The organism is Arthrobacter sp. LAR12-1-1.1 (genome assembly GCF_040676555.1).
In the GTDB taxonomy this organism is placed as follows: Bacteria; Actinomycetota; Actinomycetes; order Actinomycetales; family Micrococcaceae; genus Arthrobacter.
The window spans coordinates 1-43,183 of the sequence record NZ_JBEGIG010000014.1; the positions used below are offsets into that span (position 1 = coordinate 1).

Genomic DNA, 43,183 nt, shown 5'->3' on the forward strand with positions numbered 1-43,183 from the left:
GGGCACCTTAATTTTCGTGAGAGTCTGACAGCGCCGTCGATCACGACGCGCCAGCCCACCGGATGAGGCCACGAACGGATACGAAAGAGCGGTCCAAGACACGAGAGCCTTGGACCGCTCACCCTTGCCCTCTTGACAAGGAACACCTACATATCAGCTGTACTGCGCCTGGGAGCTGCCGGCACAGGTGGCAGTGCCGCGGACCAGGGCTGCCGCTCCTCCCGATTCCCCTCCGGGCCCAATGGACATGTCCCCGCATCCCTCCCCCTGGCCCAGCCCCAGCCCCAAGCCCGGCGGACGTGCCCAGCGCCCGCGCCCAGGACTGGACACAATGCCCTGATGCCCACTCCTGCCTGCCAAGAATGAGCATGTCCCGCGGAACGGGAGAGCATGTCCACCACCCACCCGCGCTTCCCCAACCGGACCAGTGGACATGTCCAGCGCCCCGCCCCAAGCCCAGCGGACATGTCCAGCGCCCAGCCCCAAGCCCGGCGGACATGCCCAGTGCCCGCGCCCAGGAATGGACACAATGCCCTGATGCCCACTCCTGCCTGCCAAGAATGAGCATGTCCCGCGGAACGGGAGAGCATGTCCACTACCCACCGCGCTCCCCAACCGGACCAGCGGACATGTCCAGCACTCCGCCCCAAGCCCGGCGGACATGTCCAGCACTCCGCCCCAAGCCCGGCGGACATGTCCAGCGCCCAGCCCCAAGCCCGGCGGACATGTCCAGTGTCCGCGCCCAGGAATGGACACAATGCCCTCCTGCCCACTCCTGCCTGCCAAGAATGAGCATGTCCCGCGGAACGGGAGAGCATGTCCACTCCTGGCTGCCATCACGGGGCATGTCCGGTGGAGAGAGGCCCGGAGTGTCTGCCATTCGGTCACAATTCAACGGCGCGGGCGGCACGGCGATAAACTGGAGTGAGAAGTTACGCCGTCGCGCCGTTTGGTTGCCTGGCCCAGAACCCCGATGATCCAGTGAGGGTGCGCGAATGAGTTTGCCCACTACCGAAGTCCAGCCCGGATCGCAGCCGCAGACGCTGCCCGTCTCGGCCGCCGCCACCAAGCACCTTGTCGTGAAGAAATTTGGCGGGTCCTCGGTGGCGGACGCGGAGGGCATCAAGCGCGTCGCCCGGAGGGTCGTGGACGCCCAAAACGCCGGCGACGAGGTGGTGGTGGTGGTTTCCGCCATGGGCGACACCACCGATGAGCTCCTTGACCTCGCCAGCCAGGTGACCGATTCCGCCCCCGCCCGTGAGATGGACATGCTCCTTTCTGCAGGCGAACGCATCTCCATGGCGCTGCTGGCCATGGCCATCAACAAGTTCGGCGCCTCGGCCCAGTCGTTCACCGGGTCCCAGGCCGGCATGATCACCGACGGCATCCACGGCAAGGCCCGGATCATCGACGTCGACCCGCACCGCATCCGCACCGCCCTGGACAAGGGGCACATCGCGATTGTGGCCGGATTCCAGGGCATGAGCCACGCCACGAACGAGATCACGACGCTTGGGCGCGGCGGCTCGGACACGACGGCCGTGGCCCTCGCCGCGGCGCTCGACGCCGATGTGTGCGAGATCTTCACCGACGTCGACGGCGTCTACACGGCCGATCCGCGCGTCGTGGCGTCGGCCCGGAAGATCGACCGCATCTCCAGCGAGGAAATGCTGGAGCTGGCCGCTTCCGGCGCTAAGATTCTTCACCTGCGCTGCGTCGAATATGCCCGCCGCTTTGGGGTGCCCCTGCACGTCCGTTCCTCATTCAGCCAGAACGAAGGCACCTGGGTCCTGCCCGGCGCCGACGACAAGATCACGACTCAAGAGGGAGTTGCCTTGGAGCAGCCAATCATCTCCGGTGTTGCACACGACCGTTCCGAAGCCAAAGTCACGGTTGTCGGCGTACCGGACATCCCCGGCAAGGCTGCGGCGATCTTCCAGGTCATCGCGGACGCCCACTCGAACATCGACATGATCGTCCAGAACGTCTCCACACACGGCACCGGCCGGACCGATATCTCCTTCACCCTCCCGATCGTCGAGGGCGCCGAGGCTCTGGCCGCCCTGCACGCCGCGCAGGACCGGATCGGCTTCGAGAGCATCGAATACAACGAGAAGATCGGCAAGCTCTCGCTGATCGGCGCCGGCATGCGCTCGCACCCGGGCGTTTCCGCGCGATTCTTCGCGGCCCTCTCCGAGGCCGGCATCAACATCAACATGATCTCCACCTCGGAGATCCGGATCTCCGTGGTCACCCACGCCGATCTGCTCGACGACGCCGTCCGGGCCATCCACAGGGCGTTTGACCTCGACAGCGAGGACGAGGCCACGGTCTACGGCGGCACCGGCCGCTAGCCGAGCCGAAGCTTGTCGGGCGGGATCCCGGAGCGCACAGAGATATGGGGAAGGGAGCGGCGCTTGCCGCTCCCTTCCCCACATCTGCCCGAATCCGGCCGCATCCCCCCGTTTCGGGCCGCAATCCAACGGCCGCACGCGGCCGCCCCGCAGCACCGGGATCCCCCCGGCACCTATGGGATGGGCGCAGCGGGCCTGCTCAGACCTCTTCTTTCCCGAGATCCGTTTTCCGGACAGCGTAGTGGTGTCCCTGGTCGTCCGTCTCGACCTCGAAGCCTGCCAGGTCGTCTTCCGAGGCGTGCTCGAAGTCATCGTGCTTGTGAACTACAGGCGCCGCGGTGTCGCCTCGATTTGCGGGCCCGAACAGGAGCCGCAGCTTGTCGGTCTTTTCCATGAAAGCTCTGACAGCACGTGTCACTAGTCCCACCCCCTTTCCTCGTCCCGGATGGTTCAGGATGCTGCACAGCGGTGTGGCAGTGCCCTCATTTTACGCCCGGCGGCGGGAAATGGCCCGGGCGCGGTGCCGCGAAAAGGGACCTAGCGCAGGGATTTGTCGTCAGGATTTCGGGGCACCACATAGGTGCTGCCATCGGGCCGGTGCAAGGTCTCCCACTGTTCAGTTTCGGCCTGCCGCATTGCCAGCAGCCGCCTGTTCTGGTCGGTCATCTCGTGGCCGAGTGAACTGCGGTTGGCCGGGCCGAACACGGCCCGGAACTTCCCGGTGGCCCGCATGAACCTCTCGACGGCGTTTTCCTTGGCCATGGCTATCCTTCCCTGGGAACAAGACAATGCTCCCAGTGTACGCTAATCATTAGTGCACTAATCATTCGAAGGAGTCGGTGTGACCGAAGGAACCCCAGCAATCCAGGGCGGGCACGTCACGCAGGGCGTGCAGGAAGCCCGGGCAGCGGAGGACGACCTCCTGCTGGAACAACAGCTCTGCTTCGCCCTGACGGTAGCCTCCCGAAGCGTCGTGGGCGCCTACAAACCCGTCCTGGACCAGCTCGGCCTGACGCACCCGCAGTACCTCGTCATGCTGTGCCTTTGGGAAGCAAGCCCGCGGTCCGTCCGCGACATCAGCGAGGCCCTGGCCCAGGAGCCGGCAACCATCTCGCCGCTGCTGCGCCGCCTCGAGACCGCCGGTTTCATCACCCGCCAGCGGCTGGAAGGCAACGAGCGCACCCTCGATGTCCGGCTGACGCCGCGCGGAGCCGCCCTTCGGGAGCAAGCCACCGAAGTCCCGGGCATCATGATGGCCCGGCTGGGCCTGACGCGTGAACAGGTCGGCCAGCTGCACGCGACCATGATGGACCTGATCGCCGCCACCCGGCCAGGCCCGGACGACGCGCCCCGGCGGTAGACTGGGCAAAACAGAGGAGGACTGCTGATGCGCACGCAATCGGGCCGCCCGGCACTTGTCCTGGCGGCCGTCCTGATGGCCGTGGCCGGACTGGCCGCCTGCACGCCGAACGGCGGGCCAACACCTTCTCCCTCCACCAGCACGACGTCGGGCGCCCCCTCCACCCCCTCGCCAACAGCCCCGTCCGGCTCCCCGTCGCCAGACACAGAGACGACGTCCCCGGCACCCGCACCCTCCGCGGAGCCGCTGCCGTCCGGCCCCGGGCAGGGGAACGCCGAGCTCGCCATCATGATCAAACCGGCCGAGACCGCTACCGCGACCAACTTCACGCTCGTCTGCCAGAACGGGGCTCCTGCGGCCGAGAGCCAGCATCCCAACCCCGCCGCAGCGTGCATCGCCATCAAGAACAATCCGTCCATTCTCAACCCGGTTCCCGCCGGCAAGAACCAAGTCTGCACCCAGCAGGCGCCCGCCATCCAAGGCGGCCAGCAAATGATCTACGGCGGCCCGCAAACGGCGACGGTCACCGGCGTCGTGGACGGACACCAGGTTCAGGTCAGCTTCAGCCAGAAGGACGGCTGTGAAATCGCCGCCTGGAACGCCGCCAAGGACGTCCTGGGCTCATCCGGCGGGGCGAGCTAAGCCCTTGCACCTCCAGCAGGAAGAGTGGCTGCCACGCCAGGCCGCCCACGTCCAACGCGTCCGCCGCTATGCGGATCCCTACCTCGAGCGGCGCTCCGCCGGCCGGAAGCACCCGGTGGAGGACTTCCTCTTCACCTACTACACCCAGAAGCCCGGACAGCTGCTGCGCTGGCACCCGGGCGCCGGCGTCGTGCTCTCCGGCCCCGAGACTGCGGCGCGGACCGGGTGGAAGTATTACCGCGCGGCCGACGGCGCCGAACTCGCGGCCGCCGGACTGCCGGCAGGGTCGCCCGCGGTGACTGTCGACGTCGGCGCCTTCCTGAGGGACCGACGGGAGGCACTGCAGTTCGCCGGGATCATCCTCGCCGGGACCGCCGCGCGGCCGGCCCAGTTCGGCTGCTTCGGGCTGCACGAGTGGGCCATGGTCTACCGGCAGGACAAATTCGACCTCCGGCACGAGTACCTGCAGTTGCGGCTGGGGTCCGGGCGCACCGACGAGGTGGTGGAGGAGAACCGGATCCGGTGTTCGCACTTCGACGCCTTCCGCTTCTATACGCCGGACGCCGTTCCGCTAAACAGCATGGTCCCCAGCAGGGAGAACCAGCGGGCCATGGAGCAGCCGGGCTGCCTGCACGCCAACATGGACCTCTACAAGTGGGCCTACAAGCTTTCCCCGCTGCTGCCCAGCGAGCTGGTCATGGACTGTTTCGAACTGTCGTGGCGGATCCGGGCCATGGACATGCAGGCCTCGCCCTACGACCTCGCCGACTGGGGGTACCCGGCCATCCGGATCGAGACACCGGAGGGCAAGGCCGAGTACGTTGACTATCAGCGGGCGTTCGCGGCCGAGTCACAGCAGCTCCGGGAGCGGCTCCTGCAGGAGCTGACGCCGCTGCTCAACGCCGCGGCCGGGACCGCGCCCACCACCGGAGGCCCGGAGCCGGACAACAGCCTGAAGGGACCGTCATGACAGACACAGCCAGCCCCGAAAATGCCCGCCACGACCCTAACGGCGTCGATCTGACCATCCGCCTCACCGAGGCTCCCGGTGCGCCGGAATACACGTTCAGGCTGGAAGCCGGCGACGGCGTCCCCTCCGCCGCCTCCACCCTGCCCGATCCGGCCGCAGCCCTTGAGGCCGTCCGGCGCCACGGCGAGGCCATCTTCTTCCCGAAGCCGGGGCCGCCGCGGCTGTGCACGCAGCAGTACGGCGGCCCGCAGACCGCCGTCGTGACCGGCTGGTACCTCGGACGCGAGGTCAATAGCCGCTTCAGCCGGACCGACGGCTGCGAGATCGCCCGCTGGCGCGCCATGGCGCCGCTGCTCGGCGGCACCGTTGGGTCCACGGGCGCCATCTGACGTTTCCGGGCGTGCCGCCCGGCCCCTGCGCCCGATGCCCTACCCCGCCGCGGCCGGGCCCGCTCTGGTCCGCGGCCGGGCCCCTCTGGTCCGCGGCGGCTTAAACGGCAACGGCCGGCGGTGTGAGCCGCCGGCCGTTGCCGTTTCCTAGTGAGGGTTTCTGCCTAGATGGCGTTGTTCGAGGCGTTGGACTGATCGCTGTTCTGGATCTTGCCCTGGTCCTCCGAGGTCGGCGGGACCACGACGGCCCCGGCCGGGCTCACCAGCACCGTTACGAACGTGGGATCGCTGGCACCGGCGAAAGTGACCCGGCCGATGTACGAACCGGCCTCCAGCCCTTCCCAGCTCAGCGTGACCTTGCCGGCCTTGCCGTTGGCGAGCCGAAGCGGGGTCGGGTTCAGCGATGCCTTGCCCACCACCTTGCCCAGCACGGCGGCGTCGACAGAGGCCTTGGTGGGCTTGTTGTTCGGGCTCGCGTACAGGTTGGCGTAGATCGTGTACTTGCCCGGTTTCGGGTTGGGGATGGACACCGATTCGCTCGCCGATGATGTCGCGACCGTCAGCGGGCCGCTCGGGGTCATGACGTACATGTCGAAGTCAGCGTTCGGGTCCGCGGAAATGACCGAGAACTTGGCCAGAGGGGCTCCGGCCTCGACTGTGACGCTCTTGACGAGGTTCGAGGCATCCGTGCGTGCCGTGAACGGGCCCGGGACGAGCTCGACGGCCGTGGAGTCTGCCTTCGAGAGTCCGTCGAGGGTCATGTTGATCGGCGAGCTGGTGCCGGAGACCACCTTGATGGCGCCCGAACCGCTGCCCCCCTCGGAGGTGAAGGCAACATCGGACAAGGCCACGACCGACTGCGGCCGGACCGCGATCGGCGACGCCACGTTCTTGTTGGCGCCCTGCCAGGTCAGCGAACCGGTCGCGAACTTGCCCAGGGGTGCGCCCTGATTCTCAAAGGAGACCTTGAACGTGCGCTTTTCGCCGGCGGCGCTGAAGTTCAGAACGGCCGGGGTCACGGTGACCTTGATGCCGGGAACATTGAAGTTGGCCTTGTAGACCCCCGGCGTCAGGGCGGTCAGCGTGCGGGTGACCTCGATCTTCCCGGCCAGGTTGCCCAGGGCGAAGGACGGGAGGTTCATGTCCCGCGGCTGGGTGGTGCCGACGCCCGGGATGGGGGAATCGAAGCCCGTGCCGTTGATGAACGCCAGGTAGTCATCCGTGGTGGCGTCGTAGACCAGGCCCGGATCCAGCACGCGGGCCGGGTCCACCTGGCCCGCGCCGGTGGCGAACACATCGGTGTTCTTGGATCCGTCGGCGTTCACAACGTCGCTGGTGGTGGTCATCATCGCGGACTTGACCGTCGCAGGGGACCATGCGGGGTTCTTGGCGAGGATCAGCGCGCCGAAGCCGGCCACGTGCGGGGACGCCATGGAGGTGCCGGAGAGGAAACCGAAGTTGTCTCCTCCGGTGCCGATCGGTGAAACGCCGGCCAGCACGGCCACGCCGGGCGCCGCGACGTCAGGCTTGAGGAGGTCCGAGCCGGCAGCGAGCAGCGGGCCGCGGGAGGAGAACCCGGCAATCTGCGGCTGCGCCTCGAGGGGCAGCCCGGTGGTGTCCTTGTTGACCAGGGAAACCGTGATGGCCGGGTTGGCCGTGACCTTGGCCTTGATGGCCTCGGTGGCGGGCGGGTTCACGTGGACGGTGGGGACCGAGTGCTTGTCCGTGTCCAGCGAGGAGTTGGTCAGGTTGACGAGGATCATGCCGACGCCGCCGCCACGCTTGACCTCGGCGCTCTTTGCAACGCGGTCAACGACGCCGCGGTCACAGACCACTACCTTGCCGGCGATCTTCGCCGGGTCCAGCGTGTCGGGGCCGCACAAAGCCGAGCTGGTGCTCCCGGCGGCTGCTGCGTTGGCTGCCAGGACGACGCCGGCGTTGGAGACCTGGCCGTTCATGATGCTGGCGCCGCGGTACTTGCTGCCGTCGGAGAACTCGACCGTGCCCTGCAGTTCCTGCGAGAAGCTGCTGGCGGCGACCGTGGTCAGCCAGGGCGCGCCGTGATTGACGGTGCTGGCGGTCGGGCCGGAGTTGCCGGCGGAGACGGCGACGAAGATCCCGGCCGAGGCGGCGGACAGGAACGCCAGGGAGACCGGGTCCGTGGTGGTGTCCGTGGCGCCGGAGATGGAGTAGTTCAGGACGTCCACGCCGTCCTCGATGGCGCTCTCGATCGCATCGACGGACGCTGACGAGTAGCACCCGCCGGAGTTGGGATCGTTGTCTTCCCAGCAGACCTTGTAAACGGACAGCTTTGCGGCCGGCGCGATGCCGCTGGTCTGGCCGAAGCTCCGGCCGTCAACCATGGCTTCGACGTCGGCGTTTCCGGCAGCCGTGCTGGCGGTGTGGGTTCCATGGCTGGCGGCGTCGACCGGGGACAGCCGTTCGCCCGGGTCCCAGGCTTCCGGCGGGACAGTGGCCTCGAAGGCGTCGCTGAAGTAGCGGGCGCTCAGGACCTTGGAGTTGCAGGCGGTGCCGTCGAAGTCGGTACCGGTCTGGCACTCGCCCGTGAAGAATTCGCCGTCGGCTTTCAGCATCTGGATCTTGCCGTCCGCGGTGCGGTACGGCACGCCGACGACGGGATCTCCGGTGAGCGGCTTGACCTCCTCGCCGGCGAAGTAGGCGCTGGAGGGGGTGTATCCGGTGTCGATGACACCGACCACGACGCCCTTGCCGGCCGCGTCTTTGCCGCCGAACTTGGTGTTCCACGTGCCGTTGGGCCCGCTGAGCTTGAGGAAGTCGGTGCTGGAGTAGTCGGGTGCGTTCTGCGTGTCCGGCGCGACCACCAGGACCGAGGGGTCCTTGGCCAGCTTCAGGGCCTGGTCCGCCGTCAGCTGGGCGCTGAAGCCGTTGAGGGCTGCCGTGAACTGGCGCTGCATCTTGACGCCCTGCTGGCCGGCCACCTGGGCCTGCCGCTGTTCCAGATGCGCCGTGTACTGCTTGACTTCAGCCCTGTTGGCATCGAGCTTCTTGCCGGCTGCAGGCTTGGTGGCCGGCATCCCGGCCGTCCCGCCGTCGTAGGTTGCGGACGGCTTTTCCGCCAGGACCACAATGTAGCGGCCGTCCTTATAGTTGTTCGGATCAACATTCTTCTGTGCGACCCCGGCTACGGCCGGGCCTTGCGCCGGGGCCGCGTTGGCGGGGGCGATCGCGATGCTGGACAGAAGAACCGGCAAGCCCAGGGTCAGTGCCGCGGCCCTCCGGAGTCCCCCGCTTCGAAGGAAGCTCTTTCCTGGTGATGTCACGAGTGTTTGAACCTTTCGTAAAGGAACGGCCCGGCTTCAATACCGGGCCCAACGGACTGGCGGGAACTCACCGGGCGATCGCCCGGCCTGCCCCGACGGATACCAGCCGATTCATACAGTACAGACTGAGAGCGAGATATGACATAGACCACAAGGAGGTATTTAAAATTTGTCATGCAGTACGACACGATGCGATGGCGGAGCTCATGACCTGCGTCAATTGGCGCCTTCGGCCCTCACGGACCCGCACGGGTGCGCACCCCTGCGGCACCTCGGCGAGGGAGGACGCGGCCACTAATGGTCCGGGGCCACCGCTGGCCTACGGGCGGCCTACCGCTGGCCTACTTACGCGGAGTCCGGACGACGTCGCTGATCCATGCTCGGGTCTTCTCATCCAGGGGACCGGCCACCTTGGACGCCCTCGCCGCACGGTCGGCCTTGATCTTCTGCAGGACCATCCGGCCCAGCCCGGCGAACACTGCAACGGCCACAACAGATAACACCACGGATTTCGGTTTCTCAGCCATGGGCACATCCTACTGACCCGCGGCAGCCCGGACCATAGGCCGCAGCCGCCCCGGCGACGCCATTTCTCCAGTTCAGCGACCTGCCGTTGGGGCCGCGTTCACACTCCCAGCTTCGAATACGGCCGGACGCACCGAGGCCGGTAGAATGGGCATGCAAGCTCGCGGAGCGCCCTTTCTCGTTGTATTCACCAAGCAGTCCTCAACACACAGCGGATCGGCGTGAGACGGCACCACTCCGCTGCGCCCTTACCCAACGCTCACGCACAGGAGTTGCCGGATGCCCCGGATCGTTGTCGACGTCATGCCCAAGCCCGAGATTCTGGACCCGCAGGGGAAGGCCATCGTCGGTGCTCTGCCCCGGCTGGGCTTTACCGCTTTCAGCTCTGTCCGCCAGGGCAAGCGCTTTGAACTCACGGTCGACGGCGAGGTGACCGAGGAGATCCTGGCCCAGGCCCGCGACGCCGCGGAGACCCTGCTGTCCAACCCGGTCATCGAGGACGTCGTCAACGTCGAGGTCGTTGAGGCCTGAGATGACTGAACTCCCCCTGATCGGTGAGGCTGTTGCCGTCGCCGCGCACCCCCGGCTCGCCGGTGCGAAGATCGGCGTCGTCACCTTCCCCGGCACCCTGGACGACCGCGACGCCGCCCGTGCGGTCCGGCTGGCCGGCGCCACCCCGGTGGAACTCTGGCACGCCGGGACTACTTTGGGCGACGTTGACGCCGTCGTGATTCCCGGCGGTTTCTCCTACGGCGATTACCTCCGTGCCGGCGCCATCGCCCGCTTCGCGCCGCTGATGTCCAAAATCATCGACGCCGCCAACTCGCGTGCCTTGCTGCCCGTGCTGGGCATCTGCAACGGCTTCCAGATCCTGACCGAGTCGCACCTGCTGCCCGGCTCCATGATCAAGAACGATCACCTGAAGTTCATGTGCCGCGACCAGGTCCTGCGCGTGGAGAACAACACGACGGCCTGGACCGGGGACTACGCCGCCGGCCAGGAAATCACCGTGCCGCTGAAGAACCAGGACGGCCAGTACATCGCCGACGAGAAGACCCTCGATGCGCTCGAGGCGGAAGGCCGCGTCGTGTTCCGCTACGTCGGCTTCAACCCGAACGGCTCCCGCCGCGACATTGCCGGCATCTCCAACGCCGCAGGCAACGTGGTGGGCCTCATGCCGCACCCCGAGCACGCCGTGGAGGCCGGCTTCGGCCCCGAGATCGGCTCCGGCACCGAGGGCCTCGGGTTCTTCACCTCTGTCCTGAACAAAATCGTGGGAGACAACAAATGACGGACACACCCGCAGTGGCGGCGCCCGCGGAGACCGCCCGGAAGTTCAACATCGACACCGTCGAGAACGCGGCCAAGACGCCGGACACCGAACTCCCCTGGGCCGAACTGGGCCTGAAGCAGAACGAGTTCGACGAGGTCGTTAAGGTCCTGGGCCGCCGCCCCACCGGCGCGGAACTCGCCATGTACTCGGTGATGTGGAGCGAACACTGCTCTTACAAGTCCTCGAAGAACCACCTGCGCCAGTTCGGCGACAAGGTGACCGAGGAAATGAAGAAGGACATGCTCGTTGGCATCGGCGAGAACGCCGGTGTCACCAACCTGGGCGACGGCTGGGCTGTGACGTTCAAGATCGAGTCCCATAACTCACCGTCGTTCGTGGAGCCCTACCAGGGCGCCGCAACCGGCATCGGCGGCATTGTCCGCGACATCATCTCCATGGGCGCGCGCCCGGTGGCCGTGATGGATCCGCTGCGCTTCGGTGCGATCGACCACCCGGACACCGCCCGCGTCATGCACGGCGCCGTGGCCGGCATCGGCGGCTACGGGAACTCTCTGGGCCTGCCCAACATCGGCGGCGAGATGGTCTTCGACTCCGTGTACCAGGGCAACCCGCTGGTCAACGCCCTCGCCGTCGGCGTCATGCGACACGAGGACATCCGCCTCGCCAACGCTTCCGGCAAGGGCAACAAGGTGGTGCTGTTCGGCGCCCGCACCGGCGGCGACGGGATCGGCGGCGCCTCCGTGCTGGCTTCGGAGTCGTTCGACGACACCAAGCCTTCCAAGCGCCCGGCCGTCCAGGTGGGCGACCCTTTCGCCGAGAAGGTCCTGATCGAGTGCTGCCTGGAGCTGTTCAAGGGTTCCCTGGTTGAAGGCATCCAGGATCTGGGCGCCGCGGGCATCTCCTGCGCCACGTCCGAGCTCGCCTCCAACGGCGACGGCGGCATGGAGGTCGAGCTGACCTCCGTCCTGCTCCGCGACCCCACGCTGACCCCGGGCGAGATCCTGATGTCCGAGTCGCAGGAACGCATGATGGCCGTGGTCACCCCCGAGAACATCGCCGCGTTTGAAGCGGTCATGGACAAGTGGGCGGTGGAGTACTCCTGGCTGGGCGAAGTGACCGACACCGGCCGCCTCATCATCACGTGGGAAGGCGAAGTCATTGTCGACGTCGACCCGCGCACCGTGGCCCACGACGGCCCGGTCTACGACCGCCCGTACGCCCGCCCCGAATGGCAGGACGCCGTCCAGGCCGACTCCTTCACCGGGTCCGTGCAGGATACCGGCCGTCCCTCCGCCCCCGCGGACCTGGCCGCCGCCATCACCGAGCTCGTCGCCTCGCCGAACATGTGCGACAAGTCCTGGATCACCAAGCAGTACGACCGCTACGTCGGCGGCAACACCGCCATGGCGTTCCCGGACGACGCCGGCGTGGTCCGGGTGGACGAGGAAACCGGCCTCGGCGTGGCCCTGGCCACCGATGCCAACGGCCGCTACACCTACCTCGATCCGTACCACGGCGCGCAACTGGCCCTGGCTGAGGCCTACCGGAACGTCGCCACCTCCGGCGCCGTTCCGATGGCCGTCAGCGACTGCCTGAACTTCGGCTCCCCCGAGGATCCCGACGTCATGTGGCAGCTGGCCGAAGCCATCCGCGGCCTGTCCGACGCCTGCATGGTCCTCGGCATCCCGGTCACCGGCGGCAACGTCTCGCTGTACAACCAGACCGGGACCACCCCCATCCACCCCTCCCCCGTGGTGGCTGTGCTGGGCAAGTTCGACGACGTCGCCCGCCGCACGCCGTCGGGCTGGAAGGAAGATGGCCAGGCCATCTACCTGCTGGGCACGACAGCGGCCGAGCTGGACGGTTCGGAATGGTCCAACATGCGCGGACACCTCGGCGGCCTGCCGCCCAAGGTTGACCTCGACGCCGAGCGCGAACTGGGGCAGATCCTGATCAACGCCTCCCGCGACGGCATGGTGGATTCCGCCCACGACCTCTCCGAAGGCGGCCTCGCTGCAGCCCTCGTGGAGTCGTCCCTGCGCTACGGCGTGGGCGCCCGGATCGCGCTGCAGGATGTCCTGGACCGCGACGGGGTGGACCTGTTCACGGCGCTGTTCTCCGAAACCCAGGGCCGCGCCGTCGTCGCTGTGCCCCGCTCGGAGGAAATCCGCTTCACGGACATGTGCACCGCCCGCGGCTTCGCGCACGTCCGGATCGGCGTCGTGGACGCCGAGGGCGGCACGCTGGAGATCAATGGCGTCGAAACCATGAGCCTCGACGCGCTCCGCGAAGCCCACGAGGCGACCCTGCCGAAGTACTTCGGCTAGTCCCCACCGCAGCCCTCGCCTCGCAAGCTCGGCCAGGGAACCCTAGCGGCGTGGGCCCACCCACCGCAGCCCTCGCCTCGCAAGCTCGGCCAGGGAACCCTAGCGGCGTGGGCCCACCCACCGCAGCCCTCGCCTCGCAAGCTCGGCCAGGGAACCCTGGCGGCGTGGGCCCGTTCCATCGGTTGTTCCGTAACTGCCGTTTTGAACCCTCAAAACGGCAGTTGCGGAGCAATCGTTCGTTAACGCCCGGGCCGCCATCGACGCCGATTCTGTATTTCCGATAGGCCAAGTCGGGTTCGTGGTGCCGCGTTCCCGCATCGTCGATGATCGGCACGTTTAGCTCCGGTTCCGGAAGGCCTGCGGCGAATCCGAGCCCACCCCAATGAACCTCAAAAGGGCGGCTACGGAGCAATCGACGGGGTTAGTCGTCGCTGCGGAGTTCCCGTTGCCGTGCGCTGAGGAGTTCGAGTTCGGGCCGGGCTGCCACGAAGCGTTCGACGGCGGTCAGCACCTCCACGACGTGTCCCCGGTCGGCTGCCACCAGGCCGGCGCCCAACTGCGTGCGCCGGTGCTGTTCGTGGTCCCCGACCTCGGCCACGGAGACATCAAAGCGCCGCTTCAGCTCCGCCAGCAGCGGCCGCACCACGGAGCGCTTCTCCTTGAGGCTGTGAACGTCGCCCAGAAGGATGTCGAATTCGATCCATCCGATCCACATGCCATAAGCCTATCCATTGCTCCCCACCGGCTCCCTCGCCTCGCAAGCTCGGCCAGGGAACCCTGCCAGCGTGGGCCCACCGCCGTTTTGAGGCCTCAAAATGGCGTCTACGGAGCAATCGACGCCGGTTAGATGGTGAGTTCGCCCATCCGGTCCCAGCCTTCGCCGTCGAGCTGGCGGCTGATGATCCGGGGAGTTTCGGCCAGGGCCTGGGGCATGTCCGCCATGGCCTGCTTGAAGTGGGCGCTGTTCACGTGGTCTCCGGCGGCGTCGTCCTTGAAGGCCTCAACGAGGACGAATTCATTGGGATCCTCCACGCTGCGGGACCAGTCGAACCAGAGGTTCCCTGGCTCCTGGCGGGTGGCCCGGGTGAAATCGTCCACGAGTCCCAGCCAGCGCTCGGACCAGTCCGGCTTGACCTTGAATTTGACGACGATGAAGATCACGAGCTGTTGCCTTTCATTCGAAATTCCGGAGGTTCCATTCTTGCAGGCGGTCAGCAGGCCTTGATGGCCTCGCGGGCAAGTTCCTGCTGCCGCGGGGTGCCGATCCGGTCGGCCCACTGCTCGGCGAGCTGGAACTCCACCATTGCCTCGGTGCAGCGGCCGGCGTCGTGCAGCGTCCAGCCGAGGTTGTTGTGCAGCGAGACCACCCACCGCTTGGTCCGCTCGTCGTGGACCGTCGAGGCATACTCCAGGGCGCTCCGGGTCCAGGTCTCGGCGTGCGCGGAGTCGGCAATGGCGAGCATGTGCAGCGCGTCCACGGCCAGGAATTCCTCGCCCAGGTGGTCCGCCAGTTCTGCCGCCTGCTCAAAGAGCGGCACGGCCATCGCCCCGTGGCCGCTGGAATTGAGCACCCGGCCGCGTTCCAGCAGCACCCGGACGGCCACGGTGGGCTCGTCGGCATCGATCGAATCCAGCAGCGCGTCGGCTTCCTCGTAGCGGCCCTGCAGCCCGATGGCCCGGCCCAGCTGGGCGGTGAGTTCGGCGCGTTCGTCGGCGTCATAGCTGTCATCTGCGGCGGCTGCCCGGAAACAGGCTTCCGATCCGGCGGGGTCGTCGAAGTTCCACAATTGGTCAAGGGTTGTCTGTTCCAGCATCCACCTGCTCCTGCTCAGCTTTCACCTGCGGCCAGTTCGTGTGCACTCCCAATGTATCGGGAAGTGACATGCCGTTGTGCACGTCCCGCGAGGGCGCTGCCGGCCGCGTAGAACCAGTTGGACGGCCTGCTGAAGGCCGTGATTTTGAGGAACACCCGCCCCGCGGCGTCGATCTCCACTTCGAAGGCTTCCTCGCCCCGCACGGGATGGCCCGGCAGCGTGCCGTACCCGAACCCGGCACGTTGGGGCCCGTCGCCGGGCACCGGCCGGCGCACCCACACCACCTCGCAGGGCGCGTTGATCCGGAAGGGCCCGACGCCGAATCCGCTCACCACGCGCGCACCGGGCACAACGGCGTCGGAGTCGGTGCGGATCCGCAGCCCGGAGCGTTTCTGCAGCTGCCAGGAAAGAATCCCCTGTGCAACCCTCCGGTACAGTGCCAGGCCATCGCCCAGGTAAGCCTGGGACACCACGCAGGGAAATCCCTCCGGAGCCTGCCCGTGCTCGGTGGAGCCAATGCCCGGATAGTTCAGCCCGGCCCCCGCGATGCGGCCGGCGGGCGAGCCGCCGCCGGCGTCAGGGCCGCCGCTCATGTGCCTTGGCCCCGGGCGAGCCCTGCCCAGCCCAGCTGCTCCCGCTGTTTTCGGCTGAGCGATGCGACCACCAGGTCATAGGAATCTTCCACCATGTCCCGGATCATGTCGTCCGGCAGCGATCCGTCCAGCCGGACCCCGTTCCAGTGCGTCTTGTTCATATGCCAGGCGCCGGTGATTTCCGGATGGATGGCCCGCAGCTGTTCGGCCAGGGCCGGCTCGCATTTGAGGCTCACGGACCAGTCCGCCGGGTCCATGGCGGATAACGCGAACATCTTGGCGTCCTGCCGCGCGCCACCCGCCACGGCAGAGCGCACTTTGAACACGGATGTCTCCGGGCCGAACGGAAAGTCCTCAAAGGCGCCCGGGAAGCTCAGGCAGATCTCGCGGAAGGTGGCAACGTCCATGACACGAGCCTATCCGGCTGCGGTCTACCCGGCAGTGCGGGCATCGCCGATGCTGTGCAGCCCTTCGGGAGTGGTGCCGTTGACTTCGTAATCGCCCACCGTGCGGGCCTTGAACACGGCCGGGTTGTGGGTGGCCACGGTCCGGGCGTTGCGCCAGTGCCGGTCCAGCGACTTGGACTTCGACGTGGCGGATGCCCCGGTCACGTCGAAGAGCTGCTGGGCCGCGGACTGGACGAGCTCGGGCACCAGCAGCTGCGCCTTTTCCACCGCGATCTCGCCGCGGATGTAGCGCTGCTCCGGCGTGAGTTCCAGGTCCTGATCCGCACCGGCGTCGAGCTCCCGGGCCGCGGCCAGCACCACCGACTCCGTTAGAGGCCCACGCGCCACCCTTCGCGGGCGGGGCATTCGTTCACGACGACGTCCAGCCCGGCGGCCTTGGCACGCGCCGCCGCGGCGTCGTCGAAGACGCCCAGTTGCAGCCAGACGGCCTTGGCGCCTACGGCAATGGCCTCGTCTATGACGGCCCCCACCTTGTGGGAGTTGACGAAGCAGTCCACGACGTCGATCGGGTGTTTCGCCGCGGGAATCTCCGTCAGGGAGCGGTACCCCTTCTCGCCATGGACGTCGTCTCCGGGCAAGTTGACCGGAATGATTTCCATACCCATCCGGTCACGGATATACAGGGAGACGTCGTACGCCGAGCGCCATTCGTTGGTGGTCAGGCCGACCACCGCCCACGTGCCTTTGGTTCGCATGAGGCGGTCAATGACTGCCGGATCGTTAACGTGGGCCATGCATTAACCTTACTCCTGCGACCTTTTTGGATAATCGTCGAATAAATGAACGATTTCGCGCCGCCGGGCGCCGCCATGAACGAATATTACAACGCGTGAGACGCGGATTTTGTGGAATCGTGCATCTCGGTTCTAGTAGGTAGTGACCATCCCGAGCGGCCGAGAGACCTGGATCGATGAAGCCGCAGCAACCCCCGGTGACGTGAGACGACCATTCCCACGGAACTGTTCCGCTCACTTTCGATTGAATTCGAGGGAACCAGAGGAACCAAGGGTGCTACTGCCAGGACCGATGGAGTGCTGCCATGACCCCTGAGAATTCTTCCGCCCTGCCCACCTTTGCCCGGACTGCGTCCGAGGCAACCCCACAAACCACTTCGGACGCGACGGCGAACGAAGCAGGGCTGCGTGACGCGCCCGGTTCCTCTCGCGGCTCGTCGGGATGGTCCCTGACCGAGCCCACGGACGGCGCAGTGCACGGCGCCCCCACCGACGGACCGGCGCGTCACCGCAGCACCACCCCCAGGCACCACACCGCCGCGACGGCAGTGGCCGACACGGTTTCCTTCTGGGAAGAACAGGCCCTGCGCCTCGACTGGGCGGCACCGGCCGACGGTGCCCTCAGTAACGACATCGGCGGCAAGCCCTGGCACACCGCGCACCGCCGCATCCCGGCCGACGTCGAGGCCGGCACCGGCCCGCAGATCACCTGGTTCGAGGGCGGCAGGCTCAATGTCGCCTACAACTGCGTCGACCGCCATGTAGCGGCTGGGCGGGGAGACAAGGTGGCCCTGCACTTCGAGGGCGAGCCCGGTGACCGCCGTGCCGTCACCTACGCCGGCCTCCAGCGCGAGGTGTCCAAGGCCGCCAATGCCCTCCTGGACCTCGGCATCACCAAGGGCGACCGCGTGGTCATCTACCTCCCGGTCATCCCCGAAACCGTGATCATCACCCTCGCCGTGGCCCGCATCGGCGCCATCCACTCCCTGGTCTTCGGCGGCTTCTCCGCCGAGGCATTGAAGTTCCGTGTGGAGGACACCGGCGCCAAACTCCTGGTCACCACCGACGGACAGTTCCGCCGCGGCGCCGCGGTGCCGGTCAAGGACAACGCGGATGCCGCCGTCTCCGGCGACAACGCCATCGAGCACGTCCTGGTGGTCAACAGGACCACTCCGGCGGACGAACTCGGGACCGTCCCGATGACCGCGGGCCGCGATGTGTGGTGGCACGACGCCGTCGGGACAGCTTCCGACGTCCACGTAGCCGAACCGTTCGACGCCGAGACGCCGCTGTTCATCATGTACACCTCCGGCACTACCGGGAAGCCCAAGGGCCTGGTCCACACCTCCGGTGGCTACCTCGCGCAGGCGTCGTGGAGCTTCGAGCACCTGTTCAGCAACCCGGACCCCGCGCTGCGGGAGAAGGACGTGCACTGGTGCACGGCCGACCTCGCCTGGGTCACCGCGCACACCTACGAGCTCTACGGCCCGCTCTCCAACGGCGCCACGCAGGTCATTTTCGAGGGAACACCCAACACCCCGCACCCGGGCCGGCACTTTGAGATCATCGAACGCTACGGCGTCACGCAGTACTACACCGCGCCCACCCTGGTCCGCTCCCTGATGGGCTGGTTCCCGGACGGCGTCCCCGACACGTACGATCTCTCCTCCATCCGTCTCCTCGGCACGGTGGGCGAGGCCATCAACCCCGAGGCCTGGCGCTGGTTCCGGGCCAACATCGGCGCCGGCACCGCCCCGGTGGTGGACACCTGGTGGCAGTCCGAAACCGGCGCCACCATCCTCTCCCCCGCACCGACGGACACCGCGTTCAAGCCCGGCTGCGCGGCCCGTCCGCTGCCCGGGGTCAGCACGCGCATCGTGGACGACGCCGGCAATGCGGTTCCGCCGGGCGTCCAGGGTTTCATCGTGGTGGACTCCCCCGGCCCCGCGATCGCGCGGACAGTCTGGGGGAACCCGCGCCGCTACTTCGATTCGTACTGGCGTCAATACGCCGAACAGGGCTGGTTCCTCGCCGGTGATGGCGCCAAGTATGACGACGACGGAGACATCTGGATCCTCGGGCGGGTAGATGACACCCTCAACGTCTCAGGGCACCTGCTCTCCACGATCGAGATCGAGTCGGCGCTCGTCTCCCATCCGGACGTTGTGGAAGCGGGCGTCTGCCCGGTCGCGGACCCAAAGACCGGGCATGCCATCGTGGCGTTTGTCGTGCTGAAGGATTCGGCGGCTACCGAGGACATCGCGTCCGAATTGAAGGCGCACGTCGCTAAGCAGATCGGGCCGATCGCCAAGCCGCGCGACGTCGTCGTCGTTCCCGATGTGCCCAAGACCCGCAGCGGCAAGATCATGCGCCGGCTGCTGACCCAGCTGTTCGAAGGAACCGCGCTCGGGGACACCACGTCGCTCCAGAACGAACCATCCATCGCGGGCATCCAGGATGTGCTGCGCGAACGCAACAACACCCCAGAAGTAAGGAACACCCATGACTGACATCAGCAGCGTCGCCCGTCTTTCCGAACCGCTCAAGTTCGCCTACTGGGTTCCCAACGTTTCCGGCGGCCTGGTGGTTTCCACCATCGAACAGCGCACCGGCTGGGACTTCGAGTACAACAAGAAGCTGGCCAGGATCGCGGAAAACTCCGGCTTCGAATACGCCCTGACCCAAACCCGGTACGCCGCCTCCTACGGCGCGGACAAGCAGCACGAGGCCACCTCGTTCAGCCTGGCGCTGCTGGCCGCCACCGAGCGCCTCAAAGTGATCTCCGCCGTCCATCCGGGCATGTGGCACCCCGGCGTGCTGGCGAAGTACATCATCACCGCGGACCACATCTCCAACGGCCGCGCCGCAGTGAACATCGTCTCCGGCTGGCTCAAGGACGAATTCACCAACTTTGGGCTCGAATGGCTCGAGCACGACGAGCGCTATGTCCGCACCGAGGAATTCATCAAGGTCCTCCGCGGGCTCTGGACCGAGCAGGAATACAGCCAGTCCGGCAAGTACTACAACATCACCGATTTCACCCTGAACCCGGCCCCGGTGGACGTGCCGGGCCGGGCACACCCGGAGATCTTCTTTGGCGGCAACTCCACAGCCGCGCAGGCCACTGCCGGCCGCGTGGCCGACTGGTACTTCTCCAACGGCAAGGACCTCGAAGGGTTCAAGGAGAACATCTCCGGCGTCGTGGCCTCCGCAGGAGAAGTCGGGCGTGCTGCCGGGCGCGGGAGCGGCGCCGGGCTGCCCTCCCGGAGCTCCTCCCACCTCCCCGCCCTCCCCTCTCCTAGGTTTGGCCTCAACGGCTTCGTCATTGCCCGTGATTCCGAAAAGGAAGCCCGCGACACCCTCCGCGAGATCGTCGAGAAGGCGCACAAGCCCGCCGTCGAAGGGTTCCGCGCCGCCGTGCAGGAAGCCGGAGCGTCCACCACGGACGGCAAAGGCATGTGGGCCGACTCCAGCTTCGAGGACCTGGTCCAGTACAACGACGGCTTCAAGACGCAGCTGATTGGCACACCGGAGCAGATCGCCGAGCGGATCGTGGAGTACAAGAAGATCGGCGTGAACCTGTTCCTCACCGGCTACCTGCATTTCCAGGAGGAAGTCGGCGCGTTCGGTCAGGACGTCCTGCCGATCGTCCGCGAACTCGAGGCGGACCTGGCACGCAAGAACGGCATCGAGCTGGACCTGTCCCAGACCCCGGTGGCAAACGTTGAGGTAGCTGCGTAATGGCTGAGCGCAAGTTCGGTTTCCGCACCCGCGCGCTGCACGCCGGCGGCACCCCCGACGCCGAGCACGGCGCCCGTGCCGTGCCGATCTACCAGACCACCTCCTTCGTGTTCAAGGACACCCAGGAGGCCGCGAGCCTCTTCGCGCTGCAGAAATACGGCAACATCTACTCCCGGATCGGCAACCCCACCGTGGCCGCGTTCGAGGAGCGCATCGCCTCCCTGGAGGGCGGCATCGGCGCCGTGGCCACGTCTTCCGGCATGGCGGCGGAGTTCATCACTTTCGCCGCGCTCACCCAGGCCGGGGACCACATCGTCGCCGCCTCCCAGCTCTACGGCGGTACGGTGACCCAGCTGGACGTCACGCTGCGCCGCTTCGGCGTGGACACCACGTTCGTCCCCGGCACCGATCCGGCGGACTACGCCGCCGCAGTCCGGGAAAACACCAAGGCGATCTTCGTCGAGGTGGTGGCCAACCCGTCCTCGGAGGTCCAGGACCTTGCGGCCCTCGCGAAGGTGGCGCACGACGCCGGCGTCCCGCTCGTCGTCGACGCCACCTTGAGCACGCCGTACCTCGTGCGGCCGATCGATCACGGCGCGGACATCGTGATCCACTCCGCCACGAAGTTCCTCGGCGGCCACGGCACCACCCTGGGCGGCGTGATCGTCGAAAGCGGCCGCTTCGATTGGGGCAACGGCAACTTCCCCACGATGACGGAGCCGGTGGCCTCGTACGGAAACGTGTCCTGGTGGGGCAACTTCGGCGAGTACGGCTTCCTGACCAAGCTGCGCTGCGAACAGTTGCGCGACATCGGCCCGGCACTGTCCCCGCAGTCGGCCTTCCAGCTCCTGCAGGGCGTCGAAACGCTCCCCCAGCGCCTCGACGAGCACCTGAAGAACGCGCAGGCCGTGGCCGAATGGCTCGAGGCGGACGAGCGCGTGGCCTACGTAAACTTCTCCGGCCTGCCTTCGCACCCGCACTTCGAGCGGGCCAAGAAGTACCTGCCGCTGGGTCCTGGCTCGGTCTTCTCCTTCGGCGTCAAGGGCGGCCGTGCCGCGGGCCAGAAGTTCATCGAGTCCCTGCAGTTGGCCTCGCATCTGGCCAATGTGGGCGACTCCAGGACCCTGGTCATCCACCCCGGGTCCACCACCCACCAGCAGCTCAACCCCGAACAGCTCGAATCCGCCGGCGTCCCCGAGGACCTGGTCCGCATCTCGATCGGGTTGGAAGACATCGACGACATCCTCTGGGACCTTGATCAGGCCCTGGACGCGGCGTCCCAGGAGGCAGCCTCGGATGCATCCGCCCGCGGCTTGGACACATCAGAGGCTGAAGCCTGCACGATCGGAACGAACTGATGACTGTTGAAGAACGGACCTGGACCGGGCCGTCGGCGCCGGAGCGCCTGAACCTGCTGCGGCAGGCGAAGTCGATCGCGATCGTGGGCGCTTCGGACAAGCCGTCGCGCGCGAGCTATTTCGTGGCCACCTACCTGCAGTCTTCCACCCGGTACAAGGTCTACTTCGTGAACCCGGTGGTGAAGGAAATCCTGGGGCAGCCGACGTACGCGTCGCTGGCGGATCTGCCGGAAAGCCCGGACATTGTGGACGTGTTCCGCAAGCACGGTGACCTGCCGGGCGTCCTGGACGAGGCCATCGCCGCCGGCGCCAAGACCCTCTGGCTGCAACTGGGCTCCTGGCATGAGGACGTGGCCAAAGAGGCCGAAGCCGCCGGGCTCGACGTCGTGATGGACCGCTGCGTGAAGATTGAGCATGCCCGGTTCCACGGCGGCCTGCACCTGGCCGGCTTCGACACCGGCGTCATCTCCTCCAAGCGGCAGGTCCTGGCCTAACAGCAGCAGGCCCAACAGCACCCGTCACCCGCCAACCCACCTGTTGCGCTATCACTTAGGGTCGTTCCCAGCGCTCAGAACAGCCCTAAGTGATAGCGCAACTGGGTTAGAAGGCGGTCTAGGGCTGGCCGGGGGGCGTGGGAAGCAAACCGGGAAAGGTCGGCGCCGGCACCGGATCCGAGGGAAGACCCCGGTCCGCGCCCCGGCCCGGGAGCTCGGGCCTTCCCGGCGCGACCGGACGATTTGGCGGCGTCGGCAGGATACCGTCACGCCCGACGGCGGGCGGCGTGGTGCGCGGCTTGCGTCCGGCCTTCTTGTCCGAGTCCTCGTCGCCGTCCGATCCCGCGCCAGTAGGTGCAGTGCTGGATGGGGCAGCCCCGGGAGTTCCTGCCGGCGACGTCGCGGCAGGTGCAGGGAAGACCGGGACCGAGGACGGCGACGGCTGGACATGCTCGGGGGCCGGAGTGCCGTGCCCCGGGGACTGGAAGATGACGCCGACGCTCTGGCTGACACTGTGCCGGAAGTCCTCGCTGGATGCCGCCACGGCGCCGGCACCAAGGGTCATGGCACCCACGACGGCGCCACCGACGATTGCCAGCCGACGCTTCCGGCCGCGGCGCTCGGCGAGGCTAGTGACCCCGGTCGGCAGCGATTCATCGGCGGCATCCTTGGCGGACGCGACCGCGGGCAGCGCCGTCGTCGCGGCTGAGACAGGGGCGGCTGAACGGGCTACTCCGGCGGCAAGCAGTGCCGCGAGATCGGCGCGGGGCGCCGGAGCCGCATCCGGGATCACGGCGCGGAGCTGTTCGAGCGCGCTCCGGAGCTCGGCCGCGGCTTCGAGGCCGGAGTCGCTCAGCATGGTCTGGATGCTGCCATCCTGCTGGGGGTCGCGGGTGCCGGTCATGATGCTGCGTGGTCCTTTTCGGTTACGAGTTCGCGCAGGGCACTGAGCCCGCGGCGCTGAAGCTGTTTGATGGCACCCGGCGTCTTGTCCATGATGCCGGCCACCTGTTCGATGGAAAGGTCTGCGACGATCCGCAGGACCAGAACTTCCCGTTGCTCCTCATTGAGCCTCGCGAGAGTGTCCGAGATACCGCCCAGGGATCCGAGCACCTCGTCCTCGGCTGATGCCGAGTACCGCGCGTCGGTCAGGGGGTCGTACTCGGCTAGGTGCGGCGTGCGTTCTGCCCGCCGCCTGTAGTCGACCAGCCGGGCGTGGGCGACGGAGAAAATAAAGGTCCGCAGGCCCTTGTGGCCGCCGCTGACGCCGGCCAGTTTCGGCAGGACGTCCACGAACACGTCTTGGGTCAGGGCCTCGGCGTCGTCCACGCCCCGGGCCCGGAAGTAGCCCAGCACGGCAGGGGAAATGACAGCGTACACCGCGCTGAAACCTGATGGGTCACCAGCTAAAGCGGCTGACAATTCGTCGTCGCTTAGCTGCTGTGCCAAGAAGCTGTCCTTCCGTTACTGCTGGGGTGCGGCCCCCCCGTAAGTCTAGCGGCCGCACCCCGGAGCCCTTCAAAATGAGGGCTCCCTCCTTGCTTTCAGACCCGTGACGGGTCCAGGCTAAACAGCCGGATATTACTTGTCGTGCTGGGGCAGCTCGACGGACGGCTGGGCCGGAACGGCTGGGGTGGCCGGGACGCCCTTGGCACCGGAGACGGACTTGGCACCGGGGACGGCCGGAACTGCGGCGTTGACGTTGGCGTTGGCGCGTGCCTCGCCGGCAGCACCCTTGACGCTGGCGTCGCCCTTAACGGTGGCGCCCTTCTTTGAATCAACGGAGCCTTCGACGGCACCCTCGGTGCCGTCCACATCGGCGTCGCCCTTCGCCTTGCCGTCAGTCGACGGCGCGGCCGGAACTGCGGGGACGGCCGGCTTTGCCGGGAGCGTAGGTGTGGCCGGGACAGCTGGAGTGGCGGGCGTAGCGTGGTTCACTTCAGTCTGCTCGGTGCTGGACATCTGGGCCGCATTGGCCAGTCCGATGCCGGAGAAACCTCCGACTGCCAGGATGGCGGCGCCGACAGCAATCTTGGTGGTCTTGCTAACACTCTTCATTACAGACGTATATCCTTTGTTTTTTTGGTGGAAGGCGGGCTGAGGCCTCTTGGGGGCAGTCGACAGCCCACTCTCGCCAGAAAAGGCTGGCCGGCGCCCATGGGGGCAGGCGCCGGCAAGCGCTTACGGTAAAGGGCCGACCGGAGACCAGATGGGGGGAAGGCGCCGGTCGGCACTTACGGTGGAAGGACAGCCGGTGCCTGGTGGGGGGTCCAAGGCTCCGGCGGCGCTTACAAAGAGGTAATCGCTGGGCGGGCCCGAAAGGTTACGCACCAATCAGAAATTTCTTGATTTCTTTTTTTGGGCCGGTGTTGCCGGGGCTTAACGACGGCGGCGGCGGGTCCCCGTCAGGGAACCCGCCGCCGCCGTGCGCCGCGTCAGGACCGGAAGAGTCCGCTGTAGGCATTGAGGGCGATCTGGCCACCCAGGTGTGCGTAAAGAACGTTGCTCCCGGCCGGAATCTCCCGGCTTGTCACGAGGTCGATCAGTCCGGCCAGGGACTTGCCCTCGTAGATTGGGTCAGTGATCATGGCTTCGAGCGAGGCGCCCAGGCGGATGGCTTCCAGGGTGGAGTCGACGGGAATTCCATAGCGGTCCCCGGCCCAGCCCTCCATGACGTTGATTTCGTCGTCACGGAGTTCCCGGCCCAGGCCGATCAGCTCGGCGGTGTTCCGGGCAATGCGTTCAACCTGGTCGCGGGTCTTCGTCAGGGTCGCCGACGCATCGATGCCGATCACGCGGCGTGGTTTGTCCTGACCGGCAAAACCCGCGATCATGCCGGCATGGGTGGAGCCCGTGACGGTGCAGACGATGATCGTGTCGAAGAAGATGCCGAGCTCGCGCTCCTGCTCCTCCACCTCGTAGGCCCAGTTGGCAAAGCCCAGCCCGCCCAGCCTGTGGTCGGACGCGCCGGCCGGGATCGCGTACGGCTTGCCGCCAGCAGCCTTGACCTCCTCGATCGCGTTCTCCCAACTGCTGCGGATACCGATGTCAAAGCCCGCACTCTCCAGCCGGACATCGGCGCCCATGATGCGCGAGAGCAGGATGTTGCCCACGCGGTCGGACAGCGGATCCGGCCAGTCGACCCAGTTTTCCTGAACCAGGCGGGCCTTGAGGCCGAGCTTCGCGGCCACCGCCGCGACCTGGCGGGTGTGGTTGGACTGGTAGCCGCCAATTGAGACCAGGGTGTCCGCGCCCTGCGCCAGGGCATCCGGGACAAAGTACTCCAGCTTGCGGGTCTTGTTGCCGCCGAACGCGAGGCCGCTGTTGACGTCCTCCCGTTTCGCCCAGATCTGCGCCCCGCCGAGGTGCGCGCTGAGCCGCGGCAGCGGGTGGACGGGACTCGGTCCAAACATCAGGGGATAGCGCTCAAAATCGGTGATGGCCATCGTCGGTCCTTCGCTCGCGTGGGAAACGGGTGGGTGAACAACAAATATGCAATACATTGCATTGTCGGATACCTGCTCCGGGAGGCATAGCGCTGCCGGACAAGGCGACTTAACTGCGACGGCGGGCCGCCCTTTCCAGGGTGGCCCGCCGCCGTCGTCGTTCGCCAGTTAGAGCGTCAGCCGGTGCTAGTCGTTGATGAGATCGTTGACCACGATCGTCTGGTCGCGGTCCGGACCGACGCCGATCGCGGAGAACCGCGTGCCGGAGAGCTTTTCCAGGGCAAGGACGTAGTTCCGGGCGTTTTCCGGCAGGTCCTCCAGGGTGCGGGCGCCCGTGATGTCCTCGGTCCAGCCTTCGAAGTATTCGAAGATCGGCTTGGCGTGGTGGAACTCGGTCTGGGTCATGGGCATTTCGTCGTGCCGCACGCCGTCGACGTCGTACGCCACGCAGACCGGGATCTGCTCGATGCCCGTCAGGACGTCCAGCTTGGTGACGAAATAGTCCGTGAAGCCGTTGACGCGGGAGGCGTGGCGCGCCAGCACGGCGTCGTACCAGCCGCAGCGGCGGGGACGGCCGGTGTTGACGCCGAACTCGCCGCCGGTCTTCTGCAGGTACATGCCCATCTCATCGAACAGTTCCGTGGGGAACGGACCTGCGCCCACGCGGGTGGTGTAAGCCTTGATGATGCCGATGGAACGCGAGATCCGCGTGGGGCCGATGCCCGAGCCCACGGAGGCGCCGCCCGCGGTGGGGTTCGACGACGTCACGAAGGGGTACGTGCCGTGGTCAACGTCCAGGAACGTGGCCTGGCCGCCCTCCATAAGGACCACCTTGCCCTCGTCCAGGGCGGTGTTCAGGACGTAGGTGCTGTCGATGACCAGCGGGCGCAGACGCTCGGCGAAGGACAGGAAATACTCCACGATCTCGTCCACCTCGATGTCGCGGCGGTTGTAGACCTTGACCAGGAGTTCGTTCTTCTGGCGCAGCGAGCCCTCCACCTTCTGGCGCAGGATCGAGGCGTCAAAGACGTCCTGGACGCGGATGCCGAGGCGGGCCACCTTGTCCATGTAGGCGGGGCCGATGCCGCGGCCGGTGGTGCCGATGGCGCGGCTGCCGAGGAAACGCTCGGTGACCTTGTCCAGGACCTGGTGATAGGGCGCCACGAGGTGCGCGTTGGCGGAGACACGCAGTTTGGAGGTGTCCGCGCCGCGGGCCTCCAGTCCGTCGATCTCCTGGAACAGGGCTTCCAGGTTCACCACACAGCCGTTGCCGATGATCGGAATCGCGTTCGGGCTCAGGATGCCGGCCGGAAGGAGCTTGAGCTCATACTTCTCACCGCCCACGACGACGGTGTGCCCGGCGTTGTTACCGCCGTTGGGCTTGACGACATAGTCGACGCGGCCGCCAAGCAGGTCAGTGGCCTTACCTTTGCCTTCGTCGCCCCATTGGGCTCCGACGATCACGATTGCTGGCATGGGATCCTCCCCCATTCGTTCGGGCCGAACTCCGTGTGATCCACCAGGTGGTCGCCGCAGCTCAGCGCCGTTCATGAGAATGCCCCGAATCTACCGCTGTGCTCTTACCCAACGCTAGAGTTCCGGGGCTCTTACCACCCAAGTTTAGCCGAAAACGGTCACCGGCATGGCTTTGGGTCCTTGTTTGGACGTGTCAGCAAGCTTGTGGGGAACGCCAGGGCGGCTTCCGCGAGTGAGGGCCACGCGTCCGCGGAGGCCACAGGCACTTCCACCCAGTCCTTGAATGGGCACCCCATCCCGGACGGATCAAAGAGCTGCCCGCCGGGGAGTTCGAGGGCGCGGATAGCTGCATCTTTCACCAGGTGGCCCGACACATAGCGGGCACCACTTGCGGGAGCGCCCGGAGTGGAATTGAGTGGGAGTGAGGATCCCGAGCGCCGAAAGGAAACGTGCCATGTCCCGGAACAGCGGGTCCCAGAACAGCGACCACATCCGCGTGACCCATGCCGGCTCGTTGCCCCGCACGCCCGAGCTGATCGCCGCGAACGAGGCCAGGGAAACCGACGGCATCACGCCCGAATTCCTGGATCTGCTCGAAACTTCGGTGGCGGACGTCGTTCAGCGCCAAAAGGAGCTGGGCATCGACATCCCCAATGACGGCGAGTACGGGCACACGATGTCCAGCTCCGTGGACTACGGCGCCTGGTGGAATTACTCCTTCTCCCGGCTGGGCGGACTGGTGCCGACCGACGTGGACCGCTGGGCCGACGCCAAGGTGCACCGTTCCTCGCCGGGCCACATCGTCCTGACCTCCTTCCCCGACCGCCGGGACCGGCTGAAGTTCGACGACGCCTACAACGACCCCTCCTCCGGAATCCTGGCCCACCGCAAGGCCGTCACGCAGCCGAAGATCGCGGGGCCGCTGACGTACACCGGCCAAAAACTCGTGGCCTCGGACATTGCCAACCTCAAGACCGGCCTGGCCGCGGCCGGGCTGACCGAGGGATTCGTCGCCTCTCTCTCCCCCGGCTCATGCGCCCGCGTGGCCAACGAGTACTACCGGAGCGATGAGGAACTCCTCTACGCCTGTGCCGACGCGATGCGTGAGGAATACAAAGCCATCATCGACGCCGGCCTGACGGTCCAGCTCGACGACCCCTCCCTGGCCGAGAGCTGGGACCAGATCAACCCCGAGCCGAGCCTGGCGGACTACCTGAAGTTCATCCAGCTCCGGGTCGAAGCAACGAATTGGGCGCTGCGCGATCTTCCCCAGGAGCAGATCCGGCTGCATGTCTGCTGGGGTTCCTGGCACGGCCCGCACACCACGGACATCCCCTTCGCGAACATCGTCGACTCAGTCCTGCAGATCAATGCCGGCGGCTACTCGTTCGAGGCGGCCAACGTCCGGCACGAGCACGAATGGCGCGTCTGGGAGGGCGCGTTGCTGCCCGAGGGGAAGGTCATCATCCCGGGCGTCGTCTCGCACGCCACCAATGTCGTGGAGCACCCGGACCTCGTGGCCGACCGGATCGTGCGCTTCGCGGACCTCGTGGGGCGTCAAAATGTGATTGCTTCCACAGATTGCGGGCTGGGCGGCAGGGTGCATCCGCAAATTGCGTACGCCAAGCTGGAGGCCCTCAGCGAAGGGGCACGCCGCGCCACCAAGCGGCTCTGGTAGCCCAGGCCGGGGCCGGCGCCGCATTTCGCAGGGCTTGATAGACTGATAAGGATCGACCAGGAATCGGTCCACACCACATTTTCAAACCACACCATTGCTCCGCATGCCCGGTATTCGGCGTGTTCGCATCAGGTGTGGCTGCTTTGCCAATCCCGCAGGAGACCCAGCAACATATGACAGCCCTGGCCACCGAAAATTTCCGCGAAGAGCTCCTGAGCCGCCGGTACGAACCTAGCATTGCCCCCGTCAACGAGCTCCTTGACGCTCTCCAGGCAACCAAGGCTGGCACCACTGTCCCCTACGTGGACCCCATGCACGACGTCGATGAGTGCCGCATCATCAGCCTGTACTCCAACATTGGCACCGCGGATGCGTCAGGCTTCATCACCGCCGGCGAAGACGAGGCGGCCACCCGCATGCTGGGAATCCAGTGGAAGCTGGGCCTGCGCCCCGAATTCGTCATGCCGTGGAACGTCCACCCGTGGTACGTCCCCGGCGAACCCAACGGCAAATTCACGCCGGACCAGATTTCCGCAGGCCTCAAGCCGCTGCTGAAGTTCCTGGCCCTCGTGCCCCGCGCCTCCGTGATCGTGGCCCACGGCACCGAGGCCAACCGCCTGGCCAACCTGCTGCTCAAGACCGAAGTGCCCATGATCTGGCGCCGCGGCCTGAAGACCTACAAGGTCCGCTCACTCAGCGGCCGGGCATTCGCCGGCACTCCGGCCCGGCAGGAAGAGTACCTGGCGGAGATGCACACCGCGTACGCGGATGCCATGGCCCGCACAGGCCTGGCCAAGGCCTGATCCCCACCCACCCGCACGCATTAACGACGGCGGGCTCCCACCTTGAGGTGGGAGCCCGCCGTCGTCGGTTAACCGCGCGTCAGCCCTCGGACTCGATGGCGGCCCTTGCGCCGGGATCGGAATCCTTGAGGAACTTTTCGATCCGCTCCGGTTCCTCGGCCTCGCCGATCGCCGCGGACGCCCGGCCCAGCGAGTAGAGGGAGCGCAGGAAGCCGCGGTTGGGTTCGTGCTCCCACGGGATCGGCCCGACGCCGCGCCAGCCGTTGCGGCGCAGCGAATCCAGGCCGCGGTGGTAGCCCACCCGCGAGTACGCGTAGGAATCGATGGTGCGGCCCTCGTCCCACGCTTCCTCGGCCAGGATGGCCCACAGGAGCGAGGACGTGGGGTGCTTGGCTACAAGGTCCACGGCTTCCTGGCCGAGCGCGAGGTGCTGGTAGATCTCAGTCTCGGCAGGCAGGAGCGTGGGCTCGGGGCCCATCAGGTTCTTGCGGAACTCGTCGGACATGGCTAGAAGGTCTTGCCGGTGGAGCCCAGCTGCTGGGCGGCCTCGACCACACGGGCGGCCAGACCGGCCTCGGCGGAAGCGCCCCAGACGCGGGGATCGTAAAGCTTCTTGCTGCCGACCTCGCCGTCGACCTTCAGCACGCCGTCGTAATTGCGGAACATGTGGTCCACCACCGGGCGGGTGTACGCGTACTGGGTGTCGGTGTCGATGTTCATCTTGATGACACCGTAGGAGACGGCGTCCGCGATTTCCTTGTCCGAGGAGCCGGAGCCGCCGTGGAACACGAGGTCGAACGGGTTGGACTTGCCGATCTTGGCGCCCACCTGCTCCTGGATGTCCTTGAGGATCTCCGGGCGGAGCTTGACGCCGCCCGGCTTGTATACGCCGTGCACGTTGCCGAAGGTCAGCGCCGTGATGTAGCGGCCGTTTTCGCCGGAACCGAGAGCGTCGATGGTGGCCAGGGCGTCCTCGACCGTGGTGTAAAGCTTGTCGTTGATGGCGTTCTCGACGCCGTCCTCCTCGCCGCCAACGGTGCCGATCTCAACTTCGAGGATCATCTTGGCGGCAGCCGTGCGCTCGAGCAGTTCCCGGGCGATCCGCAGGTTTTCCTGCAGGGTCTCGGCGGAGCCGTCCCACATGTGCGAGTTGAAGAAGGGGTTGCGGCCGGCCTTGACCTCTGCCTCGGAAGCGGCGAGCAGCGGGAGCACGAAGCCGTCCAGCTTGTCCTTGGGGCAGTGGTCCGTGTGCAGGGCGATGTTGACGCCGTAGTTCTTGGCGACCTCGCGGGCGAAGGCCGCGAAGCCCAGGGAGCCGGCAACCATGTCCTTGGTGGAGGCACCGGACCAGTAGGCCGCGCCGCCGGTGGAGACCTGGACGATGCCATCGGATTCCGCCTCGGCGAAGCCGCGCATGGCGGCGTTTAGGGTCTGGGAGGACGTGACGTTGACAGCCGGGAAGGCGAAGCCACCCGTCTTTGCACGGTCGATCATCTCGGAGTAGATCTCTGGGGTTGCAATGGGCATGCTGACTCCTAAAGTGAATTTCGTCTACGGGCTGGTGCTCCTGGAGGGAACCTCGTCGGCTAGGAACCATCCTAGTCATTCCTGCGCCGGGGCAGTGTCTCCGGTCACTGTGCCTGTGTAACACTCGCTCCCCCGGCGGTCCCGCCTGCCGCTCACCGCCCGAGCTTCCCGCCCAGACGGCAGTTCGCGGCAGTGTTGGGCGAAAGCATTGCCGTGAAGTGCCATCTCGGCGGCAGTTAGAGGTGCTGGCCGAACACGTGGCGGCGGATCCAGGCGTGCATCGCGATCGCGGCGGCAGAGGCCGCGTTGATGGAGCGGGTGGAGCCGAACTGCTCGATCGACAAGGTGTCCAGCGCCGCGTCGTGGACCTCAGGGGTCAGGCCCGGGCCCTCCTGGCCGAAGACCAGGACGCAGTCCCTGGGCAGTTCGTAGGTTTCCAGCGGGACGGAGTCCGGGAAGATGTCGATCCCGATGATCGCCAGCCCCTCCCCCTGCGCCCAGGTCACGAAGTCCTCAACGGTGGGGTGGTGGCGGACGTGCTGGTAGCGGTCGGTAACCATGGCCCCGCGGCGGTTCCACCGGCGTCGTCCGATGATGTGGACTTCCTTGGCGAGGAACGCGTTGGCGGTCCGGACCACGGTGCCGATGTTGAGGTCGTGCTGCCAGTTCTCGATCGCGATGTGGAAATTGTGGCGCTTGGAGTCCAGGTCCGCCACGATCGCCTCGTGCTTCCAGTAGCGGTATTTGTCCACCACGTTGCGCCGGTCGCCGTCCGCCAGGAGGTCCGGGTCCCAGTGCTCGCCCTGTGGAAGTTCGCCTTCCCAGGGGCCGACGCCGACCTCCGCCTTCGGTTCCGCCACTGCCGCCGGGTCCGCTGACGTCTCTGGCACAGGCTCTACGCCGGCGTCGCCGGGGATCTCGGGTTCAGTCACGCCTCAACATTAGACTGGGAGGCAGGTAGCGGCACACTTACGGCGGAGGACACCATGGCAGATCAGCGCGAAGAGCAGGGGACCGACTCAGACGGGGCACGTTCATATGCCTCGATGTACCGCAGTGGCCAGGAAATCGAATGCTGGCTCACGGACATGGACGGCGTGCTGGTCCACGAGAACCAGCCCATCCCGGGCGCCTCGGAGCTGATCCAGCGCTGGGTGGACACCTCCAAACGGTTCCTCGTGCTGACCAACAACTCGATCTTCACGCCCCGGGACCTCGCGGCCCGGCTCAGTTCTTCCGGACTGGAAATCCCGGAGGAGAACATCTGGACGTCGGCCCTGGCAACTGCCCAGTTCCTCAAGGACCAGGTCCGCGGCTCCGAATCGGGGAACCGCGCCTACACGATCGGCGAAGCAGGACTCACGACGGCGCTCCACGAGGCAGGCTTCATCCTCACCGACCAGAACCCCGACTTCGTGGTGCTCGGCGAGACCCGCACCTACTCGTTTGAAGCCATCACCATGGCCATCCGCCTGATCCTGGCCGGCGCGCGTTTCATCGCCACCAACCCGGACGCCACCGGGCCCTCGAAGGACGGCCCCATGCCTGCCACCGGGGCCATCGCCGCCCTCATCACCAAGGCCACGGGCCGCGAACCGTACATTGTGGGCAAGCCCAACCCGATGATGTTCCGCTCGGCGATGAACCAGATCGACGCGCATTCGGAAACCACAGCCATGATCGGCGACCGCATGGACACCGACATCATCGCCGGCATGGAAGCGGGCCTGCACACGGTGCTGGTGCTCAGCGGCATCACCCACCGGGACGACATCGCCGCGTACCCGTTCCGGCCGAACCAGATCCTGAATTCCGTGGCGGACCTCAAGAACCAGATCTGAGGAAACCCCTAGAACGCGGTCTTCTTCCCGCCGCCGCCCGGCAGCGGAAAGAGGTCGTCCTGGAGTTTGTCGATGATGGGCCGGTAGACGAACGGGCTCCAGCCCGGGCTCGCGTGCTCCGGCCTCGCCCCGTCGGTGCGCAGGTCATCCGAGGCCATGTTGGCTTTGAAGGTCAGCGACCACGTATCCCGGGCGGTCTCGTAGTCCACGGTCTTGTCCCGGGGGTTGCCGATGAACGCCATCTTTGTTTCGCCGAGTTTCCCGACGAAACGGCTTGCCTCAAAGTGGTAGATGTAGGCGGATTCGGACTGGATCAGCACGCTGGACGGCGCGAGCGGAGACAGCTGTTCCAGGGTCTGGTCCACTACTTGGCCCCAACTGCGCTCATTCTTGTGCAGCATCCTCTCGCCGAGCTCGTAGCCACCGCGCAGCACCGTAGGGAAGCGGAACCCGCTTTCGTAGAGCAGCACCACGCCCTCAAACCAGCTCTGGTCCAGCACGTCGTGCCGGCTCGCCGGGCTGGAATCCAGGAGGATGAACGCCACTTCGACGCCGTGCAGCTCGCGCAGCCGGGCAGCCACCTGAGTTGCCACCATGCCGCCGAAACTATGGCCGTAGAAGTAGAGGGTGGTGAGATTGTGGGCGCGGACGTACTCGATCACGGCAATGACCACCTCGTCGATGTCCAGCCCCTCGTTGGAATACCCGACGGCGCCGAGCCGGCCCCTCTTGTTCAAGGATCCGCGCAAGGCGTTCAGGATCCACAGGGCTTCTTCCCAGCCCGTCTTGTAGCCGGGGAACAGGATCCAGCTGGCGTGGGGATAGTACAGTTCGGCGACGTCATCCGGCACTTCGAGGATCCGGGTGACACGCCGATCGGTCTGCACGCGCCGCGTGAACAGCATGTCCGCCGCCAGCAGTGAAGCGGACCCGGCGCCGATCAGGAATGTCCGCCGGGAAACCCGTTTAAGCTCGACGGCGCGGCGGAGCATGCGGGCCTCGGCAGCACCGGGGCCTCGCGGATGGTTCGGTTCCATCTCGGCCGGCACATTACTACCGTATCCACGGTCCGGCGGGGATGAGAAACCCGACCAATCCGGAAGACAGAAGGGCAGCCTGGAGCGGCGTTGCCGCCGCTGGCCGGCTAGACAGGCTCGGGCTCGCGGCCGACCTCGCGACGGCTGATCTCCATGCCGATCTCGTCATACGTTGCCAGCAGTTCCGAGCGGGCCATGTCAGCGGGGTCATCGAGCAGGCCGAACACACAGTCGCTCGCGGCGAAGAGTTCGTCGTCGGAGAACCGGGTCAGCCGCCGGGTGCCGGAGGGATCGACGGAGGACAGGAATTCCCCGGACATGTCCAGGGTGGGCAATGCGGCGGAATCGTCGCGGTGCGCGGTCAGCTCCAGGGAAACGCCGCCGGGGGCGGGCATGCCGGCGATGTCCGAGCCGGCGCTCCCGCCGTCGATCGCGTTGAGGTCGTTGCGCAGGCCGGCCAGCGCCGATGATTCCACAAATGCGGCCAGGCCGAGGTCGACGCGGATGTGCGAGATGATCCCCATGCGGCGAACGCGCTGGACAATGTGCGTCAGGGAGGGGCGGGAGGCTTGCGTGAGGCTCCCCCGGACACTAATCCGGACGACGTCGGAAACGACATCGAGTTTGACGTGGGCTTGCAGTGTCTGGTCCATAGGTACTCCAAAGAAGGATGTCTATGGCCGACGGCTCAACCTCATTCAGCGTATCCGCGCTTGTGGTTGCACACAAGTCATAGGCGACTGCCGGTTCAGCCCGCCTGTCGCCGGTCCGGCTCTTCGTAGTGCGTCCGGGTTGCCGTTCCGCCCACAGACTGCACCAGGGAGGTGGCGATATCGCGGAGTTTGACGTTGCCGTTACTGGACGCATCGGTGAGGATCCGGACCGCGGTTTCCTGGTCGCAGCGGTTCTGCGCCATGACGATCCCGATCGCCATGTCGATGACGGTCCGGGATTCAAGGGTGGCGCGCAGGTTGGTGGCGCTGTCCGTGTGCAGCGAGAAGCGGACTGCCAGCCGCAGTGCCTGGGAGATTTCACGGGTGTAGCCGCGGGCACGGACAGCGACGTCGCCGTCGAACTTGTGCGGGACATCGGAGTAGAGGTTCAGCGCCGCCTGGGCTTCGCCCTGGAGGTGGAAAGGCACCGACAACACCGAGCGCAGGCCGTGCGAGGCGACGGCGGAGGCATAGTCAGGGCCCCAGCGGTCCTCGTCGAAGAGGTCAGGGACGTAGACTTCCCGTTCCTCCTTGGCAGCGGTCAGGCATGGGCCCTGGGACAGTGAGTACTGGATCTCGTCCACTTCGCGGGCGGAGTCACTGCTCCACCCGATCGTGGCGGCCTTACGGTCCCGGAGCAAGGTAATTCCGCACAGCGCGTCGTCGCCGGAGCCCGCCACCTGGTGCGCGGAAAAACGCGCGAGTTCGTTCAGGAACACTTCGAAGTCCGCGCTGTCCAGGATCAGGTTCTGGATCTGGTCGACAGTGCCGACGGAGTCAGCCCTCAAGTCTTCGGGGTGCGGGAGCATGGCGCGTTTCTCCAGATGCGGGTACGGACGGGGGTATTTAAGAAATGATAAGTCACCCCCTGTACCCCGTCCATCCCCGTCAGCCGAGGGCGGAGCGCTAGTTGAGGCCCAGTTCGTCCTTGCCGAAGGCGAAGAGATACGGAACACCGGCTTCGGCCTCGATCTTTTCCTTGGCTCCCGTGTCGCGGTCCACGATCACCGCGACGGCCACCACGTTGCCGCCGGCCTTACGGACGCCTTCGACGGCGGTCAGCGCGGAACCGCCGGTGGTTGAGGTGTCCTCCAGGACCAGGACCTTGCGACCCTCGACCGAGGGACCTTCCACCTGGCGGCCCATGCCGTAGGACTTCTGCGCCTTGCGGACAACGAACGCGTCCACCGGGCGGCCGGCGTCGACGGCGGCATGCATGACGGCGGTGCCCACCGGATCTGCCCCCATGGTGAGCCCGCCGGCGCACTCGAAATCGATCCCGGCGTCCTCCATCAGGGAGAGCATGACCTGTCCCACCAGCTTGGACGCCTCGTGGTGCAGCGTGATGCGGCGCAGGTCAATGTAGTAGTCGGCTTCCGCTCCGCTGGAGAGAATGACCTTGCCGCGGACGACGGCCAGTTCCTTGATCAGTTCCAGGAGTCGGGCACGGGCAGAGGCAGCGTCAGCTGCGAAGTCACGGGTGGCAGTCATGGGTCCCAGTTTAGTGGCTGGTCCGGGGCGGATTCCCAGCCGGAGCCCTGTATGTCGGCGCCAAAGCGCGGCTAGGGCTGCGGCTGGGGTTCGGCCCGCCGCGCGAAGGCCGGTGCATGTTCGGGGCGCGGACCAAAGGCGATGAAGCGGGGAATGATGGTGCGGAACACCGGAACGTGCCGGGCAAAGAACAATGCCGCGGCCGGCGCCTTTGACCGCTTCCCGGTCATGATCGGGACGAAGACTGCCCGCTGCATGACCCGTTGAACGGTCTGCACGATGACGGTGGGCAGCCGCCGGCGTCGTTCGACTTTCTTGAGGTCTTCCGTGCTCACGCGGCCGCGGAGCAGTGCGGGGGCAAGGTACTCGGCGGTGGCCACCGCGTCCTGGATGGCGAGGTTGATTCCGACGCCGCCAGCCGGCGACATCGCATGGGCGGCGTCGCCAATGCACAGAAGCCCGTTGATGTGCCACGAGCGCAGCCGGTTCAGGCGCACGTCCAGCCAGTGGAGGTCATCGAGGGAACGGATGGCGTCAACGCGGTCGGCGAGGTCCGGGCGGAGCGCCGCGACCCGCCGCCGGAACCCTTCGACGCCCTCCGCGCGAATCCGGGCGTCGGTGCCCTTGGCCGCCAGGTAGCCCATTTGGTAGTAGTCGTTGCGGAACAGCGCCAGCAGCGCCTCGCCGGGGCCGAAGGCCGGCACGATGCCCGCCACCTCGCCCGTTTCGGAGGCATACCGCGGCAACCGGAACCACCAGGTATCGAACGGCACGGGAAACTCTTTCGGCGCCAGCCCGGCCGCGGCGCGGAGCACGGAATGACGGCCGTCCGTTGCGATCACGACGTCCGCCAGGAGTTCGTCCTGCGTGCCGTCCGGGGTCCGGAAGCGGACTCCGCGGACACGGCCCCCGTTGCGGACCAGCCCGGTGGCCGTACGGCTCATGAGCAGGGTGAATCCCGGCTCTTCGGCTGCGGCGGCGGCGAGGAAGTTCAGGAAATCCCATTGCGGCATCATGGCGACGTAGTTGTACGGCGGCGGCAGGGCGTTAAAGTCGCCCATGGTCACGGGCGGCCCGCCCGGGACGGGGAAAGCGACATTCTTCAGGCGGCTCTGCGGCAGCTGCCTGAAGTCCTGCCCGAGCCCGAGTTCGTCAATCAGCCGGATCGTGGAGGGGTGCACCGTGTCGCCACGAAAATCCCGCAGGAAGTCAGCGTGCTTCTCAAGGACTGTCACCTGCACCCCGGCCCGGGCCAGCAGCAGTCCAAGCATCATCCCCGCAGGTCCACCGCCCACCACCGCGCATCCGGTCTTCTCCATGGCCCCACGCTACGCCTGCACGGGGTGGCGCGGGAGGGGTTTTCGCGCAGGTTTTGGACCTGCGCTGCGGCTTCGGACCGGCGCGGCGGGGATCCGCGTAGCGCCGGCCCGAAACCCTGGCGCCAGCCCGAGAACGCAGCGGCGAGCCGAAACCTGGGCGCCGCGCAGCCCGGCGTCGCCGGCTTAGAGCCTGGTGTCGAAGGAGTCGCAGAAGACGTTCTCGTTGAACGTATTTCAGGTACTAGTGCAGAGTTGGCAGACGTCGTTTGTCTTGGATTCTAGGGGTTTTGGATGTTGGCGATACTCGCCGGAACTTGGCGCTTTGCGGACCTCTTGCGGACTTTCTGCGGACTGGTGCCCTAACTAAGGCGCTTCCTAATGAGCTCGATGAACTCGATTCGACGCTTCCCTACTGCGTCTCTCCTGCCTCCGCGCCATGCCCATGCGTCCGTTGCGTCGACTAGGGTGACAGCGGATTTGTGAATACGAGGGTGGCAATTCAGATGGACCTCGGTCAGCATTTCCCGTGCACGCGAGTCCACGGGGTCGTGGCCCATGTCCCCTGGGAAGGCGCCATGCTCATCCTGATAAGCATCCAAGGCCTCTAGCTCGTCGTCAATGCTCCGGAGCAACTTCAAGCAGACCTCGCGGGCGCGATCGCTAGTCACCTTGGTGCGCTCGCGCTTGAACTTTGAGTGTTCGATCCACCAGTTTCCGGTCGTGGTGGCGGCGATGCCAATCACAACACCGCCAACGCCCCAAAGTTGCTCAATCATGTCCGCAATTATGCCCCGCCCGCCGCCGCCTAGTGGCAATGACAAGTGCAGTACGGCGCGGGTTCCATGTACTCGTAGTCGGGCTCCAGTTCCTCGAATGGGGAACGCTCAACAGGCGCCAACAACTCATCAAGCATCGCGCCCACTGCTTCAACATCAATCTTCACCACGGAACGGACACTAGGCCGGGGGCCTGACATCTTCATGTAACGGGTGTTCCGTGCCTTAGTTGCTTAGGATTATTGATGTGCCCGGGCGCAAGATGATCGACTCGGAAGGTTCAAAGGGAGACTTATGTCTGTTTCATATGTGGATGCGCAGGGTAAAAAAGGCCAGTTCACGGACAAAGAGGACGAGCGCTTTGCCTACCATGTTGTGGAGGGCTCGGGCGTGCTCCTTGTAATGAAGAAGGAGGGCAGCGAGCTTTGGCAGGTGTTGAAGGAACTTTCACCAATCGGTTGGCGCGAAGTTCAGGGCACCCGGTTCAACCAGTTCCCAACCACCAACCCGGGGCCGGATGGCAGGGTTTACTTTGCGCCCGCCGATAAGTCGAAGACTCCCAACCCGGCATAGCAAGTACAGACGACGGCGGCTACACCGGCAGAAATCCGGGAAACCGGTTTGCCCAGCGGATGTGGCCAGGCCGGCCCGCGGCGCCAAGGAAAAGCGCAGGTCAGGCGGGTACTTTGAGGTCGTGGCACAGCAGCCCGGTTGGGGGCACGCCACAGCGTCATTTCTCCCTCGGAATGACGATCATCACCCCAGAGGCCGGCTCCGCGAACTCCATGCGTGGAGCTGGTCTCGGAGTCAGTGAACCGCCCAATGCGCAGAACACCCCCGCACCTTACCTGGGGAGGTTCGCGGCGCGGGGGTGTTCGTTGGCCCCGTCGCCATTGGGGGATGCGGCGGAACTGTCCAAACATAGGCGACGCAACTTTGCAAGTCAAACCTTGCCGGGGGCTATAAGTACGCTTACGATTGGGCCTATATGTGGCCCGAAGCAACGATCTTCGGGGGCGGGCCACATGGGTGGCGTACGAAGGTAAGCAGGCCGCGATGTCCGGTCTGCTTCATTTGGAACAGACGAAAAGACCCCCGCCAGCATGGTTAGCCGGCGGGGGTTTCTGTGTCTGCCGTAACTATGCGGGCAGAAATCCGGGCAGACGGTTGCCCCAACGGATGGGACGCAGTTTCTCCGGGCAACGCCGGTACTCCTCAATATCCCAATCTGAGTCCGTAACGCGTTCCACGTTGCCGGCGGGATCCAGGCCCAATGCCCGTGCCGCTGGTCGTCTGCCCATCCCACGAGGATGTAAGAGGGGTTCCAGCGTTCCGCGACGGCGTAGACCCTCACGGTGCCGCCGTCAGTCAGGGGCAGGCTTGCAAGGACTTTCGGGTAGCTTCCGTAATCGTAATCGGACGCTGAGGCGCCCTCGCACACCGGGTTGAGGAAGGTAATGCGGGGGCGCGATGCTCGACCGTCATGCCGTCATTGGGGATCCACCAGGATCCATTAACCATTGTCGTCGCCAAGCTCTACCGGAGCAACGGCGGCGGTAGGTGCCCCGCTCTATGAACCGGGGACGGAACGGGCCACCTCTCCAACCACGACACCCTAATCCGAGTCCAAAACGCCCCCGCACCCAACCCGGTGCGGGGGCGTTCCGGTAGACCGTCCCGCCGGCGGCTTGGGTAGTGCTACCAGGCTTGGATAGGATCCATGCTTGGATGGACAGCCAGCAGAACGGTTCCAAAATAGGACCTCTGAAACAGCTAAGTCAATGACACCCTGCAAGTCGCAAGCGGGCGGGGGCATGACCGAGTTAACCGAAGTGTCTCGTTTGAGGTTTTCGCGGAATCACTTCCCACTCCAAGCCACTGACACTTTGTGCTGCGGTGGATGGCCTCACGTTTCTCGCTTGCCGAGCCACGACAACGGAGCTGGGGCCACATATAACTTCATTACCTGCTACCTCTGCCACATACGGGCTACTGGCGCCAGGAAGAAGAAGATCGAGCTGCTCCTCCACGCTAAGAGCCTGCATCCGCCACAATTGGTTTACTGTCTCCTCAACCTTCTTGAACCCCGTAGTGGGGCGAAGTACTGTCAAGACTCGTTTGGGGGATTTGTCTGGCAATGCCGGTTCCCAAGTGATGATCCATGCGCGGCGTCCCGCTGTTCTTGTCATGTATGGATCCTTCCACGCGCATTCCAGTCGGGCTTCCGTTATGTCGTTATTTGTTGTGCTTCCCGAAGTCTTCGGGTCTGAAGCTGCCGTCAAGTACAGCCGCCCAAACAGACGGACCCTCACCCCAGCCATACGTAGTGCCGGCGATCCGTACGCGGTAACAGATGCCGCCCTTGAACCAAGCACGGACCTCGCCCCGCGGCGACGGTAGCCGCTGCTGCGTGATGCGGTTAGGATCCGCCTCCAGAGCGTGCGCTACAGGCTCTGGCACGCGCCGCCTAGCCATGAGTTGCCACGGCGCTACGGTGAGCGGCCCACCGGCTGTTGTTAGCCTTCTGGGCCCTGATCTGAGCCACAGTCAAGGGCTTGGAATCGTCATCATCCGGCAAACCAAGGGCGCTAATCGTCTTCGCCAGGGAATCCCGATGCTTGCGGATCTCGTCATACACGCGGGACACAACAGGCTGGCCCGTGCTCCCCTTCGTAATCAGATCCCCGTCCAAAATGGCGGTTCTGAGGATTTCCAGCTCGTCAACGGTCCTGCAAGCCTCCAAAAGCAACCGTAATTCCGGTGCCGTAAGGTCAAAATCGCTCAGCGTTTCCCGCCAAAGCTTCTTACCGCTCGCCCGTAAATCCGCGGGGGCGCTGGGTTTCCCAGCCATCTAAACTCCTTCTGTGAATTGGAACAAACGAAAAAACGGCCTCCAAGGACCGTCGCACTTCCGGCGCCCCTTCCCGGCGGTCTAGAGGGGGCACATGGCCGCTCCCCGCCCCTGGGTGCATGTCCGGGGACATCTCAGAAGTTTTGAACCCTCCGCGGACTCTTTTCATCTCCCCGGCGGGTTGGCTTGCGAGTACGTGTCTTGGTGTGGCGGGGTGGGTGGTGACGCCCGCGCCGCGACAGTCGCGGGCGTCACCTGTCTGTGTGGTCAGGCGGCGTTGGCTTTGTCCATTGCCTGACGGATGGCTACTTCGCTGCTGGTGTCTGCGAGGCGTGCGGCTCGTGCTGCTGCGGCTACCTGTTCGGCGGCTCGCTGTGCTGTGGTCTTTGCTGCGTTGACCATGCTCTGTGCTTCGGCTGCGGTGTTGAGTCGGAGGGTGAAGCCTTCGTGGGTGAGGTGGTGGAGCGCGTCACCTGTTGAGTGCCAGAGGGCTTCGGCGAGGTGGATCTTGGCAAGGTCGGTTACGGGTGCGATGTAGTGCAGGTAGCCGGGTGTGTTGTCGCGTTCGGCGTCGGCGATGATGACGCGGGCGTTGCGTACCTGGGTTGCGGTGTTGCGTGCGGCGGTGAGGTCTTCCCATGCCTGCGCTGCTGCTGGTCCTGCGGCTAGGACTGTGCCGGCGTTGGCGTCGGGTGAGAAGTGCCGGCCTGCGTCGGTGATGGTTTTGGCTGCGGTGTCGAAGGGTTTGCGGAGGGCTTTTACGAGGCTGTCAGCGTTGGTGCGGATGCCGGTGAAGAATGCCCGGTTTACGGCGTCCTGTGTGGCGTGTGCGGCGTTGGGGATGCGTTCGGCGGCGAGCATCGCAACGGCGGTTTCGCGGAGTTTGTCGGCGATGTTGTCGATGGTGGTGGTGCCGTCGAGGATGCTGGCGTTGAGGTCGGCGCCGGCGGTTTCGTGGGTGGCGTTGAGGATGGCTTCGGCGAGGGCTGCGGCGTCCTGGGATTCCTTGGGCAGTTCGATGCCGAGGCCGGCGAAGACACGGGTGATGTTGCGGATTTCGTAGAACATAGGGTTAGTTTCCTTCGATGCTGGTGATGACGTTTGCGCCGAGTGCTGCGGCGATGGTGTTTGTGAGGGCGTCGGAGTTGAGCGCCGGGGGTTGGCCTGGGGTGGCGGGTTCCTGCGTGGTTAGGCAGGGTCCGTCGCCGCGGTTCAGTTCGCATACGATGATGCGTTTGGTTTCGGTGCAGGTGCAGTCGGCCATTAGCAGGCGGGCCTTTCTAGTTGGTCGCGTATTTGCGGTGAATGCTGAGGGCGTCGGCTATTTCGTTTGCCAACCTCAGCGCGTCTGCCGCCGGTAGTACGGCTTGGATAACACCGCCGCTGCGGAGTACGACGGCGGGTTCCTGGCCGCCGTCTGGGGTGAGGAGTAGTCCCGTCTTGGCTCCGTAACTGGCGGCCTGCCTGATGTTGAATTCATGGCGGTCTGGCCTTGAGGCGAACATTAGTTGTCCCTTTCAAGATGGTCGGCCATGTCCACCAGTCGGTTAGCGAGGTCATAGGCTTCGGCTGGTGTGAGATGGGCCCGGATTTTTCCGCCGTGCATCAGGCCGATGCCGGGGGTCTGAGTCCGGTCTGCGGCCTTCCAGATATAGGTGCGGGGTTTTATGAAGGGGCGCGTTTCGGTCTGCATGCTGGCTCGGCTCCCTGTCCGCTAGACAATCCGCTTGATGGCTGGGCCGCTTGGGAGATTTCGGACAGCGGATTAGTGGTTTTCTCTACGCTGCCGCGGGCGGCTGCTGGTAACTGTAGTGGACCTCGTTGGGGTAGCGGTAATCCAGGGCGGAGTGCCGGCGCCGGC

Annotated in this window: 46 protein-coding genes; 16 read left to right on the top strand and 30 right to left on the bottom strand. The window is 66.0% G+C overall.

Annotation, left to right across the window (positions count from 1 at the left end; all coding sequences use genetic code 11):
• Positions 1-995 precede the first annotated feature (995 nt).
• The gene (locus MRBLAR12_RS11465) at positions 996-2,354 is read left to right on the top strand and encodes an aspartate kinase (protein ID WP_229996177.1); all 1,359 of its coding nucleotides are present in this window, start codon (positions 996-998) and stop codon (positions 2,352-2,354) included.
• 199 nt (positions 2,355-2,553) lie between these two features.
• Here MRBLAR12_RS11465 and MRBLAR12_RS11470 read toward each other — a convergent pair whose 3' ends face one another.
• The gene (locus MRBLAR12_RS11470; protein WP_043423475.1) at positions 2,554-2,748 is read right to left on the bottom strand and encodes a hypothetical protein; all 195 of its coding nucleotides are present in this window, start codon (positions 2,746-2,748) and stop codon (positions 2,554-2,556) included.
• Between the two features lie 143 nt (positions 2,749-2,891).
• Positions 2,892-3,116, bottom strand: coding sequence for a hypothetical protein (locus MRBLAR12_RS11475; RefSeq protein ID WP_229996176.1), 225 nt, complete (start codon positions 3,114-3,116; stop codon positions 2,892-2,894).
• A 127-nt stretch (positions 3,117-3,243) separates the two neighbouring features.
• Here MRBLAR12_RS11475 and MRBLAR12_RS11480 point away from each other — a divergent pair, with 127 nt between their 5' ends.
• The 4 genes from MRBLAR12_RS11480 to MRBLAR12_RS11495 are packed head-to-tail and all read left to right on the top strand — an operon-like array spanning position 3,244 to position 5,715.
• Complete coding sequence (locus MRBLAR12_RS11480; RefSeq protein WP_364746179.1) at positions 3,244-3,714, top strand: MarR family winged helix-turn-helix transcriptional regulator; 471 nt, start codon at positions 3,244-3,246, stop codon at positions 3,712-3,714.
• Positions 3,715-3,741: 27 nt separating this feature from the next.
• Positions 3,742-4,356: a serine protease inhibitor gene (locus MRBLAR12_RS11485; RefSeq protein WP_364746109.1), complete on the top strand. Its 615-nt coding sequence runs from the start codon at positions 3,742-3,744 to the stop codon at positions 4,354-4,356.
• Between the two features lie 4 nt (positions 4,357-4,360).
• Positions 4,361-5,326 (top strand): 3-methyladenine DNA glycosylase, encoded by a 966-nt coding sequence (locus tag MRBLAR12_RS11490; protein ID WP_229995925.1) that lies wholly within the window; start codon positions 4,361-4,363, stop codon positions 5,324-5,326.
• Positions 5,323-5,715 (top strand): serine protease inhibitor, encoded by a 393-nt coding sequence (locus tag MRBLAR12_RS11495; protein ID WP_229995926.1) that lies wholly within the window; start codon positions 5,323-5,325, stop codon positions 5,713-5,715. The genes MRBLAR12_RS11490 and MRBLAR12_RS11495 overlap by 4 nt, the downstream gene beginning before the upstream one ends.
• 164 nt (positions 5,716-5,879) lie before the next feature.
• On the opposite strand, the gene MRBLAR12_RS11500 is transcribed toward MRBLAR12_RS11495, so the two are convergent.
• On the bottom strand, positions 5,880-9,017 hold the full coding sequence (locus MRBLAR12_RS11500; RefSeq protein ID WP_414645502.1) for a S8 family serine peptidase: 3,138 nt from the start codon (positions 9,015-9,017) through the stop codon (positions 5,880-5,882).
• Between the two features lie 341 nt (positions 9,018-9,358).
• Complete coding sequence (locus MRBLAR12_RS11505) at positions 9,359-9,544, bottom strand: hypothetical protein (RefSeq protein WP_091564988.1); 186 nt, start codon at positions 9,542-9,544, stop codon at positions 9,359-9,361.
• A 277-nt stretch (positions 9,545-9,821) separates the two neighbouring features.
• Between MRBLAR12_RS11505 and purS the strand changes: the two genes are divergently transcribed.
• The 3 genes from purS to purL are packed head-to-tail and all read left to right on the top strand — an operon-like array spanning position 9,822 to position 13,163.
• Complete coding sequence (purS, locus tag MRBLAR12_RS11510; RefSeq protein ID WP_018776110.1) at positions 9,822-10,073, top strand: phosphoribosylformylglycinamidine synthase subunit PurS; 252 nt, start codon at positions 9,822-9,824, stop codon at positions 10,071-10,073.
• 1 nt (position 10,074) lies between these two features.
• Positions 10,075-10,833, top strand: a complete 759-nt coding sequence (gene purQ, locus MRBLAR12_RS11515) for a phosphoribosylformylglycinamidine synthase subunit PurQ (RefSeq protein ID WP_229995927.1) — start codon at positions 10,075-10,077, stop codon at positions 10,831-10,833.
• A complete protein-coding gene (gene purL / locus MRBLAR12_RS11520) occupies positions 10,830-13,163 on the top strand; it encodes a phosphoribosylformylglycinamidine synthase subunit PurL (protein WP_364746114.1) in 2,334 nt (777 codons plus the stop codon). Before purQ ends, purL begins: the two co-directional genes overlap by 4 nt.
• Before the next feature lie 421 nt (positions 13,164-13,584).
• On the opposite strand, the gene MRBLAR12_RS11525 is transcribed toward purL, so the two are convergent.
• The 7 genes from MRBLAR12_RS11525 to MRBLAR12_RS11555 form a co-directional block, all read right to left on the bottom strand.
• Complete coding sequence (locus MRBLAR12_RS11525; protein WP_229995614.1) at positions 13,585-13,878, bottom strand: DUF503 domain-containing protein; 294 nt, start codon at positions 13,876-13,878, stop codon at positions 13,585-13,587.
• A 128-nt stretch (positions 13,879-14,006) separates the two neighbouring features.
• Positions 14,007-14,324 (bottom strand): putative quinol monooxygenase, encoded by a 318-nt coding sequence (locus tag MRBLAR12_RS11530; RefSeq protein WP_091564993.1) that lies wholly within the window; start codon positions 14,322-14,324, stop codon positions 14,007-14,009.
• A gap of 50 nt (positions 14,325-14,374) precedes the next feature.
• A complete protein-coding gene (locus tag MRBLAR12_RS11535; RefSeq protein WP_364746119.1) occupies positions 14,375-14,977 on the bottom strand; it encodes a hypothetical protein in 603 nt (200 codons plus the stop codon).
• Between the two features lie 14 nt (positions 14,978-14,991).
• On the bottom strand, positions 14,992-15,570 hold the full coding sequence (locus MRBLAR12_RS11540) for a DUF1990 family protein (RefSeq protein WP_364746122.1): 579 nt from the start codon (positions 15,568-15,570) through the stop codon (positions 14,992-14,994).
• A complete protein-coding gene (locus MRBLAR12_RS11545; RefSeq protein ID WP_364746125.1) occupies positions 15,567-15,977 on the bottom strand; it encodes an MmcQ/YjbR family DNA-binding protein in 411 nt (136 codons plus the stop codon). The genes MRBLAR12_RS11540 and MRBLAR12_RS11545 overlap by 4 nt, the downstream gene beginning before the upstream one ends.
• A 24-nt stretch (positions 15,978-16,001) precedes the next feature.
• Positions 16,002-16,334: a hypothetical protein gene (locus MRBLAR12_RS11550; protein ID WP_356815842.1), complete on the bottom strand. Its 333-nt coding sequence runs from the start codon at positions 16,332-16,334 to the stop codon at positions 16,002-16,004.
• Positions 16,335-16,345: 11 nt separating this feature from the next.
• Positions 16,346-16,771: a CoA-binding protein gene (locus MRBLAR12_RS11555; protein WP_364746128.1), complete on the bottom strand. Its 426-nt coding sequence runs from the start codon at positions 16,769-16,771 to the stop codon at positions 16,346-16,348.
• Between the two features lie 305 nt (positions 16,772-17,076).
• Here MRBLAR12_RS11555 and acs point away from each other — a divergent pair, with 305 nt between their 5' ends.
• Genes acs through MRBLAR12_RS11575 form a run of 4 tightly spaced genes read left to right on the top strand, consistent with a single transcriptional unit; the run spans position 17,077 to position 22,364 of the window.
• The gene (acs, locus tag MRBLAR12_RS11560; RefSeq protein ID WP_364746131.1) at positions 17,077-19,281 is read left to right on the top strand and encodes an acetate--CoA ligase; all 2,205 of its coding nucleotides are present in this window, start codon (positions 17,077-17,079) and stop codon (positions 19,279-19,281) included.
• Positions 19,274-20,512 carry a dimethylsulfone monooxygenase SfnG gene (gene sfnG, locus MRBLAR12_RS11565; RefSeq protein WP_364746134.1) on the top strand — a complete coding sequence of 413 codons (1,239 nt, stop codon included), beginning with the start codon at positions 19,274-19,276 and terminating at the stop codon, positions 20,510-20,512. The genes acs and sfnG overlap by 8 nt, the downstream gene beginning before the upstream one ends.
• Positions 20,512-21,870, top strand: a complete 1,359-nt coding sequence (locus MRBLAR12_RS11570; RefSeq protein WP_364746137.1) for an O-acetylhomoserine aminocarboxypropyltransferase/cysteine synthase family protein — start codon at positions 20,512-20,514, stop codon at positions 21,868-21,870. The genes sfnG and MRBLAR12_RS11570 overlap by 1 nt, the downstream gene beginning before the upstream one ends.
• Positions 21,870-22,364 carry a CoA-binding protein gene (locus MRBLAR12_RS11575; protein WP_364746140.1) on the top strand — a complete coding sequence of 165 codons (495 nt, stop codon included), beginning with the start codon at positions 21,870-21,872 and terminating at the stop codon, positions 22,362-22,364. Before MRBLAR12_RS11570 ends, MRBLAR12_RS11575 begins: the two co-directional genes overlap by 1 nt.
• Before the next feature lie 118 nt (positions 22,365-22,482).
• Here MRBLAR12_RS11575 and MRBLAR12_RS11580 read toward each other — a convergent pair whose 3' ends face one another.
• The 5 genes from MRBLAR12_RS11580 to MRBLAR12_RS11600 all read right to left on the bottom strand — a co-directional run bounded on the left by MRBLAR12_RS11580 (position 22,483) and on the right by MRBLAR12_RS11600 (position 27,286).
• A complete protein-coding gene (locus MRBLAR12_RS11580) occupies positions 22,483-23,268 on the bottom strand; it encodes a hypothetical protein (protein ID WP_364746143.1) in 786 nt (261 codons plus the stop codon).
• Positions 23,265-23,813, bottom strand: a complete 549-nt coding sequence (locus MRBLAR12_RS11585) for an RNA polymerase sigma factor (protein ID WP_229995604.1) — start codon at positions 23,811-23,813, stop codon at positions 23,265-23,267. The genes MRBLAR12_RS11580 and MRBLAR12_RS11585 overlap by 4 nt, the downstream gene beginning before the upstream one ends.
• Positions 23,814-23,945: 132 nt before the next feature.
• Complete coding sequence (locus MRBLAR12_RS11590) at positions 23,946-24,422, bottom strand: hypothetical protein (protein ID WP_364746146.1); 477 nt, start codon at positions 24,420-24,422, stop codon at positions 23,946-23,948.
• A gap of 377 nt (positions 24,423-24,799) precedes the next feature.
• Positions 24,800-25,810, bottom strand: a complete 1,011-nt coding sequence (locus MRBLAR12_RS11595; protein ID WP_364746149.1) for a 1-aminocyclopropane-1-carboxylate deaminase — start codon at positions 25,808-25,810, stop codon at positions 24,800-24,802.
• Between the two features lie 186 nt (positions 25,811-25,996).
• Positions 25,997-27,286: an adenylosuccinate synthase gene (locus tag MRBLAR12_RS11600; protein WP_018776133.1), complete on the bottom strand. Its 1,290-nt coding sequence runs from the start codon at positions 27,284-27,286 to the stop codon at positions 25,997-25,999.
• Positions 27,287-27,740: 454 nt separating this feature from the next.
• Here MRBLAR12_RS11600 and MRBLAR12_RS11605 point away from each other — a divergent pair, with 454 nt between their 5' ends.
• Together MRBLAR12_RS11605 and MRBLAR12_RS11610 are read left to right on the top strand one after the other, a co-directional pair.
• Positions 27,741-28,964: a cobalamin-independent methionine synthase II family protein gene (locus MRBLAR12_RS11605; RefSeq protein ID WP_364746152.1), complete on the top strand. Its 1,224-nt coding sequence runs from the start codon at positions 27,741-27,743 to the stop codon at positions 28,962-28,964.
• A gap of 173 nt (positions 28,965-29,137) precedes the next feature.
• The gene (locus MRBLAR12_RS11610; RefSeq protein WP_229995600.1) at positions 29,138-29,767 is read left to right on the top strand and encodes a uracil-DNA glycosylase; all 630 of its coding nucleotides are present in this window, start codon (positions 29,138-29,140) and stop codon (positions 29,765-29,767) included.
• A 79-nt stretch (positions 29,768-29,846) separates the two neighbouring features.
• On the opposite strand, the gene MRBLAR12_RS11615 is transcribed toward MRBLAR12_RS11610, so the two are convergent.
• The 3 genes from MRBLAR12_RS11615 to MRBLAR12_RS11625 form a co-directional block, all read right to left on the bottom strand.
• Positions 29,847-30,272: a DUF3151 domain-containing protein gene (locus tag MRBLAR12_RS11615; RefSeq protein ID WP_229995977.1), complete on the bottom strand. Its 426-nt coding sequence runs from the start codon at positions 30,270-30,272 to the stop codon at positions 29,847-29,849.
• Positions 30,273-30,274: 2 nt separating this feature from the next.
• A complete protein-coding gene (gene fbaA / locus MRBLAR12_RS11620) occupies positions 30,275-31,294 on the bottom strand; it encodes a class II fructose-bisphosphate aldolase (RefSeq protein ID WP_091565009.1) in 1,020 nt (339 codons plus the stop codon).
• Between the two features lie 236 nt (positions 31,295-31,530).
• Complete coding sequence (locus tag MRBLAR12_RS11625) at positions 31,531-32,184, bottom strand: TrmH family RNA methyltransferase (protein ID WP_229995978.1); 654 nt, start codon at positions 32,182-32,184, stop codon at positions 31,531-31,533.
• A gap of 96 nt (positions 32,185-32,280) precedes the next feature.
• Between MRBLAR12_RS11625 and MRBLAR12_RS11630 the strand changes: the two genes are divergently transcribed.
• On the top strand, positions 32,281-33,135 hold the full coding sequence (locus tag MRBLAR12_RS11630; protein ID WP_229995976.1) for an HAD-IIA family hydrolase: 855 nt from the start codon (positions 32,281-32,283) through the stop codon (positions 33,133-33,135).
• An 8-nt stretch (positions 33,136-33,143) separates the two neighbouring features.
• Here the strand turns inward: MRBLAR12_RS11630 and MRBLAR12_RS11635 are convergent, their stop codons facing one another.
• The 7 genes from MRBLAR12_RS11635 to MRBLAR12_RS11665 all read right to left on the bottom strand — a co-directional run bounded on the left by MRBLAR12_RS11635 (position 33,144) and on the right by MRBLAR12_RS11665 (position 38,641).
• Entirely contained in the window at positions 33,144-34,184 is a 1,041-nt protein-coding gene (locus MRBLAR12_RS11635) for a thioesterase domain-containing protein (RefSeq protein WP_414645503.1), read from the bottom strand.
• Positions 34,185-34,279: 95 nt separating this feature from the next.
• Positions 34,280-34,825, bottom strand: coding sequence for a hypothetical protein (locus MRBLAR12_RS11640; protein ID WP_229995974.1), 546 nt, complete (start codon positions 34,823-34,825; stop codon positions 34,280-34,282).
• A 95-nt stretch (positions 34,826-34,920) separates the two neighbouring features.
• Positions 34,921-35,694, bottom strand: coding sequence for a GAF and ANTAR domain-containing protein (locus MRBLAR12_RS11645; RefSeq protein ID WP_229995973.1), 774 nt, complete (start codon positions 35,692-35,694; stop codon positions 34,921-34,923).
• Between the two features lie 97 nt (positions 35,695-35,791).
• Positions 35,792-36,376, bottom strand: a complete 585-nt coding sequence (gene pyrE / locus MRBLAR12_RS11650; RefSeq protein WP_229995972.1) for an orotate phosphoribosyltransferase — start codon at positions 36,374-36,376, stop codon at positions 35,792-35,794.
• 71 nt (positions 36,377-36,447) lie between these two features.
• A complete protein-coding gene (locus tag MRBLAR12_RS11655; RefSeq protein ID WP_364746157.1) occupies positions 36,448-37,695 on the bottom strand; it encodes an FAD-dependent oxidoreductase in 1,248 nt (415 codons plus the stop codon).
• A gap of 359 nt (positions 37,696-38,054) precedes the next feature.
• Positions 38,055-38,471 carry a hypothetical protein gene (locus MRBLAR12_RS11660; protein WP_364746160.1) on the bottom strand — a complete coding sequence of 139 codons (417 nt, stop codon included), beginning with the start codon at positions 38,469-38,471 and terminating at the stop codon, positions 38,055-38,057.
• Positions 38,472-38,500: 29 nt separating this feature from the next.
• The gene (locus MRBLAR12_RS11665; RefSeq protein ID WP_364746162.1) at positions 38,501-38,641 is read right to left on the bottom strand and encodes a hypothetical protein; all 141 of its coding nucleotides are present in this window, start codon (positions 38,639-38,641) and stop codon (positions 38,501-38,503) included.
• 124 nt (positions 38,642-38,765) lie between these two features.
• Between MRBLAR12_RS11665 and MRBLAR12_RS11670 the strand changes: the two genes are divergently transcribed.
• The gene (locus MRBLAR12_RS11670; RefSeq protein WP_364746165.1) at positions 38,766-39,044 is read left to right on the top strand and encodes a hypothetical protein; all 279 of its coding nucleotides are present in this window, start codon (positions 38,766-38,768) and stop codon (positions 39,042-39,044) included.
• A gap of 1,894 nt (positions 39,045-40,938) precedes the next feature.
• Here MRBLAR12_RS11670 and MRBLAR12_RS11675 read toward each other — a convergent pair.
• The 4 genes from MRBLAR12_RS11675 to MRBLAR12_RS11690 form a co-directional block, all read right to left on the bottom strand.
• Entirely contained in the window at positions 40,939-41,322 is a 384-nt protein-coding gene (locus tag MRBLAR12_RS11675) for a hypothetical protein (RefSeq protein WP_364746167.1), read from the bottom strand.
• A 267-nt stretch (positions 41,323-41,589) separates the two neighbouring features.
• Positions 41,590-42,390 (bottom strand): hypothetical protein, encoded by an 801-nt coding sequence (locus MRBLAR12_RS11680; protein ID WP_364746170.1) that lies wholly within the window; start codon positions 42,388-42,390, stop codon positions 41,590-41,592.
• 4 nt (positions 42,391-42,394) lie between these two features.
• A complete protein-coding gene (locus MRBLAR12_RS11685) occupies positions 42,395-42,586 on the bottom strand; it encodes a hypothetical protein (protein WP_364746173.1) in 192 nt (63 codons plus the stop codon).
• A 240-nt stretch (positions 42,587-42,826) separates the two neighbouring features.
• On the bottom strand, positions 42,827-43,015 hold the full coding sequence (locus MRBLAR12_RS11690) for a hypothetical protein (protein ID WP_364746176.1): 189 nt from the start codon (positions 43,013-43,015) through the stop codon (positions 42,827-42,829).
• Between the last annotated feature and the right edge of the window lie 168 nt (positions 43,016-43,183).

Excerpts from the sequence above, each read along its gene's own strand:
- sfnG (WP_364746134.1), top strand. The coding sequence starts at position 19,274 with ATGACTGACATCAGCAGCGTCGCCCGTCTTTCCGAACCGCTCAAGTTC.
- MRBLAR12_RS11465 (WP_229996177.1), top strand. The coding sequence starts at position 996 with ATGAGTTTGCCCACTACCGAAGTCCAGCCCGGATCGCAGCCGCAGACG.
- MRBLAR12_RS11590 (WP_364746146.1), bottom strand. The coding sequence starts at position 24,422 with ATGAAGAGTGTTAGCAAGACCACCAAGATTGCTGTCGGCGCCGCCATC.
- MRBLAR12_RS11570 (WP_364746137.1), top strand. The coding sequence starts at position 20,512 with ATGGCTGAGCGCAAGTTCGGTTTCCGCACCCGCGCGCTGCACGCCGGC.
- MRBLAR12_RS11605 (WP_364746152.1), top strand. The coding sequence starts at position 27,741 with ATGTCCCGGAACAGCGGGTCCCAGAACAGCGACCACATCCGCGTGACC.
- MRBLAR12_RS11495 (WP_229995926.1), top strand. The coding sequence starts at position 5,323 with ATGACAGACACAGCCAGCCCCGAAAATGCCCGCCACGACCCTAACGGC.
- MRBLAR12_RS11660 (WP_364746160.1), bottom strand. The coding sequence starts at position 38,471 with ATGATTGAGCAACTTTGGGGCGTTGGCGGTGTTGTGATTGGCATCGCC.
- MRBLAR12_RS11535 (WP_364746119.1), bottom strand. The coding sequence starts at position 14,977 with ATGCTGGAACAGACAACCCTTGACCAATTGTGGAACTTCGACGACCCC.
- MRBLAR12_RS11630 (WP_229995976.1), top strand. The coding sequence starts at position 32,281 with ATGGCAGATCAGCGCGAAGAGCAGGGGACCGACTCAGACGGGGCACGT.
- MRBLAR12_RS11685 (WP_364746173.1), bottom strand. The coding sequence starts at position 42,586 with ATGGCCGACTGCACCTGCACCGAAACCAAACGCATCATCGTATGCGAA.
- MRBLAR12_RS11580 (WP_364746143.1), bottom strand. The coding sequence starts at position 23,268 with ATGACCGGCACCCGCGACCCCCAGCAGGATGGCAGCATCCAGACCATG.
- MRBLAR12_RS11595 (WP_364746149.1), bottom strand. The coding sequence starts at position 25,810 with ATGGCCATCACCGATTTTGAGCGCTATCCCCTGATGTTTGGACCGAGT.
- MRBLAR12_RS11680 (WP_364746170.1), bottom strand. The coding sequence starts at position 42,390 with ATGTTCTACGAAATCCGCAACATCACCCGTGTCTTCGCCGGCCTCGGC.
- MRBLAR12_RS11615 (WP_229995977.1), bottom strand. The coding sequence starts at position 30,272 with ATGTCCGACGAGTTCCGCAAGAACCTGATGGGCCCCGAGCCCACGCTC.
- MRBLAR12_RS11475 (WP_229996176.1), bottom strand. The coding sequence starts at position 3,116 with ATGGCCAAGGAAAACGCCGTCGAGAGGTTCATGCGGGCCACCGGGAAG.
- purQ (WP_229995927.1), top strand. The coding sequence starts at position 10,075 with ATGACTGAACTCCCCCTGATCGGTGAGGCTGTTGCCGTCGCCGCGCAC.
- MRBLAR12_RS11545 (WP_364746125.1), bottom strand. The coding sequence starts at position 15,977 with ATGGACGTTGCCACCTTCCGCGAGATCTGCCTGAGCTTCCCGGGCGCC.
- MRBLAR12_RS11470 (WP_043423475.1), bottom strand. The coding sequence starts at position 2,748 with ATGGAAAAGACCGACAAGCTGCGGCTCCTGTTCGGGCCCGCAAATCGA.
- MRBLAR12_RS11675 (WP_364746167.1), bottom strand. The coding sequence starts at position 41,322 with ATGGCTGGGAAACCCAGCGCCCCCGCGGATTTACGGGCGAGCGGTAAG.
- MRBLAR12_RS11610 (WP_229995600.1), top strand. The coding sequence starts at position 29,138 with ATGACAGCCCTGGCCACCGAAAATTTCCGCGAAGAGCTCCTGAGCCGC.
- MRBLAR12_RS11505 (WP_091564988.1), bottom strand. The coding sequence starts at position 9,544 with ATGGCTGAGAAACCGAAATCCGTGGTGTTATCTGTTGTGGCCGTTGCA.
- purS (WP_018776110.1), top strand. The coding sequence starts at position 9,822 with ATGCCCCGGATCGTTGTCGACGTCATGCCCAAGCCCGAGATTCTGGAC.
- MRBLAR12_RS11600 (WP_018776133.1), bottom strand. The coding sequence starts at position 27,286 with ATGCCAGCAATCGTGATCGTCGGAGCCCAATGGGGCGACGAAGGCAAA.
- MRBLAR12_RS11670 (WP_364746165.1), top strand. The coding sequence starts at position 38,766 with ATGTCTGTTTCATATGTGGATGCGCAGGGTAAAAAAGGCCAGTTCACG.
- acs (WP_364746131.1), top strand. The coding sequence starts at position 17,077 with ATGACCCCTGAGAATTCTTCCGCCCTGCCCACCTTTGCCCGGACTGCG.
- MRBLAR12_RS11555 (WP_364746128.1), bottom strand. The coding sequence starts at position 16,771 with ATGGCCCACGTTAACGATCCGGCAGTCATTGACCGCCTCATGCGAACC.
- MRBLAR12_RS11525 (WP_229995614.1), bottom strand. The coding sequence starts at position 13,878 with ATGTGGATCGGATGGATCGAATTCGACATCCTTCTGGGCGACGTTCAC.
- fbaA (WP_091565009.1), bottom strand. The coding sequence starts at position 31,294 with ATGCCCATTGCAACCCCAGAGATCTACTCCGAGATGATCGACCGTGCA.
- pyrE (WP_229995972.1), bottom strand. The coding sequence starts at position 36,376 with ATGACTGCCACCCGTGACTTCGCAGCTGACGCTGCCTCTGCCCGTGCC.
- purL (WP_364746114.1), top strand. The coding sequence starts at position 10,830 with ATGACGGACACACCCGCAGTGGCGGCGCCCGCGGAGACCGCCCGGAAG.
- MRBLAR12_RS11485 (WP_364746109.1), top strand. The coding sequence starts at position 3,742 with ATGCGCACGCAATCGGGCCGCCCGGCACTTGTCCTGGCGGCCGTCCTG.
- MRBLAR12_RS11645 (WP_229995973.1), bottom strand. The coding sequence starts at position 35,694 with ATGCTCCCGCACCCCGAAGACTTGAGGGCTGACTCCGTCGGCACTGTC.
- MRBLAR12_RS11640 (WP_229995974.1), bottom strand. The coding sequence starts at position 34,825 with ATGGACCAGACACTGCAAGCCCACGTCAAACTCGATGTCGTTTCCGAC.
- MRBLAR12_RS11690 (WP_364746176.1), bottom strand. The coding sequence starts at position 43,015 with ATGCAGACCGAAACGCGCCCCTTCATAAAACCCCGCACCTATATCTGG.
- MRBLAR12_RS11655 (WP_364746157.1), bottom strand. The coding sequence starts at position 37,695 with ATGGAGAAGACCGGATGCGCGGTGGTGGGCGGTGGACCTGCGGGGATG.
- MRBLAR12_RS11575 (WP_364746140.1), top strand. The coding sequence starts at position 21,870 with ATGACTGTTGAAGAACGGACCTGGACCGGGCCGTCGGCGCCGGAGCGC.
- MRBLAR12_RS11540 (WP_364746122.1), bottom strand. The coding sequence starts at position 15,570 with ATGAGCGGCGGCCCTGACGCCGGCGGCGGCTCGCCCGCCGGCCGCATC.